Genomic DNA, 53,898 nt, shown 5'->3' with positions numbered 1-53,898 from the left:
CCGCGTACGGGTGTCCGCTTTCATCATCTTCAAACCGCCACCGGCCGTTCCGGCGGCGCGTCCGCCGCCGCGGCCATCTGGCGTTCGTGCTGCCACTCGGCCAGGCTCTTGATCGCCAGCGTCACCAGCGCCAGCAGGGCCAGCAGCGAAGCCACCGAAAAAGCGGCCACCGACTGGTACTCGTTGTAGAGGATCTCCACGTGCAGCGGCATGGTGTTGGTCTGCCCGCGGATGTGGCCGGACACCACCGACACCGCGCCGAACTCGCCCATCGCGCGCGCGTTGCACAGGATCACGCCATAGACCAGGCCCCACTTGATGTTGGGCAGCGTCACGTGCCAGAAGGTCTGCCAGCCATTCGCGCCCAGCACGATGGCGGCCTGCTCCTCGTCGTTGCCCTGCGCCTGCATCAGCGGGATGAGCTCGCGCGCGATGAACGGGAAGGTCACGAAGACGGTGGCCAGCACGATGCCCGGCACGGCGAAGATGATCTTCACGTCGTGCGCCGCCAGCCACGGCCCCAGCCAGCCCTGCGCGCCGAACACCAGCACGTAGATCAGGCCCGACACCACCGGCGACACCGAGAACGGCAAGTCCACCAGCGTCGTGAGGAAGGCCTTGCCGCGGAACTCGTATTTGGCGATGCACCAGGCCGCGGCCACGCCGAACACCAGGTTCAGCGGCACGGCGACGGCCGCCGTCAACAGCGTCAGGCGGATGGCGGCCCAGGCATCGGGCTCCTTCAGCGCTTCCAGGTAGGCACCCAGGCCCTTGCGCAGCGCCTCGGTGAACACCGCCGCCAGCGGCAGCACCAGGAACAGCAGGACGAACACCAGCGCAGCGCCCACCAGCGTGCGGCGCACCCAGGGCGCTTCAGTGGTGGTGATGCGCTTGGTCGAAAGGCCGGCCATGTCAGTTCGCTCCCGAGCGGCGGCGTTGCCACGCCTGCAGCGCGTTGATCACCAGCAGCAGCACGAACGAAATGCCCAGCATCACGGTGGCCACCGCGGTGGCACCGGCGTAGTCGTACTGCTCCAGCTTGCCGATGATGATCAGCGGCGTGATTTCCGACACCATGGGCATGTTGCCCGCGATGAAGATCACCGAGCCGTACTCGCCCACCGCGCGCGCGAAAGCCATGGCGAAGCCGGTCAGCAGCGCGGGCAGGATGGACGGCAGGATCACGCGGCTGAAGGTCTGCCAGCGCGTCGCGCCCAGGCACATGGCAGCCTCCTCCAGCTCGCGCTCGGTGTCTTCCAGCACCGGCTGCACGGTGCGCACCACGAACGGCAGCCCGATGAAGATCAGCGCGATGACCACGCCGTTGGGGTTGAACGCCAGCTTGATGCCCAGCGGCTCCAGGTACTGGCCGATCCAGCCGTTGCCCGCCAGCAGCGCGGTGAGCGAGATGCCCGCCACCGCGGTGGGCAGCGCGAACGGCAGGTCCACCAGCGCGTCGACGAACTTCCTGCCCGGGAACGGGTAGCGCACCAGCACCCAGGCCAGCAGCAGCCCGAACACCACGTTGACCAGCGCGGCGATGAACGACGCGCCGAAAGTCAGGCGGTACGAGGCCAGCACGCGCGGCGAGCTGACCGCGGCCACGAACTGGTCCCAGCTGAGCGTGAAGGTCTTGAGCAGCAGCGCCGACAGCGGGATCAGCACGATCAGGCTCAGGTACAGCAGCGAGTACCCGAGCGTGAGGTTGAAGCCGGGCAACACCTTGCGGGCTGCGCCCGCGCGCGATGACGAACGACGAATGACGCCGCTTCGCTCCATGACCGGGGCAAACCCCTTGTCATTTGTCATCACGGCCGCGCCGGCGGCCAGGTCATTCGTCATTTGACCGTGTAGATCTTGTCGAACTGGCCGCCGTCGTTGAAGTGCACCTTCTGCGCCTCGGACAGCGAGCCGAACAGCTCCTGCACGGTGAACAGCTTCACCGGCTTGAAGGTGTCCTTGTACTTGGCCAGCACCTTGGCGTTGCGCGGGCGGATGGAGTGCTTGGCCGCGATCTCCTGCGCCTCCTCGGTGTACAGGAAGTCCAGGTAGGCCCTGGCGGCTTCCGCGGTGCCTTTCTTGGCCACCGTGCGCTCCACCACCGCCACGGGGTTCTCGGCCACGATGCTGATGGACGGGTACACCACGTCCACCTTGTTCTTGCCGAACTCGCGGTTGACCGACTCGACCTCGGATTCGAAAGTGATCAGCACGTCGCCGGTATTGCGCTGCAGGAACGCCGTGGTCGCGTCACGGCCGCCGCGCGCCAGCACCGGCACGTTCTTGTACAGCCTGGACAGGAACTCGCGCGCCTGATCGTCCGTACCGCCCTTCTTCTTCACGTAGCCCCACGCGGCCAGGTAGGCGTAGCGGCCGTTGCCGCCGGTCTTGGGGTTCACCACCACGACCTGCACGCCGGGCTTGACCAAGTCGTCCCAGTCCTTGATGCCTTTCGGGTTGCCCTCGCGCACCAGGAACAGCATGGTCGACGTGGTGGGCGAGGCGTTGTCCGGGAAGCGCTTGGCCCAGTCCTTGGCCACCAAGCCCTTGTCGGCCAGGAATTCGACGTCGGTGGTGGTGTTCATCGTCACCACATCCGCGTCCAGGCCATCGGCCACCGCGCGCGCCTGCGCGCTGGAGCCGGCATGCGACTGCTCGACCTTGATGTCCTTGCCCGTCTGCTTCTTGTAGAACGGGATGAACGCGGCGTCGATGTCCTTGTAGAACTCGCGCGCGACGTCGTACGAGACGTTCAGGAGGGATTGCTGGGCGGAGGCAAGGCCGCTGGCCGCCAGGGCGAGCGCGGCGACGAAGAGCTTGGCTTTCATGATGATCGTTGGTTCCCCGGGATGCGAAGGGCCGCGAATGCGGCCCCATAAGAACGTCAGGAATTGTGGGGGTCTGGTTATAAAAGACCAACGATGGAGATGTTGTTTGCTTATTACCTGGTCTGGCGCCGACATCCCGCCCCATGCGTCGTCCCACGGAGGCGGGAATGACGGCTACAGAAGAGGACGTACCTCCCGCGCCGCCTCTTGCAACATCGGCAGCACCTCCCGCTCAAGCACGGGGCTTGCGACCCGCTCCCGGCGGGTGACGACGTTCAGCGCCGCGACGACCTTCCCCTCCAGGTTCCTCAGCGGAACCGACGCGGCGTGCACGCCCAGCTCATGCTCCTCACTGGCGACGCAGAAGTCCTGCTGCCGCACCTGCTCGACGATCCGCCGCAGCTGGCGAGGCTCGACCGTGGTGTGCGCGGTCAATCTCGGCAGTTCCCGGCCCTTGAGCCACGCCGTGAACCCGGCCTTGGCCTTGCCCGCCAGCAGCACGCGCCCCGTGGACGTCGCGTGCGCAGGCAGCCGCGCGCCCAGGTGCAAGCCATACGCCAGCAGCCGCGTGGGCCCGCTGCGGGCGATGATGACCACCTGGTCGCCGTCGAGCACCACCGCCGAATGGCCCTCCCCGGTGCGCGCGGCCAGCCGGTCCAGCGTGGGCTGCAGCGCGCGCGGCAGGCGTGACGAAGCCAGGTAGCTGCCGGAAAAGCGCAATACCTTGGGCGACAGCCAGAACCAGCTGCCGTCGGTTTCCAGGTAGCCCAGGTGCGCCAGCGTCAGCAGGTGCCGCCGCGCGGCGGCGCGGGTCAGACCGGCGCGCTGCGCGGCCAGCGTGGCGTTCAGCCGCTGGCGCTCGGTGTCGAAGCTCTCCAGCACGGCCATGCCCTTGGCCATGCCCTCGATGTAGTCGGCGCGCGCGATCATGGTTGCGATGTCTGCGCGATGATCGCGCAAAGGCGGCAATGATCGCACAACGGCTACCGCCGCGGCTTTCGCGTGAAGGCCCCGCCGCCTAAGCTGCGCTGCATCCAGAGTACGGATTCGGAGACGCTTCCATGCGCGCCACCCAGGTCGCCATCATCGGCGCCGGCCCCTCGGGCCTTCTGCTCGGCCAGCTGCTGCACAAGGCCGGCATAGACAACGTCATCCTCGAGCGCCAGACCGGCGACTACGTGCTGGGCCGCATCCGCGCCGGCATCCTGGAGCAGGTGACGGTGAACCTGATGGACGAGGCCGGGGTCGGCCGGCGGCTGCACGCAGAAGGCATCGTCCACCACGCCATCGAGCTGGTGTTCAAGGGCGAGCGGCATCCCATCGAAGTGGACCGCCTGACCGGCGGCAAGGTGGTCACCGCCTACGGCCAGACCGAGCTGACCCGCGACCTGATGGAAGCGCGCGCCGCCGCGGGGCTGGAGACGGTCTACGAAGCCGCCGACGTCAGCCTGCACGATTTCGACAGCGCGCGGCCGGTGGTGCGCTGGCGCAAGGACGGCCGGCAGCACGAGCTGCAATGCGACTTCATCGCCGGCTGCGACGGCTTCCATGGGGTGTCGCGCGCCACGGTGAAAGACAAGGTCACCGAGTACGAGAAGGTGTACCCCTTCGGCTGGCTGGGCGTTCTGGCCGACGTGCCGCCGGTGTCGCCGCACGCCATCGTGTACGGCAACAGCGAGCGCGGCTTCTCGCTGTGCTCCATGCGCAGCCTCACGCGCAGCCGCTACTACGTGCAGTGCCCGCTGGACGACAAGGTGGAAGACTGGAGCGACGAGCGCTTCTGGGACGAACTGCGCCGCCGGCTGGACCCGGAACTGGCGCAGAAGATCGTCACCGGCCCTTCCATCGAGAAAAGCATCGCGCCGCTGCGCAGCTTCGTCGCCGAGCCCATGCGCTTCGGCCGCCTGTTCCTGGCCGGCGACGCGGCGCACATCGTGCCGCCCACCGGCGCCAAGGGCCTGAACCTGGCGGCCAGCGACGTGAAGTACCTGTCGTCCGCATTCGTCGAGCACTACCGCGAACGCAGCGCAGCGGGCCTGGACCACTACTCCGACCGCGCCTTGCACCGCGTGTGGAAGGCCGAGCGCTTCTCGTGGTGGCTCACATCGCTGATGCACCGCTTTCCCGACATGGGCGCGTTCAACCAGAAGCTGCAGGAAGCGGAGCTGGAGTACCTGGTGCACTCGCAGGCCGCGTCCACCGCGCTGGCGGAAAACTACGTGGGGCTGCCGCTCTGACGCTTTGGTAGCCTTGCCGCATGAGCAACGCCCCGCGCCCCCTCGCCAACGTCCGCATCCTCAGCCTCGCGCTCAACCTGCCCGGCCCCGCCGCGCTGATGCGCTGCCGGCGCATGGGCGCCACCTGCCTCAAGCTGGAGCCGCCTTCGGGCGATCCGATGAAGCACTACAACCCGCGTGCGTACGAAGAGCTGCACGAGGGCGTGAAGGTGCTCACCGCCGATCTGAAGACGCCCGAAGGCCAGGCCGTCGCACACCGCGAGCTGGCGAAGACCGACGTGCTGCTCACCTCGTTCCGCCCCTCGGCGATGAAGAAGCTCAAGCTCGACTGGCCCGAGCTGCACAGCCGCTACCCGTCGCTGTGCCAGGTGGCCATCGTCGGCGGCCCGGGCGCGGGCGCCGAGATCCCGGGCCACGATCTCACCTATCTCGCCGAGCACGGCCTGGTCACCGGCCTGGATTTGCCCGCCACGTTGTTCGCGGACATGGGCGGCTCGCTGATGGCCGCGGAAGCCGTGCTGCAGTCGGCGCTGCTGCAAGCCGAGCGCTATGCGGGCTCGGGCGACGTGCATCCTGAAGGCCGCTACTTCGAGGTGGCGCTGGCCGGCGCCGCCGCGTACCTGGCGCTGCCGCGCCACTGGGGCCTGACCCAGCCGCAAGGCGCGGTCGGCGGCGCGCATGCGGGCTACCGCGTGTACCCCTGCCTGGACGGGCGGGTGGCCGTGGCCGCGCTCGAGCCGCACTTCGCGGCCGCGCTGTGCGAGGCGGCGGGTGTCGAATCGTCCGACATGAAGGCGATGTTCTCGCCCACGGCGCACCGGGCCATCGCGCACTTCCTCTCGGGCAAGACCCGGGCAGAGTTGGACCGGCTGGCGGCAGAGAAGGACCTGCCGCTGCACACGCTGGAACCCACCGATGCCCGTCATCCCCCTCAAGGCCATCCATGACTCGCAGGCGATCCGCGGGCTGGGCTTCGACGAGGAAAAACGGATGCTGGTGGTGCAGTTCGCCGGCAGCGATTCCCGCTACGGCTACCCGAACCTGAGCGACGAAGAACTCTCAGGCCTGGTCGACGTGCTGGAACACCACGAGTCGCTGGGGCACTACATCGCCACCGTGATCAAGCCGAACCACGACCACGAGCGGGTTCAGTTCTGAGTCCGCCGGCACTGGCGAACAGGCCGCCGGCCAGCAGCACGCCGAGTGCAACCAGTCCCGCCGACAGCATCACGGCCGGCTGCACCGGCGCGCCGAGGAACAGCACTTCGCCCACCGCCGTCAGCGGCGGCACCAGCGCCGCCGAGAGCGCGGCGCGTGCGGCGCCCAGGTGCCGCACGGCGGCCATGTAGGTGACGATGCCGAGAAGGCCGGCGATGACCGCCTGCCACACGGCTTGCAGGGCGACGTCCTGCCACGGCGCGGTCCAGAGCTTCAACGGGCCGGAGAACGACAGCACGAGCAGCAGCAGCAAGGCCGACCCGCCGTTGATCACCGCGGCGCCTTGCCAGGGCGTGAGTCCCGTGCGCCGGTACGCGTGCGTGTGCACGGCCCAGCACAGCGCCGCCACCAGGAACAGCAGGTCGCCGCGCCAGCTGCCCTCGCCCGCCGCCTGCCCGCGCAGCGCGAGCAGTGCCGCGCCCGCCAGCACCAGGACGAAGCCGCCGGCACGCCATGCATCGATGCGTTCGCGCCATCCGGCCCACGCGAGCAGCGCGGCCAGCACGGGGATCGTCCCGCTGACGAACACCGCGATGTGCGCGGCGGGCGCCCATTGCGCGCCCGCGAGAACCAGCAGGCCGAACGGCAGCCCGCCGGTGAGCACCGTCAGCGCGACGAGAGGGAAGCCGGCTTGCCGCGCCGCCGGCAGCGCGCGCCACCACAGCGGCAGCAGCACCAGCGCCGGCACGCCGTAGCGCAGCACCGCCATGTCCAGCGGGCCCAGCGTGGTGGTGACGCCGTGGCGTGAGACGAGCTGCCAGCCGGCGCCCATGAGAGCCGCGGCGAATGCGGCGGCGGCGCCGAAGGCGAGCGAAGAGGCCATGCGGCGGAGTATGGGCAGCGCGAGAAGAATCCGCTATCAAATTCCTGCGCGATGGCTTTCCTGCCGCGCCTTCGTCATTCCCGCGCCGCGCGCTACACCAACGCCTTTCGCGCCTGCGCCGGCGTCACGCCGATCGCCCGCCGGAACACCGCGCCGAAGTGGCTCTGGCTGGCGAAACCCAGGTCATGCGCCAGCCCGGCGAGATCATGCTCGCCGTCTTCCAAGCGCCCCAGCGCGGTCGCCAGGCGAAGTTGCAGCCGGTATTGATGCGGCGACACGCCGAGATGGCGCACGAACAGGCGCGAGAGGTGGAACGGCGAACACGCGGCGGCCTCGCCCAGCACCTCCAGCCGCTGCGCATGCCCGCCTTCCGCCATCAACAGGCGGCGGGCCCGTTGCAGCGGAACGGGCGCGGGGTCCGTGGCCAGCGCCCTGGACCTCGCCAGCGACACATCGACGTCGCGCGCGACACCCTCCAGCGCCGCGCCTTCGCGCAATGCGCGCGCGGCGAGCCGCAGGCGATACAGCTCGCGCGGCGCCACCAGCCAGGCCTTCGCGGGGGGCTCTTCATCCGCCAGCGACCGGCTCAGCACCAGGTGCGCCCGCGGCGCCTCGTGCTGCAGCTGGTAGTCCTGACCGCGCGCCAGATGGAACGCGGTGAGCTCGTCGACCAGCAGCTGCCCCGCCCCGCTGCGCATCTGCACGCCGCCGGTGCCCGGCAGGATCCACCGGCGATTCGGCGACCGATGCACCTCGCCCCACTGGTTGCCGTGCCCGGGCGCGCGCACGCGCTCGACACGCAGCGTGTCGTCACCGGCGAGGGAGAGGCGTTCGGCGGGCATGGCGTGGCGATGGTAGCCAGCGCGCCCGCCGCAGGTCAACGCGGCTTGCGGGGCGCGGGCTTGCCGCCCGTCACGCGCGGCGGCAGGCCGGTGTGCTGCGTCAGCATGCTGCCGCGCGACGGCTTGCCGCCCGTGGGCGTGCTGTTCTTGCGGCGCGCGCTGCTGTAGCTGCCGTCGGTGGCGGGCTGGAACGTCGGCACCAGGTGGTGCTTGCCGTTGCCGATGAGGTCGGCGCGGCCCATGGCCTTCAGCGCGTCGCGCAGCATGGGCCAGTTGTTCGGGTCGTGGTAGCGCAGGAAAGCCTTGTGCAGGCGGCGGCGCTTCTCGCCGCGCACGATGTCCACCGCGTCCTCCCCGGTGGCTTCACGCCGCACCTTGCGCAGCGTGTTGCGGCCCGAGTGGTACATGGCCGTGGCCGTGGCCATCGGGCTGGGATAGAAGGTCTGCACCTGGTCGGCGCGGAAGCCGTTGCGCTTCAGCCAGAGCGCCAGGTTCATCATGTCTTCGTCGCTGGTGCCGGGGTGCGCGGCGATGAAGTATGGGATCAGGTACTGCTTCTTGCCCGCCTCGGCCGAGAACTTCTCGAACATCTGCTTGAAGCGGTCGTAGCTGCCGATGCCCGGCTTCATCATCTTCGACAGCGGGCCGTTCTCGGTGTGCTCGGGCGCGATCTTCAGGTAGCCGCCCACGTGGTGCTGCACCAGTTCCTTCACGTACTCGGGCGACTGCACGGCCAGGTCGTAGCGAAGGCCGCTGCCGATCAGGATCTTCTTCACGCCCGGCAGTGCGCGGGCGCGCCGGTACATCGCCACCAGGTGGCGGTGGTCGGTGTTCAGGTTCTGGCAGATGCCCGGGTACACGCAGCTGGGCTTGCGGCAGGCGGCTTCGATCTCCGGCGACTTGCAGCCGATGCGGTACATGTTGGCGGTGGGGCCGCCCAGGTCGGAGATGACACCGGTGAACGCGGGGATCTTGTCGCGGATCTCCTCGATCTCGCGGATCACCGAGTCTTCGCTGCGGCTCTGGATGATGCGGCCTTCGTGCTCGGTGATGGAGCAGAAGGTGCAGCCGCCGAAGCAGCCCCGCATGATGTTCACGCTGAAGCGGATCATCTCCCAGGCGGGGATCTTCGTTTCGCCCTCGTGTGAGCCGTTCGCATCCGCGTACGCCGGATGCGGGCTGCGCGCGTACGGCAAGCCGAACACGTGGTCCATCTCCGCCGTGGTCAGCGGGATGGGCGGCGGGTTGATCCACACGTCGCGGTCGCCGTGCGCCTGCACCAGCGCGCGGGCGTTGCCCGGGTTGGTTTCCAGGTGCAGCACGCGGTTGGCGTGGGCGTACAGCACCGGGTCGGACTTGACCTGGTCGTAGGAAGGCAGGCGGATGACGGTGCGGTCGCGATTGAGCTTGATGCGCGGGTTGGGGACGAACTGCAAGACATCCGTTCGGGCCGAGCTTGCCTGTCCCGAGCTTGTCGAAGCGGTCGAATCCCCTGCCCCGGCTTCGACAGGCTCAGCCCGAACGGTCTGTTCTTCCTTCGCGCAGCTCTCGCCCTGCGACTTCGCCTGCTCCGAAGTCGTCATGTACGGGTTGACGTGGTCTTCCACGCGGCCCGGCATGTCCACTTCCGTGGAATCGACCTGCAGCCAGCCTTCCGGCGTCTCGCGCTGGATGAAAGCGGTGCCGCGCACGTCGGTGATGCGCGCCACCGGCTCCTTGCCCGCCAGCCGGTGCGCGATCTCCACGATGGCGCGTTCGGCGTTGCCGTACAGCAGCAGGTCGGCCTTGCTGTCCACCAGCACCGAACGGCGCACCTTGTCCGACCAGTAGTCGTAGTGCGCGATGCGGCGCAAGCTGCCTTCGATGCCGCCCAGCACGATGGGCACGTCGGGGAAAGCCTCGCGGCAACGCTGCGAGTAGACGAGCGACGCGCGGTCGGGCCGCTTGCCGCCCACGTCACCGGGCGTGTAGGCGTCGTCGCTGCGGATCTTCCGGTCGGCGGTGTACCGGTTGATCATGGAATCCATGTTGCCCGCGGTCACCCCGTAGAAGAGATTGGGCTTGCCCAGCGCCTTGAACGGGTCGGCGCTCTGCCAGTCGGGCTGGGCGATGATGCCCACGCGGAAGCCCTGCGCTTCCAGCACGCGACCGATCACCGCCATGCCGAAGCTGGGGTGGTCGACGTACGCGTCGCCGGTGACGACGATGATGTCGCAGCTGTCCCAGCCCAGCTTGTCCATCTCTTCCCGGCTCATGGGGAGGAGAGGGGCCGTGCCGAAGCGCGCGGCCCAGTACCGCCGATAGCTGGTGATCGGCTTGGCGGCGCGCGCGAACAGGGAAACGTCGACGGGGGCGTTCAAGGCAGGGTCCGGAAGGGTAACCCGCGATTTTAAGGTTCACCCCCGCCTGGCCCCTGCCGAGGCAGGCGATGTCCTGGCCGCGACAAGGATTCCGCGTCAGTTCACTTGTCTTTCGGCAGGTGGCCGCGCGCGGCTTCCAGCTCCCACGGGCTGTCTTCCACGTTGGGGCCGTCGGGGTAGCTCTGCGGTCCCTTGGCGATACCGGGCTTCGCCTTGCCGCCCTTCACGCCTGCGGGCACATCGGGGGCGGCCTGGTCCAGGATGTCCTCGCTGCCGCTGGGCGCGTCGTCCTGCGAGGCCGCCTCGCCCAGCGTCTTGTGCGTGGGGTCGCCGTCGTGGTTCTCGTTGCTGCCGTGCGCCGGGCCACGGCCGATGCTGGTGCTGCTCATGGTGGAAATCTCCTTCAACCCATTCTGGAAGCCCCCCGCCGCGCCAGCTGTAGGCACGCGCCGATACCATCCCGGCATGCCCGAAACGCAAGACATCGCCACGCCCGAGGACGTCTGCCGCTTCTGGTCCGAAGCGGGGCCGCAGCGCTGGTACCAGAAGGACGAGGCTTTCGACACCGATTTTCGCCACCGCTTCCTGCCCAGCCACGAGGCCGCGGCGCGCGGTGGGTTGATGCGCTGGGCGGCGTCACCCGGCGGTGCGCTCGCGCTGCTGATCCTGCTGGACCAGTTCCCGCGCAACGCCTTTCGCGACACGGGCCGCGTGTATGCCACCGATGCCCTGGCGCGCGTGGTGGCCCAGCAGGCGATGCAGGGTGGCCATGCCGCGCGCTGCAGGCACCAGGACCTGAAGCAGTTCTTCCGCATGCCCTTCACGCATTCGGAATGGCTGCCGGACCAGGAGCGCGCGCTGTCACTGGCGCGTGAAGAAGGCGGCGACGGCGAGCGCTGGGCGCGGCATCACCGCGACATCGTGGCGCGGTTCGGGCGCTTCCCGCATCGCAATGCGCTGCTGGGGCGGCGCAGCACGCCCGAGGAACTGGCGTTCCTCGAAGCCGACGGCTTCAAGGGTTAGCCATCCAGCTCGGGGTAGCGCCGGAAGATACCCTCCTCGTTGAACGCGATGCGGCGCTCGCTGGCAAGGTACGCTGCCAGCCGGCGATTGCGCGGCACCGCTTCATGCAGTGCCGCGACGCGAGGCGTCTTCTTCAGCATCCGCTTCGTCGCCTTCGGCAGCGCGTACAGCAGGCCGTCCACCAGCTGGAACAGCGACAGGTCGGCGTAACTCGGGCGCGCGCCCACCAGGTTCGGCACATCGCGTGACTTGTTCTTCGGGTTGCGCTCCAGCACCGTCTCGAACCAGTTCAGGAACTTGGGGATGCGCTCGCGACGGAACTCCCGGGCGCGGTGCAGCGATTCCTTCTTCTGGTCTTCGTAGTACAGGCTGGCGCCGACCGGGTGGTGGATGTCGTGCGCTTCCACCACCATGTCGGCGATGGTCAGCTGGATCTGGTGGGTCCACAGCCGGTCGGCTTCGGACGCGCCCACCAGCTTCAGGCGCGGCCCCAGGTACTGCAGGATGGCCGCGGTCTGGCCGATCACGCGCCTGCCGTCGATGAGGAAGGGACACGCGAACGGCGGCCTCTCCACGCCCGGCCCTTCCAGGATGCGCATCATCGCGGGCAGGCCTTCGCCCTCATCTTCCTCGCCGCGCGCGACGTCGGCGTAGGGCGCGCCGGCGGCGAGGCGCACGAACTCGCCGCGGCCCTGGATCGAGGGCCAGTAATGCAGCTGGTACATCGCCTCAGTGCGGCTGCGCGGCGCCCTGCGCGCCGACGTTGAAGGCGCCGGCTTCGCGCAGCAGCTGTGCCGCGCGGTCGGCCTGCCCTTCGCCCGCCCGCGCCACCAGGACGGTGGCGCCGCGCTCGATGGCCTCGGTGACCAGGTCGAGCTGGTGGTGGTTGATGTTGGTGCGCACCAGGTCCGCGAACATGCGCCCGATGGAGCTCAGCAACGACTCGCGCGTCGCGTTCTTCGCCGTGGCCTGCAGCCTCTCGAGGTTGTGCTCGATGCGGATGTCGTCGCGGGCGATCCCGGCCGAGGTGAGCTGGTGCACCGCCAGTTGCGCGGCGTGCCGGTCGTCGAAAGCGGCGAGCAGGATGGTCATGAGAAGCTCCTTTCGTTTTCTGTCATGCGGTCTTGCGGGCCGCCCGCTTGCGCGGCGCCGCCGCGTTTTTCGTTTCCAGGCGCACCCAGGCGGGCGCATGGTCGCTGGCGTGCGGCTGCCCGCGCACCCACGTGTCCACTCCCGCCGCCGCCAGCGACGGCGCCAGCGCGGGATTGAGCAACAAATGATCGATCCTCAGCCCGGCGTTACGTTCCCAATGCTGGCGGAAATAGTCCCAGAACGTGTAGATGGGCTCCTGCGGAAACAGCTGCCGCAGCGCGTCGGTCCAGCCCTGCGCCAGCAGCCGCTCGTAGCACTCGCGGGTTTCGGGCTGCAGCAACGCATCCTTGCGCCACGAGCGCGGGTTGTAGATGTCGAAGTCGGTCGGCACCACGTTGTAGTCGCCCGCGATCACCACTGGGTGCTCGTTGTGCACCAGCGTGGCCGCGTGCTCGATCAGTCGCTCGAACCAGCGCAGCTTGTAGTCGAACTTCGGCCCCGGCTGCGGGTTGCCGTTGGGCAGGTACAGGCAAGCGACCAGCACGCCGTCGATCGCGGCTTCCAGGTAACGGCTGTGTTCGTCGTCCGGGTCGCCCGGCAGTTCGCGGCGCACTTCTTCCGCCTTCGAACGGCTGAGGATGGCGACGCCGTTCCACGACCTCTGGCCTCTCCACAGCGCGTGGTAGCCCGCGTCGCGCAACTCCGCCTGGGGGAAAGCCGTGTCCAGCGCCTTCAGCTCCTGCAGGCAAGCGACGTCCGGCTGCTCGCGTTCCAGCCACTCCAGCAGGTTGGCCAGGCGGCTCTTGATGCCGTTGACGTTGTACGTCGCGATCTTCATCGGCCGGCCATCATGGCGCGGCGGATGAGGCCCGGCCGTAGGACCGCATCACTTCACGCGGCTGCGGCGGAAGGCTTCGGCGCCGCCGCTGCCGCCGCCGTCGGGGAAGTCGTGCGCCTCCAGCCGCGAACGGCGGGGCTTCATCGGCGCCTCGATGAGGGTGCTGGCGGTGTTCTCCCCATGGTCGGGCTCGGCCGGCGCGGAAGGCGCCGGATCGGTGCCGGTCTTGGCGCGCGTGGGGCTGGTGTCCGGGTTGGGCATGGCCCCATGCTGCATCGCCGCACGCTCGACCGAAGTCGGCGCGGCGCGGCGGCTCGCGTAGGAACGCGCGGCAGAACTTCAGGCGCGAACCGGCTTCCAACCAGGGTCATGCGTCTCCTGCTTGCCGTCGCGTTGTCCGCACTCGCCTGCACGGCGCATGCGGAGGATCCGCTGAAGTCGGCGGAGTGCGGCGCGGCACTGGAAGCGCTGCAGGCGGCGCGCGCCGATGGGGATGCCACTCGTGTGGAGGCCGTGCGCTCGCAGGCTGCGCGTGCCTGCCTGGGCGGCAACGGCGATGCGCAGCGGCCTTCGCCGGCGGCCCAGCCGCCGATCGCCGTTGCGCCACCGGTGATCGTGCCGCGCGAGCCGCGGCGAGCACCCGTCGCGCCGCCGCCACCCGCCACGGTGACGATCGAACGCCCAACCGTGCTCACCCATTGCGACCCGGGCGGCTGCTGGGACAGCGATGGAAGGCGGCTCAACCGTGCGGGCGCCGTGCTCATGGGCCCGCGCGGCGCGTGCGCGACCGCGGGCGCGACGGTGCACTGCCCCTGAAGCGGCGGCTGACAGCGATTGCAAGAGCACACCTACGCGCCCGTCGCGTTTCCCGTGGCGCAATCGGCTTCACCACAACAGCGACACGCACGACATACTCCATGGGCAACAAGATCAAGACCGAAGCGGATCGCCAGCGCTCGCCGGCGCCCCAGGCCACCGCGAACTTCACCCCGCCGAAGGCCGGCATCGGCCAGAGGCGCAGCCTCGAGCGCGGCACCGCCACGCGCAACAAGAAGAGCCCGGGCAAGCGCGCCCGGCAAGGCGGCTGAATCGAAAGGAAGGAACATGAAGCTGGACATCTATCGCCGGTCCGAAGCCGAGCACAAGCTGTCTTACCTGGCCGTTCCCAGCGGCCAGCCCATTCCGCAGGAAGCCGACAACGTCGACTGGCACGTCGAGAACATGGGGGCCGAGCTGGACGTGTCCAACGGCCACATCGACGACTACGCAATCGACGATCCGATGGGGCAGATCCGGGAGAAGGGTTACGCGATCACCAGCGTGACGCATCAGGTGCCGGAGCACTGAAAAGCTGCAGGCGTTCGAACGCCGAAGGCTGCGCGGCGCGCCAGTGCGCGGGTTCCAATGGCGTCATTCCCGCGAAGGCGGGAATCCATGGTGTCCGCATTCAACGGCCGTAGTGGAAGCCATGGATTCCCGCCTTCGCGGGAATGACGCGGTCAAGGTCTATCGCAGCGTGACTTACAGCACCCTCTCCGATCCCGCACACGCGTGCCAGCGCGGCGGGTGGCGCCTGGCGCGGCCGATTTCGGAAGCGCCGCCGAATCGGCCGGGCCCGGGACAGCATTACGCGCGACAGCGTGTGATGCGACTGTCCTCTAGCTCCGGTGAGTGTTTGAGTGGCGAGCGTAGCTCGCAACGAGTTGCGCCGGCCGTCCCGGGCCCGGCCGATTCGGCGGGAAGCCTGTGCGAGCCGAAGGCGAAGCACGGCCGCTGGAGCATGAGGCCGCGCCAGGCGCCACCCGCCGCGCATTCCCGGAAAACCGATCCGCAGCACCTAAACCTCACCCCAACCGCTGAGCGAAAATCGCAAGATGCAGTACACCGTCCCGGTCCGCGCGCTTTGCGAGTTCACCGCCAAGGCCGGTGACCTGGACCTGCGGTTCACGCCCGCGCCCACCGCGATGGAAGGCATCGCGGGCCACAACGCGGTGACCTCGGGCCGCGGCGGCGGCTACGAGCGGGAAGTCGCGCTGGAAGGTGAATTCGGCCGCCTGAAAGTGCGCGGCCGGGCCGACGGCTACGACCCCGGCCGCAACCGCCTCGAAGAAATCAAGACCCACCGCGGCGACCTATCGCGCCAACCGGCCAATCACCGCCACCTGCACTGGGCGCAGGCCCGCGTCTACGGCTCGCTGCTGTGCGAAGCGCGCGGCATCGAATCGCTCACCGTCGCCCTCGTCTACTTCGACATAGCCACCCAGAAGGAAAAGGTCCTCGAGCAGACCCACAGCCGCGCCGAACTGCGCGCCTTCTTCGAAGACCTGTGCGGCAGGTTCGTCGCCTGGGCCGACCAGGAACTGGCGCACCGCGAACAGCGCGACGCCGCCCTCACCACCCTCAACTTCCCGCACGCCGAATTCCGCGCCGGCCAACGCGAACTCGCCGAAGCCGCATGGCGCGCCGTCACCCGCGGCCGTTGCCTGCTGGCGCAGGCGCCCACCGGCATCGGCAAGACGGTGGGCACGCTGTTCCCGGTGCTCAAGGCCGCGCCGGCGCAGAAGGTGGACAAGGTCTTCTTCCTCGCAGCGAAGACGCCGGGCCGGCGCCTGGCGCTGGACGCCGTCGAGCGCATCGCGGCCGGAGAACCGCGCCTGCCGCTGCGCGTGCTGGAACTCACCGCACGCGACAAGGCCTGCGAGCATCCCGACAAGGCCTGCCACGGCGACTCGTGCCCGCTGGCCAAGGGCTTCTACGACCGCCTGCCCGCGGCGCGCGCCAACGCGCTGCAAGGCGCCGCGATGGACCGCGATGCGCTGCGCGACGCGGCGCTGAAGCATTCGGTCTGCCCCTACTACCTGTCGCAGGAACTCGCGCGCTGGGCCGACGTGGTGGTGGGCGACTACCACTACGTGTTCGACGGCAGCGCGCTGCTGCATGCGCTGGCGCAGGAACACGGCTGGCGCGTGGCGCTGCTGGTGGACGAGGCGCACAACCTGCTGGAGCGCGGGCGCGAGATGTACTCGGCTTCGCTCGACCCGGTGGCGCTGCGCGCGGTCCGCCGCACCGCGCCGGCGAAGGTCAAGCGCGCGATGGGCAAGCTGGCACGCGTGTGGGACGAGCTGGGCGAAGGCCAGTCCGAAACGTATGCCGTGCGCGAGAAGCTGCCCGACGACTGGTTCGACGAACTGCAGCGCACCTCCGCCGCCATCGCCGACCACTTCGCCGAAGCGCCGCACGAACCGCTGCCGCAGCTGCAGCAGTTCTGGTTCGACGCGCTCGCCATGCTGCGGCTGGCCGACAGCTTCGGCGAGCACTCGGTGTTCGACGTCACGTTGCGCCAGGGTCCGCGCGGCACCGACGCCCTGCCCTGCATCCGCAACCTGCTGCCGGCGCCTTTCCTCGGACCGCGCCTGCGCGACTCGCATGCAGCCGTTCTGTTCTCCGCCACGCTCAGCCCGTTCGGCTTCTACGCCGACGTGCTGGGCCTGCCCGAAGACGCGGCCAGCGTGGACGTGCCTTCGCCCTTCACCGCCGAACAGTTGTCGGTCAGCCTGGTGCGCAGCATCTCGACGCGGTGGCAGGACCGCGAGAGTTCGGTCGCCCCCATCGCCGCGCTGATCGCGCGCGAGTACGAAGCCCGGCCCGGCAACTACCTGGCGTTCTTCAGCAGCTTCGACTACCTGCGCCGCGTGGCCACGCTGCTGCGCGAAAGGCATCCGGACTGGCCGGTGTTCGAGCAGTCCCCCTCGATGCCCGAGGCGGACCGGCACGCCTACCTGGCCCGCTTCGCCGAAGGCGGCCGCGCCATCGGCTTCGCGGTGCTGGGCGGCAGCTTCGGCGAAGGCATCGACCTGCCGGGCGACAGGCTGGTGGGCGCTTTCATCGCCACGCTGGGCCTGCCGCAGGTGAACCCCGTGAACGAAGAGCTGCGCCGCCGCATGGGCCGGGTGTTCGGCGCGGGCTACGACTACGCCTACCTGTACCCGGGCCTGCGCAAGGTCGTGCAGGCCGCCGGCCGCGTCATCCGCACCCGCGAGGACCGCGGCCGCGTGGTGCTCATCGACGACCGCTTCGCCCGGCCCGAGGTGCGGGCGTTGCTGCCTTCGTGGTGGCGGGTCGAGGTGCATTGAAGCGGGAGCGGACGCCCTTACGCAGAGCTCGCGGAAGTTTCGCGGAGTTCGCGGAGAAAACACCAAAAGAATGAATCTTCTCTGCGTTCTCTGCGAAGCCTCTGCGAGCTCTGCGTAAGGGTGTCCGCCTCCACGGCGGCCGTTTCCTACACGCGGCGTTTCTTTGGCGCGCCATCATCCGGCATGCCTCAGCCATCGGACGATCCCGTGAGTGCCCCGCGCCGCAGCCTCACCCTGGCCCTGCTATCGCTGTTCGCGCGCCCCGGTGCGGCGACGCCGCGCCCGCCGGCGGCCAACGCGGGTGAGATCGGCATCGTGCTGCTGCACGGCATCGGCGCGACGGGCGAAAGCATGGCGCCGCTGGCGGCGAAGCTGCGCGCGCAGGGCTGGCAGGTGGTGACGCCCGACATGCCCTACGGCGGCCCGCGCGCGTTCAGCCAGCCGGTGGCCGAAGCCGAGCGCATCGCGCTCGATGCGGTCGAGCAGCTGCGCAAGAACGGCGCCAAACGCATCGTCCTGGCCGGCTTCAGCCTGGGCGGCTTCTTCGCCGCCCACCTGGCCAGCCGCACGCGCGCCGACGCGCTGGTGGCCATCGCGCCCAACGGCGGCGCCGACATGAAGAAGCTGGACGACCAGCTGCGGCAGGCCCACGCGCTGATCGCGCAAGGCGCGGGCAACCAGCCGGCGAAGCTGCAGGACGGCGCGGTGGTCGGCAACGACCGCTACGACCTCGCCGCGGCGACGCCGTCCGCGTACGTCACCTGGTTCGACCCGCAAGGCGCGATGAACTGGAAGGCCGTGTGGTCGCAGGTGCCCGCCGGGCTGCCGGTGCTGCTGGTGGTGCCGCGCCGCGACCTGGAGAACCTGCGCCGCGTGAAGGACGAGCTGTGGGCGGGCCTGCCGCCCGATCCCCAGCACCGCCTGTACGAACCGCGCACCGATCACCTGGGCGCGCCGATGGCGTCCGCGGATGAGATGGTGCGCTGGCTGCGCGAAACGGTCGAGGCACCGCCCAACCGCTGAGGCAACGCGACTGTAGGCGGACACGGACGGGCAACGGCGGCCCGCTCTTGCTTGCCGCGCGCGCCGGCGGCCTTAACCTGAAGGCATCGAACCAAGGAAAGGAGTTCCCCGTGAACGAGCAGCAGATCAAGGGCAAGCTGAAGGAAGGCGCCGGTGAGGTGCAGGAGCACGTGGGCCGCGCGCTGGGCAACGAAGAGCAGGAAATGAAGGGCCATGCCCGTGAACAGGAAGGCAAGGTCGAGAAGAAGGTCGGCGACGTGAAGGACGCCGCGGACAAGGTCCAGGACGCCGCGGACAAGGCGGTCCGCAAGCCCTAACCGGCAGCCGAAGGCGGGCGCGCTCCCTCCAGCGCCCGCGTCATCGCATCTCGAAGCCACGCGGCCAGGGCGGCCTCCGCCCCGGCCGCGTTTTCGTTGTCGCGCAGCGAAAACCACGCCGCATCGAGGCGCGGCGTGTCTTCGCGGACGATGGTTTCCGCCTGCGCGCGCCATTCGGCTTCGTCCGGCTCGCCCCGGCCCGCGTGCGCGACGCGCAGGTAGCGCACCAGCGCGCCCTGCGCCAGTCCGCGCAGCATGTCTTCGCCGAGGGCGACGGTCGTCCGGTCCGCCGGCGTGGCGCGGTTCTTCCACGCGGCGGCCACCAGTGCCGCACCGCCCCCGACCAGGGCGCCCAGCGCGCTCGCAGCGCCCAGCGTGAGGCCACCGGTCATCAGGTCGACGGCCGCGCCCATCGCGGCACCGCTGGCGGCACCCGCCAGGCCCGCCTGCGATTCGTGGATGGCCTGGTCGATGCGGAAGGCGCCGGCCACCTCATCGCCGGCCGCCGCATCGCGTGCGTCCAGCGCGTGGAGTTCGAACAGCCGCCGGTCGCCCGTCGCGCGGCGTTGCCGCACGCGATCCAGCAGCGCGGCCATCGCTTCCTTGCGGGCCGATTGCGCCGCATCGCGTCCTTCGCGCATCACGTACTGGCGCACGCCGGCCGGCTCGGACGCCAGCGTCTGCGCATCGCGCGCCGCCTGCGCGAGTTCATCCGCCAGCAGCCGCGCACTCGCCCCCAGCCTTTCTTCGGCGTTCGAGCTCCACTGGAACCACAGCCGCTCGACGCCGGGCGCCTGCCACGCCGGCAGGCGCTGCAGCACGGCTTCGCGCCACAGCGCGTCCTGCCGCCACGTGCGCAACGCATCCCAGCCGACCACCGGGCCTTCGAGGTGGGCAGCGTGCAGCGCCTTCGCGGCAGCGGCTCCGTCCGCCGCGAACACCACCAGCGGCCAGCCTGCCTCCACGCGCGGCATCGCTTCACCGGCGGTCGACCACACGAGCAGGTCCGCGCGCGAATCCGGATCGAGGGACGGGCCGATCGCCACCGACAACGCATCGCCGCGATCCGTGCGCAGCGCGGTCCACGCTTCCGTCTCGCGCAGCGGCCCCGCTTCACCACCGGCCTGGCGCAGCACCGCCGTGAGCCGCCGCATGCCCTCGCCGTCGCCCGCCAGCAGCAGGTTCAGGCGCACCGGCCGCACGCGGCCCAGCAGCGGCCGGAAGTAGCCGTCGTCCACCGGCACGGCGATAGCCCGCGCGGCGAATCGCTGGCGCGCGGCGGCCCAAGTCGCCAGCGCCAGCCGCGGCAGCACCACCACCAGCGCGATCAGCGCCAGGTACAGGTACACCCAGTGGCGCGCTTCCTCGCGCCCCGGTTCCACCGGCGCGCGGAAATGCAGGCGCGCCAGGTCGTCGATGGAGAACGGCTGCAGCGGCGTCAGCGCGATCACCGGCGAGAACAGCACGCGCAGGAAGGCGTGCACCTGCGGCAGGTCCAGCAGCGTGCTTTCCCAGCCGACCCGGTACTCGCGCACCAGCCCGCCCAGCACGATGGACAACGCCACGCCCACGCCCCATGCGGCGGCGGAGAAGTGAAGGATGCGGCGCCAGCGCTGTCCTTCCAGCGCGCCGGCCACCTGCCACCACGCAGCCTGGAATCGCGCCACCACCTGCGCCCGCACGCCGCCCACGCGCGGCCAGGGCCAGGACGGCCAGCGGGAAGCATGCGCGTGACGGCCGGGCCGAAGCGCCATCACCGCCAGCGCCACGTACACGGCGAAGTTCCACAGCAGGAACATCAGCAGCGGCGGCGACAGCAGGTTGACCTGGTGCGGGTTGTCGATGCGATCGAGCACCGCGCCGGCCACCAGCGCCACCGCGGGCAGCAGCCAGGCCACGAAGGCGATCCAGGGGGCAGGTTCCGCCAGCGCCGCGATGCGCGGCTGGCGATGCGACACCAGTTCGATCAGGCGCCGCGCGCGCTCCAGCAAGTAGGCCTTGGCGTCGAGCTCCTTTCCAAGCGCCGGGTCGCCTGCACGCGCCAGCGCTTCGCGCTCGACCTGCTCGCGCTCCACGGCCCCCACCAGCCGCTGCTGCGCGTCGGCCTCGTCCACCGCCCGCGCCAGCAGCAGCCGGCGCGCTTCGGGTTCGGTGAGGTGGATCAGCTCGGCGTTCAATGTGTCCCGATTCTAGGAACGGGACGCACGAAGGGGATCAGTGTTTGCTTTTCTCTTCCGCGAGGCGCTTCGCCTCGCGCATGACCACCACGCTCGGCTGCTTCTCGAACGGCGTGGGCGGCAGGCCGATCAGGGCCTGCAGGTAGGCGTGGGCGCGGTTCATGTCCGCGCCGATCATGGCCAGCGCGACCTCGTGGTCGGGCTGGGTCTGGGCGATCTCCAGGTAGGCGGCGCGGAATCGCGCGTAGTCGGCCTCGGCCCGTGCGACGCGGCGCTGCACGGCCTGCATGTTGGCGTAGTCTTCACGGCTGTAACGCATGCCCCCATGCTAGGCAGCCTGCCGCTGCCGAGTTGCAACACGCGTGCAACATCACGCCGGCGGGTGCAACCGTGAACGGCATCACGCTGCCAGCGTGCGGGACAACGCTTGGCCCAGCATCTCCGGCGTGCAGGGCTTGGGCAGCACTTCGAAGTCCAGCTGCTCGAGCGTGTCCATGCGTTCGGCGTTATCCGACAAGGCGCGCGTCAGCCGCCTTGCTTGCCACCCGGCGGCGGCTCTTCGCGCCGCGGTTTCTCGCGCGCCGCCGCGTCGATCGCGCCCGGCCTGGGGTTCTGCTGCTGGCGCCGCAGCATCTCCTTCAGCGCGCTGGCCGCGCCCTCTCCATTCGAGGCGCGGCTGCGCTCGGGGCGGGCGGAGGATCGCTTGGCACGGACCATGAAACTGCCTTTGCCATGCAGCGTAGGCGCGGGTGCGGGGCGCCGCTGTCGGCGCGCCTGCGACGCACGGCGTAGGACACGCCGTTCAGCATGTTTGCGAAATCGCAGGTCGCACGGCAGCGCTTCCTACGGCAGCGCCTGCCGCCCGCGCACCTTGAATGCCTGCCGCCGCCGATGGGCGCGGCTTTCCGCGTCACCTACGCTACAGGCCTGCATCGAAGGAGTCGCACGATGTCGCAAGACAGCTTCCAGGTTCCGGTCGAAGACATCGTGGTCCGCCTGGACCGCGAGTGGGAAAAACGAAACTGGATGAAATGGCTGGGCTGCAGCGAAGAGGAACTGCGGAACGCGGTGGCAGCGATCGGGCCGGACCCGGACAACATCCGGCGGTTCCTGCGCCAGGCGCGCTGAGCTTCAGCGGCCGGCGCGAAAGTTCAGCGGGAAGCGGTCTCGCCGCTGCGGGCCAGCACCGCTTCCAGCGCGCCCAGTTCCACCGGCTTGGTCAGGTGGGCATCGAAGCCGGCTTCGGCCGTGCGGCGGCGGTCGCCCTCGGCGCCCCAGCCCGTCAGCGCGGCGATGAACACGCCTTCATGGCGCGGATCGGCGCGCAGCGTGCGGGCCACCTCGTAGCCGTCCATCACGGGCAGGCCCAGGTCGAGGAGCACGACGGCGGGCCGGAATTCGGCGGCCTTGTCGACGGCCTCGCGGCCGTCCTTGGCGCCGGCCGCTTCGTAGCCCAGCATCTCGAGCAGGGCGACCAGCGTCTCCAGCCCATCGGGGTTGTCTTCGACCACCAGCACGCGGCGGCCGTCATCGGAACCGGCGCTGGCCGGCGAAAGGGATTCGGTGGACATGTACATCGGGAACGGGCGGCATGATGCCACGCCCGCCAACTCATCCGGGGCCGCGGGGAGCGTAAAGCCTTGGGAAGCGGGGCCCACGGTCGCACGGCAGCCCGCGCGCCGCTCAGCCATGAAAAAGGGCCGCACGTGGCGGCCCTTCGGATGAACGCAGCGGCGAACTTACGCCGTCGGCTGCAGGCCCACCTTGTTGTTGAAGCTGTAGCAGGCCGCTTCGAAGCTGCGGATCTCGTGCAGGGCTTCGCGCAGGCTCATCTCGCCGCGCTCCATCAGCTTGCCGGCCAGGTGCTCGGTCAGCGGCTTCAGGCGCGACAGCATGGCCTTGGTCTCGCCGTACAGGCGCTCGCTCTGCGCTTCCATGATGGAACGCGTTTCTTCGTCCAGTGTCTTGGAGCCGTGGCCGTCGTTGGCCAGCGCGCCGAAGTTCAGGCGAGTCTTGCGGTACATGCCCATCTCGCCCACGGCGTGGTGCAGCAGCTTGGTGACGCGCGTGATGTCGTTGTGGGCGCCGTTGGTCGTGCCTTCCTCGCCGAAGAACAGCTCCTCGTTGGCCATGCCGCCCAGCAGCACGCGCACGTCGTGCTCGATGTCGGACTTGGTCTTCAGCAGGTTGCTGCCCTGCTTGTGGAACACGAAGCCCAGCGCGTTGTTGCGCGGGTTGGCCTTGAGCGAGATCTTGATGGTCTTCATCTCGGCCAGGACGTGGTCCCAATCGCCGCCGGCCTTCTTGCGCTCGGCTTCGAAGTCCACCAGGAAGTGGCCCCACTCGTGGATGGCGATGATGCGCCGGTCGCGCTCGCGCTCCTTGGTGGTGTTGGCGTTGACGTTGCCCACCAGCACGCGCTCCGCGGCCTGCATCAGCGTGTCGGCGCCGATCATCATGCCGGCCTGCACCGCGGTGATGCCCGCCTGGTTGACGATGGTCTCCAGGTCGGCCGGGCTGCGGCCTTCGGTGATCTCCACCATCGAGCGCAGGTCCAGGTCGGGCAGCACCTTGTCGGCGCGCTGCGACAGGTAGTGCTGGATGATGGCCTGGCGCTCTTCGCGGTTGGGCAGGCGGAAGTCCACCTTCATCTGGAAGCGGCGCAGCATGGCTTCGTCCATCTGCATCTGCTCGCTGTTGAAGTTGGAAGCCACGATCCAGATGATCTCGGCGTCGCTCTTGGTGCGCACGCCGTCCAGCACCGCCAGCAGCATGTTCTGCGTGTCGTCGTCGAACTTGCGGTGGCCGCCGCGCTTCATGAACAGGTCCTGCGCCTCGTCCAGGAACACGATGCAGCGCTTGCGGCGCTTGGCCATCGCGACGATGCGCGAGAGCGTGCCGGCGCCGCCGCCCACGTAGCCCGTCTCCAGGTTCACGGCGGAATGGAACAGGATGGGCAGGTTCAGCTCCTTGGCCAGGTAGCTGGCGAGCTTGGTCTTGCCGGTGCCCGCGGGGCCGCTGAACATCACATTGAACGGCTTGTTGATGCCGTATTCGGCGTACTCGGCGCGGCGCTGGTACTGGTCCTTGATCTGCGCGACCTCGGCCTTGATGTCATCCATGCCCACCAGGTCATGCAGCGAGCCGTTCACCTGCGCGGGCTCGATGAACTTCAGCGACTTGAACTGGCCCTTCAGCTGGAAGGCCAGGAAGCCCAGCAGGCCCAGCGTCAGCGCGGCCGACAGCACGCCGGACACGCCGGCCTTCCAGGCGTCCTTCTCGGACTGCGGGCGCGCGCCGGCGAAGCCCTGGTCCAGGCGTTCCAGCAGCTGCAGGCTGGCGGCGTTCAGGTCCGAGCGCGGCACGAACGACAGCTTCGCCGCCCAAGGGGCCGAGACGGCCTTGTCCGCGAAGATCTTGGTCTCCATGTCGGAAGGGTAGTACGCGTATTGCTTGCCGGCCGATTCGACCAGCACGAAACGCTCGGAGACGTTCCACATCAGCGGCTTGTAGATGACCGTGATGCGCTCGACCGGGTTGTTCTGCAGGAAGGCCAGCACCGAGCCGGTGCCGAACACCACGGGCTTGCTTTCGTCGAAGGCGGCCACGCCTTCGTTGGCGGCCATGGCGCGCACCTGCTCGGCGACGGCGGCCTGCTTCTGCATCAGCACGGCGGAATAGATGCCGGTGGCCGGGATCATCAGCGCGACGGCGATCACCAGCAGCTTCACGGCGGTGCTCTGGATGACGAACCAGTCGGAAACGCGCGAGGCGGCCTTCTTGATGGACAGCCACAGGCTGCCGGAAGGCTGCTCTTCGTTCTTGCCGAATTCGGGGGTAGGAGTGGAACTGACGGATAAATCAGACATGCGAGTCCTCTCGTGTGGGAGCAATCCTACAGAGGGCCCGTTTTCCACCCAAGCGAAAAGGCGAAGAAGGGGCCCTATGGGCCCCCTCTCGTGACTTATTCACGCGGGTGATGGAGGCGTGCCTCGGCCGTAGCGGCCGCGAGGCTCAGCCGTGTCAGTGCAAGGTGGCTTCGGGGTCGCGCGCCAGGGCGGGCAATTGCTCGCGCGCCTGCGCTTCGGCTTCGGCCAGCGCCTGCTCTTCGTCGCCGTGCAGGCGGGTGCCGCAAAGCTTCACCAGGCAGTTGGCGTCCCAGTAGCTTTCCGGGCGGCGGCGGCAGATCTTCGAGTAGCCCAGGAAGCGCTCGCCCGACTCACCGGTCTCGCAGGCATAGCTGGCGATGTAGAAGCCGTGGTGCGGGCCGGTGATGCGTTCCATGGTGGCGTCCTGCCGATGGGCCGAAGGTGGCCGATTGTGGAAGTCGCGGCAAGTTGTAGCTGTAGGACGGCACCGCGCCTCAGCAGGAGGAACAACGCGCCGCGCGCGCGCTCCAACGGGACGGCCGGGTTTTTTTCAAGTTTCTTCCCCCGGCTCTTTGGTCCCCGGGCCCCTGCGGCACGGGGACTTTTTCTTTCCGCTTCCTGCGGTTACGAGGTGTAGGCGGCGTCCTACCATGTAACAGCGCCGCTTCCCAACCACGGCGGTGGGCCGCGTCCCTAGCATCGCATCCTCGCGCTGTCGGCAGTCGTGCAAAGGGGGGAATGCGATGTCACAAGGCGGTCTGCTGTCCGGTTTCTCGCCCGGGCCCGCTCTGGATCACCTGCGCCAGCCGCTGCGCCAGCTGTTCGACGCCCCCCGCGCGCGGCGCGCATCCCAAGGCCGTGTCTATGAAGGCAAGGGCCAGCCCGTCATCGTCTTCCCCCGCCAGGGCACCGGTCCGGAAAGCACCGCGCCCCTGCGCCACGCGCTGGAGCAGGCCGGCTTCAAGGCGCACGACTGGGGCCATGGCGTGGACCAGGGGCCGCGCGCGATGGGCCTGTCGCGCTGGCTGCGCAGGCTGGAGGAATGCGTCATCGACGCGTTCGAGGTTTCGCAGCAGCCCGTGACGCTGCTGGGCTGGGGCCTGTCGGGCATCTACGCGCGCGAGCTGGCCAAGCGCGCCAACCCGCTGGTGCGCCAGGTGATCACGCTGGGCACGCCCTTCAACACCGCGGCCGATCCGCAGCGCCGCTGCGCCGTGTTCGCCCTCCTGGACAGCGGGCCCGAGCGCATGCCGCTGGCCGTGCGCCACCGCCTGCGCCAGCGCCCGCCGGTGCCCTGCACCTCCGTCTACAGCAAGGACGACGGCGTGGTGAACTGGGAGCAGTGCGTCCAGAAGGAAACGCCCGAGACCCAGAACATCGAACTGGCCGGCGTGCGCCACGAGGACCTGGCCGCGCACCCGCGCACGCTGGAGCTGGTGAGCCACCGGCTGGCCCAGTCCGAAGGCCAGTGGAAGCCCTTCCCCCGCGCCGCCCGGCGGCTGGCCTGATACTTGACGCCGTCAACTGATTGATTGACGATAGGCGGATGCCTCATCCGCCCGTCCCACCCGCGCAAGTCAAGGCCGTGCGCGGCTTCAACCGCTTCTACACCCAGCGCATCGGCGTGCTGGACCCCTACCTGGGCAGCGAGTTTTCGCTGACCGAAGTGCGGGTCCTCTACGAGCTGGCGCACCGCGACCAGCCCACGGCCAGCGAGCTGGGCCGCGACCTGTCGCTGGACGCCGGGTACCTGAGCCGCATCCTGCGCCGCTTCGAAGGCAAAGGCTGGCTGGAACGCGTGCCCTCGCCCGCCGACGCGCGGCGGAGCCTGCTGCGCCTGACGCCGGCCGGGCACGAAGCCTTCGCGCCGCTGCAGCAGCGGTCGCGCGACGAGGCCACGGCGCTGCTGGCGCCCCTGCCCGATGACCGGCGCGGCCGGCTGATCGCCGCCATGCAGGCCATGCAGCAGCTGCTGGAGCCGCCGGTTTCGCGCACCGTGGTGCTGCGCGACCCGCGGCCCGGCGACCTGGGCTGGGTGGTGATGCAGCACGGCGAGATTTACTCGCGCGAGTACGGCTACACCTCGGAATTCGAGATCCTGGTCGCGGGCATCGTGGCGGAACTGGGCCGCAAGTTCGACCCGCAGTGGGAGAAAGGCTGGATCGCCGAACTGGACGGCGAACGCGTCGGCTCGGTCTTCGTGGTGCGGCAGTCGCCGACGGTGGCCAAGCTGCGGTTGCTGATCCTGACCGAGCACGCGCGCGGCCTGAAGCTGGGTGCGCGGCTGGTGGACGAGTGCATCGCCTTCGCGCGCGGCAAGGGCTACCGCAAGCTGGTGCTGTGGACCAACGGCCAGCTGGCGGCGGCGCGCGCCATCTACGCGTCGCGCGGTTTCGAGCTCGTCGAAAGCGAACCGCTCGAGGCCTACGGCCGGAAGCTGACCAGCGAAACCTGGTCGCTGAAGCTGCGATGAGGCGCGCTTGAACCTGGCGTTGTGGGCCGCCGCGGCCACGGGTGTGCAGGTGGGCGCGGCCATCGTGGCTTCGCGCTTCGCGGTCGGCGAAGTGCCGCCGCTGACGCTGGCCATGCTGCGCTACGCCATCGGGTTCGCTTGCCTGCTGCCGTTCGCGCTGCGCGCCCGGCGAGCGTTGATCACGGCGCCCGCGCGCGACCTGGCCGCGATGGCGGCATTGGGCATCGGCCAGTTCGGCGTGCTGATCGCGCTGCTCAATTTCGGCCTGCAGCACATGCCGGCGGCGCCCGCCGCCCTGCTCTTCTCCATCTTCCCGCTGCTCACGCTGGCGTTCGCCGCGGCCGCGGGACGCGAGCGCGCCACCTGGCAGCTGGCCGGCGGCGTGCTCCTGTCCATCGCGGGCGTCGCGTGCACGTTGCTGCCGCGGCTGCACGGGTGGCAAGCGGGCGGCTGGTGGGGCGAGCTGGCGGTGCTGGCGGCCGCCGCCACCGGCGCGCTTTGCAGCGTGCTGTACCGGCCCTACCTGCAACGGTATCCGGTGGTGCCGGTGTCGGCTTTCGCGATGGCAGCATCGGTCGCCGCGCTCGCGTTGCTCGCCTTGCCGGAGGCGTGGCCCACGCGCGTGACGACGTTCAGCGGCACTTCGTGGGCGGCCATCGTCTTCATCGGGCTTTCCAGCGGTATCGGCTACTTCTGGTGGCTGTACGCGCTGAAGCACGAATCGCCGACGCGGGTGACCGTGTTCCTGGCACTGAACCCGGTGACGGCGGCGTTGCTCGGTTGGGCGCTGCTCGGCGAACGTCCCGCGCCGGCTTCGTGGGCCGCGCTGGCCCTCATCGCCGCCGGCCTGTGGCTCGCGACGCGCACGCCCGATAATCCACGCCCATGACCCCACCGCCCGCGGCGGAAACCGGCGAGCAGCACCGCCGGCCGCAGCCCGAATCGCTCCGCGACCTCTTCCTCTCCTTCACTTTCCTCGCGCTCCAGGGCTTCGGCGGCGTATTGGCCATCGTGCAGCGCGAGCTGGTCGAAAAGAAGCGCTGGATGACCCGTGAGGAGTTCGTCGAGGAATGGGCGGTGGCGCAGATCATGCCGGGGCCCAACGTGGTGAACCTGGCGCTGATGATCGGCGGACGCTACTTCGGCCTGAAGGGCGCCGTGGTGGCGCTGGCGGGCATGCTCACGGCGCCTCTCATCGTGGTGCTGCTGCTCGCGCTGCTGTACTCGCACTACGCGGGCGTGCCGCAACTCGCGAATGCGTTGCGCGGCATGGGCGCCGTGGCCGCGGGACTGATCACGGCCACCGGCCTGAAGCTGCTGTCGGCGCTGGGCAAGCATCCCCTGGGCATCCCGGCCTGCCTGGCGCTGGGCGTGGCCAGCTTCATCGGCATCGCCATCCTGCGGTGGCCGCTCGCGTGGATCCTGCTGGGGCTGGGCAGCCTCTCGTGCTGGCTGACGTGGCGCAAGCTGGGAGGCACGGCATGAACATCGTCATGACCGCGGCCGACTGGTTCCAGTTGCTGGCGCACTACCTGATGCTGTCGCTGCTGTCCGTGGGCGGCGCCATCACCACCGCTCCCGACATGCACCGCTACCTGGTGGACGAGCGCCACTGGCTGAGCGATCCGCAGTTCAGCGCATCGGTCGCCATCGCGCAGGCGGCGCCCGGGCCCAACGTGCTGTTCGTCGCGCTGATGGGCTGGAACGTCGGGCTCAATGCCGGCGGCTACGCGCTCGCGGCGCTGGGCGTGGCGCTGGCGATGGTCGGTATCCTGCTGCCCAGCGCCACCCTCACCTACCTGGCCGCGCAATGGGGCCACCGCAACCGCGGCCTTCGCGGCGTGCGCGCGTTCAAGCAGGGCATGGCGCCCATCGTCATCGCGCTGCTGGTGGCCACGGGCTGGGTGCTGGCGACCGGCGCGCATCCGAAGGCATCGGACGCGCCGATGTGGGCGTTGGCACTGGCCACGGCGGTGATCGTCTGGCGCACGCGCATTCACTTGCTGTGGCTGCTGGGCGCGGGCGCGGTGCTGGGGTGGTTCGGGCTGATTTAAGCGCTCACGCCAGCAGTTCCGGCAGCAGCTTCGCCGCCGTGCCGCGCAGCACCACGTGTGCCGCGTCGTCCAGGTCGCTGGGTTCGGGATTGACCACGACCATCCTTCCGTGGCGTGCCGCGGTGCGGGCCAAGCCCGCCGCGGGATAGACCACGCCGCTGGTGCCCACCACCAGCATCAGGCCGCAGGTTTCCGCCGCCTGTTCCGCGGCGGCCAGCGCGTCCATCGGAAGCATCTCGCCGAACCACACGACCGCTGGCCGGCGCAGGTTGCCGCACACCGGACAGCTCGGCGGGCGGCCTTCTTTCGGCGGGTTCGAAGTGCAGCACGCCTTCGGGCGGTCCAGCCACTTGTCGTCGGCGATGTTCCCGTGCAAAGCCAAGACACCGGGACTGCCGGCGAGTTGATGCAAGCCGTCGACGTTCTGCGTGATGAGCGCCAGCCGGCCCGGATGGCGCCGCGCGTACCCGGCCAGCGCGACGTGCCCGGCATTCGGCTGCACGCCTTTCATCATCTCGCGCCGCATCACGTACCAATCCCAGACGAACTGCGGCCGCGCGCGGAATGCTTCTTCGGTCGCGAGTTCTTCGGGCCGGAACTTCGACCACAGCCCCGTCTGCGCGTCGCGGAATGTCGGCACGCCCGATTCGGCGCTCATGCCCGCCCCGGTCAGCACGGCGATCGATTTCGCCTGCGCTATCCAGCCGCGGACCTGCTCCACGCTCATGACCGTTGCCGGAGCGCCTCGTACAGGCAGATGCCGCTGGCCACCGACACGTTGAGGCTTTCGACGGCGCCGCGCATGGGGATGGACACCAGCTCGTCGCAGGTCTTGCGCGTGAGCTGGCGCATGCCGGGGCCTTCGGCGCCCAGCACCAGGGCAACGGGCGCCTTGAAGTCGGCCTGGTACAGCGTGCGCGGCGCATCGTCGCTGGTGCCGATGCACCAGATGCTGCGTTCCTTCAGCTCGCCCAGCGTGCGCGCCAGGTTGGTGACCATGAAGTAAGGCACCGTCTCGGCGGCGCCGCTGGCGACCTTGGCCACGGTGGCGTTCAGGCCCACCGCGTGGTCCTTGGGCGCGATCACCGCGTGCGCGCCGGCGCCGTCGGCCACTCGCAGGCAGGCGCCCAGGTTGTGCGGATCGGTCACGCCGTCCAGCACCAGCAGCAGCGGCGGCCCTTCGATGGCGTCCAGCAGGTCGTCCAGCGAAGCCGTCTGCGGCATGGGCTCCACCCGCGCCGCCACGCCCTGGTGGCCATGGCTGCCCGCGAGCTTGGCGATGCGCAGCGCGTCGGCTTCGATCAGCCGCACGCCGGCCTCCTTGGCCTTGCCCAGGAACTGCCGCATGCGCGCGTCGCGGCGCGTGGCTTCGTAATACACCTCGATGATGGACGCGGGCGCGGTCTTCAGGCGCACGCCAACGGCGTGGAAACCGAAGAGGACTTTGGGGGAGGACATGCGGCGATTATCCAAGGCCGCTGAATGCGGGGTCCGCAACGCAGAGGACGCAGAGCGAGCGCAGAGGACGCCGAGAAGTCAAAAGAATCCTCGACGGTTTTCTCTGCGTTCTCTGCGAACCTCTGCGCTCTCTGCGTTGCGGACCCCGCATTCACCCCGGCACGATCCGCCCCGCCTCGATCGTGATCCGACGTTCGCAGCGCGCCGCGATGGCGCGGTCGTGGGTGACCAGCACAAGGGTCGTTCCGCGTTCGCGATTGAGCTCGAACATCAGGTCCATCACCCGCTCGCCGGTGGCGAAGTCCAGGCTGCCCGTGGGTTCGTCGGCCAGCAGCACGGCGGGCTCGACGACGAAGGCGCGCGCCAAGGCCACGCGTTGCTGCTCGCCGCCGGACAGCACCTTGGGGTAGTGGCCCAGCCGCTCGGCCAGGCCCACGCGCTCCAGCATGGCGGCGGCCAGCTTGCGGGCGTCGCGGCGGCCGGCCAGTTCCAGCGGCAGCATCACGTTCTCCAGCGCGGTGAGGTTGCCCATCAGCTGGAAGCTCTGGAACACGAAGCCCACCTGCCGGGCCCGCAGCGCGGCGCGATCGTCCTCGTCCAGCGAGAACAGGTCCTCGCCCGCCAGCCGCACCGTGCCGCGCGTGGGCGTGTCCAGCCCCGCGATGATGGACAGCAGCGTGCTCTTGCCCGAACCGGAAGCGCCGACGATGGCCGCCGTTTCCCTCGGTGCAAGGGCGAAATCGATATCGCGCAGAATGTCGAGGGTGCCGGTCGAGTCGGTCACGGACTTGTGGACGTGCTCGACGGCGATGATGGGATCGGGCATTGAAGAAGGATTGTTCTTGAGGCGCAGGCACTTTATCGCGGCCGGGCTGGCCGGCGCGTTCGCCGGCATGGCATCGGCCGCCTCCCCGGCCACCGTGCTGGTGGTCGGCGATTCGCTCAGCGCCGAGTATGGCCTGCAGCGCGGCACCGGCTGGGTGCCGCTGCTGGAGAAAAAGCTCGTGGCCGAGAAGGTCCCGGCACGCGTGGTCAACGCCAGCATCAGTGGCGACACCACTTCGGGCGGGCGTTCGCGCCTCGCCTCGCTGCTGACGCAGCACCAGCCCAGCGTGGTGGTGCTGGAGCTGGGCGGCAACGACGCGCTGCGCGGTCTCCCGCTGGACATGACCCGCGCCAACCTGGCGGCCATGACGGAAGCCGCGAAAAGGGCCGGCGCGCGCGTGCTGCTGCTGGGCATGCAACTGCCGCCCAACTACGGCGCCGACTATGGCCGCAAGTTCGCCGGGCTGTACGAGCAGGTGGCCAGGGAGCAGCAGGCCGCGCTGGTGCCGTTCTTCCTCAAGGGCGTGGCGGACATCGCCGACCCGACCAAGCTGTTCCAGGCCGACCGCATCCACCCCAACGAGCAGGCCCAGGCCACGATGCTGGCCAACGTCTGGCCCGAACTGCGGAAGCTGCTGAAGTGAGCCTGCAGACCCTGCCGGCCGCCGAAGCCGCGGCGCGGCTGGATTCGTTCAGCGCCGTCATCGACGCGCGCAGCGAAGCCGAGTACGCCGAAGACCGCCTGCCCGGCGCGGTGAACTGGCCGTCCCTCAACAACGAGGAGCGCGCCCTCGTCGGCACCATCTACAAGCAGGTCAACCCGTTCGAGGCGCGCAAGCGCGGCGCTGCGCTGGTGGCGGCCAACGTGTCGCGCCACATCGAGCGCGAGGTGCTGGACAAGCCCAAGGACTGGCAGCCGCTGGTGTATTGCTGGCGCGGCGGCAAGCGCAGCGGCTCGCTGTCGCTGGTGCTGGACCAGATCGGCTTCCGCGTCTCGCTGGTGGAAGGCGGCTACAAGGCTTTCCGCGGCGTGGTGCTGGCGCAGCTGCCGGAGCTTTCGCAGCGGCTGCACTACCGAGTGGTGTGCGGCCCCACCGGCTCGGGCAAGACGCGGCTGCTGCATGCGTTGCGCGACGCGGGCGCGCAGGTGCTGGACCTGGAAGGCCTGGCGCACCACCGCAGCTCGGTGCTGGGCCTGATCCCCGGCGAGCCCCAGCCCAGCCAGAAGGCGTTCGACACCCGAGTCTGGCAGGCCCTGCGCGCCTTCGACCCCGCGCGGCCGGTGTACGTGGAAAGCGAAAGCCGCAAGGTGGGCAACGTGGCCGTGCCCGAGGCGCTGATCGCCGTCATGCGCGCCAGCCCCTGTCTGCGGCTGGAGTTGCCCGACGACGAGCGCGTGGCGCTGCTGATGGAGGACTACCAGTTCTTCGTGCGGGACGCCGAGCTGTTCTGCGGGCGCCTGGCGGCCCTGACCCAGCTGCGCGGCAAGGCGGTGGTGGATCGCTGGCAATCGCTGGCGCGGGCCGGCGACATGGACACGGTGGTGAGGGAGCTGCTGTTGAGCCACTACGACCCGGGGTACTCGGCTTCGATCCAGCGCAATTTCAGCCGGTACGGGGAGGCGCCAGCCTGCTTGCTGCCCGACCGGGGCGAGGAAAGCCTGGCGCGGCTGGCGCGCGAGATCGCGGCGGCGGGGTAAGCCTCAGGCCGGCGGGTTCTGCTCGGGCGAAGCGGGCGCGTCGCCCTCACCGCCCTGCTCGTCTTGGCCCGCCTCGTCGGCGGGCGCGACGCCCGACTTGCGGTCGGCCTTCGCCTTGAGTTTTTCTTCCTTCTTGCGCTTCTTGGCCAGTTCGCGCTGGCGCTTCTCGTATCCGTAGTTGGGTGTGGCCACAGCGCTTCCGGTTCTCTAAAGGGTTGATGGGACACTGTACGGCAAAACGCCGCGCCGTCCAGCTCAGCCGAGCGCGGCCAGGGCCTGCTCCAGGTCGGCGCGCAGGTCTTCGGCCTCTTCCAGGCCCACCGAGAAGCGCACCAGGATGCCCTTGTGGGCCCAGGTGCCCAGCGAGGCCGTGCGCATCGAAGGCAGGTTGTACGGCACCACCAGGCTGACCGGGCCGCCCCAGGAATAGCCCAGCTTGAAGAGCTTGAGCGCGTCGCAGAACCTGTCCACCCGCGCCGCCGGGTAGCGCTCGTGGAAGACCACCGAGAACAGGCCGGCGGCCAGCCCCTGGCCGCCGCACACCGCGCGCCAGTGCTCGTGGCCAGGCGAACCTTCCAGCGCCGGGTGCAGCACGGCGGCGATCTCGGGCCGCCCACCCAGCCAGGCGGCCAGCTGCCGCGCCGACACGTCGTGCGCGCGGTAACGCACCGCGATGCTGGGCAGCGAACGCAGCACCAGTTCCACGTCGTTGGCGCCGACGCCCAGGCCCAGCCGCATGTGCGTCATCTTCAGTTGGGTGTGCAGGTCGTCGTCACGCGTGCAGACGCTGCCCATCAGCACGTCGCCGCCGCCGCTGGGGTACTTGGTCAGCGCCTGCACCACGATGTCGGCGCCGCTGCCCTGCCCCAGGTCGAAGCCATTGAAAGCCAGGCCCGCGCCCCAGGTGTTGTCCAGCGCGGTGGTGATGCCGCGGCGGCGGCACGCTTCAATGAATTGCGCGAGTGGCGGGAACTCCATCGTCACCGAGCCGGGCGCTTCCAGCCACACGAGCCTGGTCTTCGGCCCGAGCAGCTTCTCGAACGCCGCCGGGTCCATCGGGTCGTAGTAGCGGTGCGTGATGCCCCACTGCGCGAGCTCGCCTTCGGCGAGGGTCTTGGAAGGCCCGTAGACGTTGTCCGGGATCAGGACCTCGTCGCCGACAGACAGCAGCGACAAATCGACGTTGGCGATGGCCGCCAGGCCGCTGGGCACCAGCAGGCAGTGCTTCGCGCCTTCGAGCGTGGCGATGCGCTCTTCCAGCTGGAACGTGGTGGGCGTGCCGTGCAGCCCGTAGGTGTAGCCGGTCTTGTGCTTCCAGTCGCGCGCCCGCAGCGCGGCGACGTTGGGGAAGATGACGGTGGAGGCTTTGTAGACCCCCGGCTGCGGCGCGGAAAAACCGGCGGGCGGGGTGTAGGGATGCTGGATGAGGTCGGTCGAACGGACAGGCATGGCGGGCATGGTAGCCCCTGTCCCGTCATCCCCGCCTTCTTCCGTCATCCCCGCGGAGGCGGGGATGACGGTTCAGACCTTCCACTTCTCGATCAGCTTCTCCGGCCCCATGGCGTCATAGAGCTCGAAGGGCTGGTGGATCCACGGGTTCGTGGGCAGGAATTCCACCGAGTAGTCGGCCTCGAACTTCGACAGGCCCTTGGTCCAGAGCACCGCCGTGCGCAGTTCGGTGATGGGCTTGTAGCTGTTGCGCAGCAGGTCCACCACCTTGTGCAGCGTGTGGCCGGAGTCGGCCAGGTCGTCCACCAGCAGCACCTTGCCGGCGATCTCGCCCTTGGGCGTGGTGATGTAGCGCGCGATGTCCAGGTGGCCCTGCACCGTGCCCGCTTCGGCGCGGTAGGAGCTGGTGGACATGATGGCCAGCGGCTTGTCGAAGATGCGCGAGAGGATGTCGCCGGGCCGCATGCCGCCGCGCGCCAGGCACAGGATGGTGTCGAACTGCCAACCCGACTGGTGGATGCGGATCGCGAGCTTCTCGACGAGGTTGTGGTACTCGTCGTAGCTGACGTAAAGGTGTTTGCCGTCTTCCGTGAGCATGTCCTCGAACTCCTCTTGAACCCTCTTACGCCAGGTACGGATGCCGCATCATGATCGTGTGATCGCGGTCCGGGCTGGTCGAAATGATATCGATGGGCACCCCGGTCACCTGCTCGATGCGCTGCAGGTACAGGCGCGCGTTGACGGGCAGCTTGTCGTACTGCGTGACGCCCACGGTGCTGTCGGTCCAGCCCTCCAGCGTCTCGTAGATCGGCTTGCAACGCGAGATCTCGTCCGCGCCCAGCGGCAGGATGTCGATGTGCTCGCCGTCCAGTTCGTAGCCGGTGCAAAGCTGCAGTTCCTGGATGCCGTCCAGCACGTCCAGCTTGGTGATGCACAGGCCCGACAGGCCGTTGACCTGCGCGCTGCGCTTGAGCAGCGCGGCGTCGAACCAGCCGCAGCGGCGGAAGCGCCCGGTGGTCACGCCCTTCTCCATGCCCACCGTCGACAGGTGGTGGCCCACGGTGCCCGGCGTCGCCCAATCCAGTTCGGTGGGGAACGGCCCGCCGCCCACGCGCGTGCAGTAGGCCTTGGTGATGCCCAGGATGTAGTGCAGCATGCCCGGCCCCACGCCCGCGCCCGCGGCGGCGTTGCCGGCCACGCAGTTGCTGGAGGTGACGTACGGGTAGGTGCCGTGGTCCACGTCCAGCAGCGTGCCCTGCGCGCCTTCGAACAGCAGGTTGTCGCCGTGGCGGTGCGCCTCGTTCAGCTCGCGCGAGACGTCGGCCATCATGGGACGCAGGCGCTCGCCCAGCTTCAGCGCTTCGTCCAGCGTCTGCTGGTAATCCACGGCCGGCGCGTGCAGGTAGGTGGTGAGCACGTGGTTGTGCAGGTCCAGCAGCACCTTCAGCTTCTCGGCGAAACGCTCCGGGTGCTTCAGGTCCTGCACGCGCAGCGCGCGGCGCGCGATCTTGTCTTCGTACGCGGGGCCGATGCCGCGGCCGGTGGTGCCGATCTTCTCGGTGCCGCCCTTCTCGCGCAGCGCCTCGCGCGCCACGTCCAGCGCCGAGTGGAAAGGCAGGATCAGCGGGCAGGCCTCGCTGATGCGAAGGCGCGAGCGCACCTCCACCCCGGCCTTTTCCAGCCCTTCGATCTCCTCGAACAGCTTGGCCACCGACAGCACCACGCCGTTGCCGATGTAGCACTTCACGCCGGGCCGCATGATGCCGCTGGGGATGAGGTGCAGCGCGGTCTTCACGCCGTTGATCACCAGCGTGTGGCCCGCGTTGTGGCCGCCCTGGAAGCGAACCACGCCCTGCGCCATCTCGGTGAGCCAGTCCACCAGCTTGCCCTTGCCTTCGTCACCCCACTGGGTGCCGACCACGACCACGTTGCGACCTGTCGTCTTGTTCATCGCGAAATCCCGGAAAAGAAACTGTTGAAGCGGAGGGTCAGAGCGCGCGCACGACCCAGCGGTCCTGCTGCAGCGCCAGCTCGCGGTCGCAGTGGAACTCGTCCACCTGGCTCTCGTGGCCCGGCAGCACGCAGACCACGGTCTCGCCCGCGGCGCGCAGGCGCGCGATGGCTTCGCGCAGTTCGGGCTGTTCGCCCCAGGGTGCGCGAATGGCGGCCTTCAGCGGCGGGCGGGCGACCACGCCGACCAGCTCGCGCACGTCCAGCGAGAAGCCCGCCGCGGGGCGGTTTCGGCCGAACACGGCGCCCACTTCGTCGTAACGGCCGCCGCGCACCAGCGCGTCGCTGGCGCCAGGCATGTAGATGCCGAAGCGGATGCCGCTGTAGTACGCGTAGCCGCGCAGGTCGGCCAGGTCGTAGCTGACCGTCGCGCCGCCCAGGTGGCGGCCGATCCAGGCCAGCTGCTCCAGCGCCTGCGCGATGGCCGGCGTGTGGGGCAGCACGCGTCGCGCTTCGTCCAGCACCTTGGCGTCGCCGTACAGGCCGACCAGCGCGGCCAGGCCTTCGCGCGAAGCCGCGGGGAAGTCCTTCGTCAGGCTCTGGAGTGAGGACGCATCCTTGGCCGCCAAGGCCGCATGCACGTCGCGCAGCACCTTCGCATCCACCGGCACGCCGGCGAACAGCGCGCGCACGATGCGCGCATCGGCCAGGTCCACCGTCACCGCGGGCGCCTTCACCGCCTTCAGGCAGTCCAGCGCCAGCAACAGCACTTCGAGGTCCGCTTCCAGGCCCGCGTGGCCGTAAATCTCCGCGCCGAACTGCAGCGGTTCGCGCGTGGCGTGCGGGCGGTCGGGGCGGGTGTGCAGCACGGGGCCGCAATAGCAGAGGCGCGTGACCCCGGCGCGATTGAGCAGGTGGGCGTCGATGCGGGCCACCTGCGGCGTGGTGTCCGCGCGCAGGCCCATCATGCGGCCGGAAAGCTGGTCCACCAGCTTGAACGTCTGCAGGTCGAGGGCTTCGCCGGTCCCGGTGAGCAGCGATTCCAGGTGCTCCAGCAGCGGCGGCATCACCAGCTCGCAGCCGTAGCCGCGGGCGGTATCCAGCAGCAGGCGCCGCAATTCCTCGATGTGCCGGGCCTCGGAAGGCAGGACGTCGGCGATGTGATCCGGCAGGACCCAGGCGGACATGGGGTCGGGGGAGGCTGTTAAAAGCGGGATTCTACCGGGGTGGAATTCGGGGTCCGCAGCGCAGAGAACGCAGAGGTTTCGCAGAGGGCGCGGAGGAAACCCTTAACGGATTCCTTGCCCCTCTGCGTTCTCTGCGCTGCGGACCCCGCATTCTTCCCGCGGCATTGGCGCAAAATCCCATCCCATGCAACTCCACTTCATCGGCAACGAAAGCGTCCGCTCCGCCGGCGGCCGCACGATCCCCGTCATCGATCCGTCGGACGGCCAGCCCTACGATGAGCTGCAGCGCGGAACGCCCGAGGACATCGACGCGGCGGTCAGGGCGGCGCGCCAGTGCCACGACAGCGTCTGGAGCCGCCTCTCCGCCGCCGAGCGCGGCCGGCTGCTGATGAAGCTGTCGAACAAGGTCGCCGAACACGCCGAAGAACTGGCCGCGATCGAGCAGCGCGATTGCGGCAAGCCCACCAAGCAGGCGCGCGCCGACGCGCTGGCGCTGGTGCGCTACTTCGAGTTCTACGCCGGCGCCTGCGACAAGCTGCACGGCGACACCATCCCCTACCTCGACGGCTACAGCGTGCTCACCTGGCGCGAGCCGCACGGCGTGACGGGCCACGTCATCCCGTGGAACTACCCGATGCAGATCTTCGGCCGCAGCGTCGGCGGCGCGCTGGCCGCGGGCAACGTGTGCGTGGTGAAGCCCTCGGAAGACGCCTGCATGTCGCTGATCCGCGTGGCGCAACTGGCGGCGGAAGTGGGCTTCCCCGCCGGCGCCATCAACATCGTCACCGGCTTCGGCCATGAGGTGGGCGACGCCCTCGCCCGCCATCCCGGCATCGACCACATCAGCTTCACCGGCAGCCCGCGCGTGGGCACGCTGATCCAGCAGGCCGCGGCCGAACGCCACTGCCCCGTGACGCTGGAGCTGGGCGGCAAAAGCCCGCAGATCATCTTCGACGACGCCGACCTCGATGCCGCGCTGCCCATGGTCATCAACGCCATCGTGCAGAACGCCGGGCAGACCTGCTCGGCCGGCTCGCGCCTGCTGGTGCACCAGCCGATCTACGAATCGCTGCTGGACCGCCTGGGCGGCCTGTTCGCCAACCTGCGCGTGGGCCCCGCGAAGATGGACCTGGACGTGGGCCCGCTGATCCGCGCCAGCCAGCAGCAGCGCGTGTGGGACTTCCTGTCCGACGCGCAGCACGCCGGCATCCCGATGGTGGCGCAGGGCACGGTGGTGGACGAAGCGCCCGAGACGGGCTACTACCAGGCCCCCACCCTGCTGCGCGACGTGCCGGTGATGCACCGCCTGGCTCAGGAGGAAGTGTTCGGCCCCGTGCTGGCGGCCATGCCGTTCGGGGACGAGGACGAAGCCGTGCAGCTGGCCAACGCCACCCACTTCGGCCTGGTGGCGGGCATCTGGACGCGCGACGGCGGCCGGCAGTTCCGCATGGCCAAGCGCGTGAAGAGCGGCCAGGTGTTCGTCAACAACTACGGCGCCGGCGGCGGCGTGGAGCTGCCTTTCGGCGGCGTGAAGTCCTCGGGCTACGGCCGCGAGAAGGGCTTCGAGGCATTGCTGGGCTTCACCACGCTGAAGACCGTGGCCATCCGTCACGGCTGAACAAAAAATCCAACTGGAGGAGAAGATGAGAACAGGGATTCACACATCCCGGCGCTGGTTCGCAGTGCTGGCATTCGCGCTGCTCGCGGGCTGCGCCACCGCCCCCCCGGCGCCACAGGTGGCCATCGCCCGGGGCGAGCGCATCGGCGTGTTCGTGTCCGGCGGCGATACGTTGCGACACAGCCATGTCGGAACGACCGTCTTCAACAACTTCAGCGCCAGCTACCCTGCGCCGGGCCTGCAAGCCGACGTCCAGCAGACTTTGATTCAGGCCGTAACGCGTGCCGGGTTCGTGCCCGTGGACCTGCGTGCCCAAGGGGTGAGCCGCGAGGAACTGGATGGCCTGGTTCAGGCGGCAAACGGCCAGTGGCAGGTCGCACCCGGCCGCGAAGGCACGCTGGCGCGGCTGCGCAATGACCTCAAGCTGAAGGCCGTGCTGGCCGCGACGGAGGGACGCACCATGGCGGACCTCGAATGCGCCGGAGGTCCCTGCAGCGAGCGGTACATCGACGGCCCGGGCTTGTACTCGCGCAGCATCCTCGGCCTGTCGAAATACCTTGCCGTGGCCGGGTACCGCTGGAACGTTTACACGCTCGATACCCCTGCGGACCTCGCGCAGACGAATCCCCTCCGCGGCGAGCTGCGCTATCAGACGGTGCTCATGCGTGACTTCAAGGAACCCGCTGACTTCAAGCAGCTGGGCGCACCGGAACTGGCGGTCATCCGCCGCGGCGTGGTGCAGGCCGTCGAGGGCGCGGGTGCCCAGAGCCTGCGGGCCATCGGCGCCCCCTGAACCGCCCTCAAACACGCAGGAGACATCATGAGAGTCAAAGGCAAATCCATCATCGTCACCGGCGCCGGCCAGGGCATCGGCGAAGGCATCGCCAAGCGGCTGGCGCAGGAAGGCGCCCAGGTGCTGGTGAACGACATCAACGCCGAGCTCGGCGAGAAGGTCACGGCGGCGATCAAGGCCGCCGGCGGCCAGGCGTCGTTCTTCAAGGCCGACGTCACCAAGTCGGCCGAAGTGAAAGCGCTGGTCGATGCCGCCGTGCAGCGCCACGGCAAGCTGGACGCGATGGTCAACAACGCCGGCTGGACCCACCGCAACCGTCCGGCGCTGGAAGTGAGCGAGGAAGAGTTCGATCGCGTGTACGCGATCAACATGAAGAGCATCTACCTGTCCACCATCCACGCGGTACCCGCCTTCCGCGCCAACAAGGGCGGCGTGTTCATCAACATCGCGTCCACCGCCGGCGTGCGGCCGCGCCCGGGCCTCACCTGGTACAACGGCTCGAAAGGCGCGGTCATCACGACCAGCAAGTCGCTGGCGGCCGAGTTCGGGCCCGACAACATCCGCGTGAACTGCATCAACCCGGTGTTCAACCCCGACACGGGCCTGTCCGCCGAATTTGCCGGCGGCCCCGTGGACGAAGCGCGCCGCGCCAAGTTCCTGGCCACCATCCCGCTGGGCCGCTTCTCCACCGCGCTGGACGTGGCCAACGCGGCGCTCTACCTGGCCAGCGACGAAGCAGCTTTCATCTCGGGGGTTTGCATCGAGGTGGACGGCGCCCGCTGCGTCTGAGCGGCACAATCGAAAGCGTGGCCGAGCGCGTCATTCCCCTTGTCGACCAGCGCACCGCCGCCCTCGCGGCGCCGGTGCTGCCCGCGCCCGTGCCCGCGACGGGCCAGCTGCTCGACACGCTGCGCCGCCCCATGCGCGACCTGCGCATCAGCGTCACCGACCGCTGCAACTTCCGCTGCAGCTACTGCATGCCCAAGGAAGTGTTCGGCAAGGACTACCCGTACCTGCCGCACTCGGACCTGCTGACCTTCGAGGAGATCACCCGGCTGGCGCGCGTGTTCGTCGCGCACGGCGTGCACAAGATCCGGCTGACCGGCGGCGAGCCGCTGCTGCGCAAGAACATCGAAATCCTCGTGGAGCAGCTGGCGCAGTTGCGCACGCCGGAGGGGCAACCCGTCGAACTGGCGCTGACCACCAACGGCTCGCTGCTCGCGCGCAAGGCTCGCGCACTCAAGGACGCAGGGCTGGACCGCGTCACCGTCAGCCTTGACGGGCTGGACGACACCGTGTTCCGCCGCATGAACGACGTCGACTTCCCGGTGGCCGAAGTGCTGGCCGGCCTGGAAGCCGCGCAGGCCGCGGGCCTGGGGCCGCTGAAGGTGAACATGGTGGTCAAGCGCGGCACCAACGAACACGAGATCCTGCCGATGGCGCGCCACTTCCGCGGCACCGGCATCGTGCTGCGCTTCATCGAGTACATGGACGTGGGCGCCACCAACGGCTGGCGCATGGACGAAGTGCTGCCTTCGGCGCAAGTCGTGCGCCGCGTCCAGGAAGAATTCCCCCTGCGCGCACTCGACGCCACGGTGGCCGGCGAAACCGCCGAACGCTGGGCGTACGAGGACGGCGCCGGCGAGATCGGCGTCATCAGCAGCGTGACGCAGGCTTTCTGCGGCACCTGCAACCGCGCGCGCCTGTCCACCGAAGGCCGCCTCTACCTGTGCCTGTTCGCCGAGCAGGGTTGGGACCTGCGCACGCTGCTGCGCGGCGGCGCTTCCGACGAGGAGCTCGCCTCCGCCGTCGGTCACATCTGGCAGGGCCGTGGCGACCGCTACTCGCAACTGCGCGGCCGCCAGCCCGCCGAGGCCGGGCCGGCGCGCAGGCGCGTCGAGATGAGCTACATCGGAGGCTGAACGCATGGATCGCCAGGACGTCACGGGCATCGTGCTGGCCGGCGGGCGCGGCTCGCGCATGGGCGGCGCCGACAAGGGCCTGCAGAACTTCAACGGCGTGCCGCTCGCGCTGCACACGCTGCTGCGTCTGCAACCCCAGGTGGGCGAAGCGATGGTCAATGCCAACCGCAACCTGGGCGCGTACGAATCGTTCGGCGTGCCGGTCTGGCCCGACGCCCTGCCCGGCTACGCAGGGCCGCTGGCCGGCTTCCTCACGGGGCTGGAACACTGCGAGACCCCGTGGCTGGCCACGGTGCCTTGCGACACGCCGATGTTCCCCACCGACTTCGTGCAGCGGCTGGTGCAGGCCGCGGTCACGCAGGACGCCGAGATCGCGATGGCCAGCGCACCCGAGGAAGACGGCCAGCTGCGCACGCAGCCCGTGTTCTGCCTGCTGCGCCGCGAGCTGCTGGAAAGCCTGGTGAACTTCACCCACGGCGGCGGCCGCAAGATCGACGCCTGGACCGCGCAACACCGCATGGCCATCGTGCCGTTCGATCGCGAAGGCGACGACCGCCGCGCGTTCTTCAACGCCAACACGCTGGCCGAGCTGCGCCAGCTGGAGCAGCGGTGAAGTCCCTCGACCAGATCGCGGCGGAGCTGCAGGGCTACGACCCGCAGGCGCTGCCCGCGCGCAGCGTCAATGAATTCCTGGACCGCCTGGTGGTTCCGGTGCAGGACCGGGAAGAGATCGGCACGCTCGACGCGCTGGGCCGCGTGCTCGCGCAAGACGTGGTCTCGCCGCTCAGCGTGCCGCCGCACGACAACTCGGCGATGGATGGCTACGCGTTCGACGGCGCGCAGCTGGGCGATGCGTCACTGCGCCTGAAGGTCGCCGGCACCGCGCTCGCGGGCAAGGCGTGGCAGGGCCAGGTGCGCGCGGGCGAGTGCGTGAAGATCATGACGGGCGCGATCATGCCCGCGGGCCTGGACACGGTGGTGCCGCAGGAATTCACCAAGGCGGCAGGCGACGATGCGGTGGAGATCCCGCCCGGCCTGCTGCGTGCCGGCGACAACCGCCGCCTGAAAGGCGAGGACCTGATGCAGGGCCGCCCCGCCCTGCTGAAGGGCGAACGCATCGGCCCCGCCGCCGCCGGCCTGCTGGCCAGCCTGGGCCTGCCGCGCGTGCCCGTGGTGCGGCGCGTGCGCGTGGCTTGCTTCTCCACAGGCGACGAGATCCTCAGCCTGGGCGAGCCGCCGCGCGAAGGCGCGGTGTACGACAGCAACCGCTACACGGTGCGAGGCCTGCTCGCCCGCCTGGGCTGCGAAGTCGTGGACCTGGGCGTGGTGCGCGACGAGCCGGCGCTGCTCGAGAAAGCGTTCCGCGAAGCGACCGCGCAGGCCGACGCCATCATCACCAGCGGCGGCGTCAGCGTCGGCGAAGCCGACTTCACCAAGGCCATGATGAAGAAGCTGGGCGACGTGGCGTTCTGGCGCATCGCCATGCGGCCTGGCCGGCCGATGGCCGTGGGCCGCATCCCGTCCGCAAGCGGCGGCCCTGGCGCCGTGCTGTTCGGCCTTCCAGGCAATCCGGTGGCGGTGATGGTCACTTTCCTCGCCTTCGTGCGCCCCGCGCTGTTGCGCCTCATGGGCTGCCGCGACACCGCGCCGCCGCCGCTGCTGCGCGCGCACAGCCTGGAAGCCCTGCGCAAGAAGCCGGGCCGCACCGAGTACCAGCGCGGCATCGTCAGCTCCACGCCCGATGGCAGGCTGCAGGTACGCACCACCGGCAACCAGGGCTCGGGCGTGCTCAGCTCGATGGTGCAGGCCAACGGGCTCATCGTGCTGCACCACGCCCAGGGCAACGTCGCCGCCGGCGACGAGGTGGACGTGATGATGTTCGAGGGCATGGTCTAGCCTTTTCGATTCCGTCGCGCGCCTGGCCGGTGCATGCCGAGCACGGGTACGCATCATGCGCATGCAGTACCGGCGGCCTCGCGCCGGCACCGGCTGGCAAACTTCGCGGCCCAGTGACACCCCCGGAGCAGGAATCCGTCGATGGCTCAAAACCCACCGGTGCTCATGCTCCTTTCCGTCGACAAGGTCCGTGAGGACGCCTTCGTGGCCCACGTGCGATACGGGTCGCTGCCGGTGCACACGTCCGGGTCGTTCCACGGCAGCCTCGCGGAGGCGATCTGCAGCACCGCGTCCGGCATTCCCTCCCCCTACGCGGGGTTCGTGGAAGTGAGGTACGCGGGCGTCTGCGGCGGCACTTACTCGGTGCAGCAGCTCGGTGAACCGACGGCCGCATCGCAGGTGGCGGACCATCTCATCGAAGTCGTTTCGGCATTGCGCACCAGGCAGTAGCCACGCGCACGCTGCATGCGCGCCACGTCGCGGCGCACGCGAAAACGGGCAACGATCCGTTTTTTCCGTATCGAAGAATGTGAAGAACGGGCCTACTGTCTCAACTGCTTACAGCAGACAGGTGGCTCAAGGCCGGTTCCCTACGATCCGCGCCCTCACCGTCATCACTTTCAAACATGACCTTCCGACTTCGCGCGGCCGCCGCCGCAGCAGCAACCCTTGTTTGCCTCACGGCCGCGGCCCAATCGCCGTCGCCCCAGAAGTGGGTCACGGGCTACTGGGCGGGCTACCTGCTGAACAAGCCGGAGTACCAGGACCCGCGCTACGTCGACATGACGGCCATGACGCACTTCGTGTTCGGCCGCATCGGCGCCGGCGGCGGGGCCGAGGGCGGAGCGGCAGGGGACATCGTGCTGGGCGGCGACATCTCGCAGACGGCCACCTGGACCGGCCCCGGGGCGCCTTCCCAGACGACCGAGGACTGGCTGGTCGCGCGCGCCCACGCCGCCGGCACCAAGGCGCTGATCATGCTGGGCGGCGAAGGCGGGGAGTCGGCCTTCCGCGCGTCCACGGCGGCTGCCGTGCGGCCGAAATTCATCGCGAACCTGGTCGCGTACATGGCCAAGCACGACTACGACGGCATCGACGTTGACTGGGAAGGTTCGCTGACGGCCGCCGACGAGCAGCAGCTGGAGCAGTTCCTCTCGGAACTGCGGACCGCGGCCAATGCCAACGACCGCTACCGCTCGCGGCCGGTGGTCATCACCTACCCCGCCAGCGTGCTGAACCCGAACTACCAGACGGTTTCGGCGCACGACGTGCGCGTGGCGTCGCTGGTGGACCAGTACAACCTCATGAGCTACGGCATGGGCTGGATCGGCGGCGGCTGGCAGACCACCGGCTTCTCGCCGATCGCCGGCGCGACGCCCTCCCGGCCGCTCGCCATTTCCAGCGCGGTGCAGGCGCTCGTGAACGCCGGCATCCCGCGCGCGAAGATCGGCATGGGCATCGGCTTCTACGGCATGAGCTACCGGCCGCCCCTGTCGGCGCTGGGCCAGCCCACCGATGGCTACTCTTCCAGCTCGTTCTCGGCCAACGACGCGCTGTGGAACTACGCGTTGCTCAGGAAGTTCGGCTACCTGGACAACGGCCAGTACCAGCACGACACGGCCACCGGCATCACCTATCGCAGCTACGGCACCGCGGGCTACACGCCCGCCAGCCGGCCCGACCAGCCTTCGGGCCTGCTGACCTACGAGGACGAAGCCAGCATCCGCGACAAGGGCCAGTGGGCGAACAGCCCCGCGGCCGGCGCCGGCGTGGGCGGCACCATCGTCTGGGCTGTCAACTACGGCACCACCGACGGCAAGAACAATCCGCTGCTCGCCGCGGTGAAGAGCGCTTTCCTGGCCGGCGCCCCGGCACCCGCGCCGACGCCGGCACCATCGCCTGCGCCCACGCCCGCACCGACGCCCGCTCCCTCCCCCGCGCCGACGCCGGCTCCCGCGCCGGCTCCCGCGCCGACACCTGCGCCTTCGCCCGCGCCGACACCCGCGCCTTCGCCCGCACCGGCCCCGGCGCCCACTCCGGCGCCTTCACCGGCACCAGCACCCACGCCGGCGCCCTCGCCCGCACCCGCGCCGACGCCGGCTCCCTCGCCGGCGCCCGCGCCCGGCGGCATCGTTTCGTCCGTGCAGATCGACTACGACTGGAAGTCGGGGTACTGCGCGAACGTCAACGTGACCAACAACGGCGCGAACACCGTGGCCTGGAAGGTGACCATCCCGCTCAAGGACACGATCACCGCGTCGTGGAACGGCACGTTCGTGAAATCGGGCACGACCGCCACCGTCACCGGCGCCGACTGGAACCGCCTGGTGGCCCCCGGCCAGACCCGGCAGGCAGGCTTCTGCGCGACGCGTCCCTGAGCCGCCGGTGGCGGCGAGGTGAACACGGCATGGCTTTCGCGCCCTGCTGCGCGATCGCGCGCAGACGGCGGCTTCGATGATGGCCGCTTCGGCGGCGGTGAAGAACAGGTAGGGCGGCCTCTGCGCCGCCGGCCTGCGCCGGCTGCATGCCCGGTTGCTGTTGCGGCTGCGGCGGCTGTTGCGCGACGCTGATGGCCGGCACGACGGCGGCGGCACCGCTCGTCTTCAGGAAGAGGCGACGCGAGGCTGGTTCCATGCAGCCCCCGGATGGCGGAGCGCACCTCGCGGCAATCGGCGTGCCGGGAGCGGAGAGAACGACTCAGGCGGCGAACATGCGCCGCGCCTCGTCCTGCAGTTCCTGGTGCTTCATCACCAGCTTGGGCAGGTCGGGGTGCATCGGGTCGATCTCGCGCAGCGCCCAACCATAGAACGCCTGGGCGAACGTCAGGTGGATGAAACGGATGATCTTCATGGAGGGTGACTGTGCCGTTCAATGGCAGAGCCATCCCGTCGGTTTCCCCCGTGATGCCGCGTCGGCGGCGCGCCGCACGCCGTGTCGGACGGCGGCGACTTAGCCGTCGGCGCACGCACCGCGCCGTGCGCCGCTACGGATCGGTTTGTGCGTTGTCGCGTTGAATACGGGGTCCGCAACGCAGAGAACGCAGAGCAAGCGCAGAGGACGCAGAGGGTTCAGCAAATGGATTCAGAGAACGACTTCTCTGCGAAACCTTTGCAGACCCCGCATTCCGCATTCACTTGGCCACCAGGTCGCCGTGATGGGCGCCGGCCTCTTCCACCGCTTCGGCCTTGTTCGCCCCCGGCACCTTGCGCCGCGCGAACAGCGTGTACATGGTCGGCACCACGAACACGGTGAGCATGGTGCCCAGCGACATGCCGCCCACGATCACCCAGCCGATCTGGATGCGGCTTTCCGCGCCCGCGCCCTTGGCCAGCGCCAGCGGGATGGCGCCCAGCACCATCGCGCCGGTGGTCATCAGGATGGGGCGCAGGCGCAGCGATGCGGCCTCCACCACCGCGTCGAGCAGCTCCTTGCCTTCCTCGCGCAGCTGGTTGGAGAACTCCACGATCAGGATGCCGTGCTTGGTGATCAGGCCCACCAGCGTGATCAGGCCGATCTTGGAATAGACGTTGAGCGAACCGCCCGACCACTTCAGCGCCAGCAGCGCGCCGATCATCGACAGCGGCACCGACAGCATGATGACCAACGGGTCGATGAAGCTCTCGAACTGCGCGGCCAGCACCAGGAAGATGAAAAGCAGCGCCAGCACCAGCACCACCGCCAGCGCACCCTCGGAGTTGCGGAACTCGCGCGAGCTGCCGTTCAGGTCGGTGGTGTAGCCGGGCTTGAGCACCTTGTTCGCGGTCTGCTCCATGAACTGCAGCGCCTGGCCCTGCGAGTACTCGGGCGACAGGTTGGCCGTGATGGTGGCCGAGCGGCGCTGGCCGAAGTGGTTGAGCTCGCGCGGGCTGACGCTTTCATTGACCTTCACCAGCGCCGACAGCGGGATCATGGTGTCGTTGCGCCCGCGCACGTAGATGCTGTCGATGTCCTCGGGCGTGGTGCGCCCGCTGGCGCGGTTCTGGATGATGACGTCGTACTGCTCGGCGTCGCGCTTGTAGCGCGTGACCTGGCGGCCGCCCAGGGTCGTTTCCAGCGCGCGCGCCACCACTTCCACGCTGACGCCCATGTCGGCCGCCTTGTCGCGGTCGACCTGGATGCGCAGCTCGGGCTTGTTCAGCCGCAGGTCCACGTCCACGCCCTGGATGCCGGGGTTCTTTGCCATCTCGTCGAGCATCTGCCGCACCACCCGATTCAGGTTCTCGTAGCTCTCCGAGGTCTGGATGACGAAGTTCAGCGGCCGGTCGCGGAACCCCTGCCCCAGCGAAGGCGGCGTGATGATGAACGCGTTGATGCCCGGCAGGCCGCCCACCTTGGGCGCCATCTCCTTGGCCATCTCCAGCGTGGTCTTGGTGCGGTCTTCCCAATCCACGGCGCGGTACACCACGCTGCCCTGCGACACCGTCGGGTTGCCCAGGTTGGCGAAGATGCGGTCGAACTCCTTGTACTGCTGGCCCATGCGCTCCAGCGCGCGGGCATAGCGGTCGGTGTAGTCGATGGTGGCGCCGTCGGGCGCGTTGATCTGGGCCAGCACCGTGCCGCGGTCTTCCAGCGGCGACAGCTCCGATTTCATCGACGGCCAGACCATGGCGATGGCCAGCCCGCTGGCGAGCATGACGCCGATCACCAGCCAGCGCGCCTGCACCAGCTTGCCCGTGGCGCCCGGCAGGCGCGCCGTCAGCACCCAGCGCAGCACGCGGCCATAGCGGTCGGACAGCGCCACCAGGGCGCGCTCCATCTGGCGGTCGAACCAGTTGGGCTTCGGGTTGTGGCGCAGCAGCAGCGAGCACATCATCGGCGTGAGCGTCAGCGCGACGAAGCCCGACACCAGCACCGAGCCGGCCAGCGCCAGCGCGAATTCGACGAACAGCCGGCCCGTGCGGCCCGGCGTGAATGCCAGCGGCGCGTACACGGCCACGAGCGTGAAGGTCATGGTGATGACCGCGAAGCCGATCTCGCGCGCGCCCTTGATGGCGGCCGAGAACGGGTCCAGCCCTTCCTCGATGTGCCGGAAGATGTTTTCCAGCATCACGATGGCGTCGTCCACCACCAGGCCCACCGCCAGCACCAGCGCCAGCAGCGTGAGCGTGTTGATGGAGAAGCCCGCCAGCGCCATCATCGCGAAGGTGCCGATCAGCGACACCGGGATGGTGACGATGGGAATGATGGAGGCGCGCAGCGTGCGCAGGAACACGAAGATCACCAGCGCCACCAGCAGCACGGCTTCGCCGATGGTGTGGTAGACGTTCTTCACCGAGCGGTCGATGAACAGCGAGTTGTCGTTGGCGATGTCGATGGACACGTCGCCGGGCAGGTCCTGCTTCAGCCGCGGGATCATGTCGCGCACGCCCTGCGACAGCGTCAGCGGGTTGGCCGTGGCCTGGCGGATGACGCCGGCCGAGATGGCGAAGCGGCCGTTCAGGCGCGCGGTGCTGCGCTCGTCGGCGGCGGCTTCCTCCACCCGCGCCACGTCGCGGATCTTCACCGGGAAGCCGTTGACGTTCTTCACCACGATCTCGGCGAACTGCGCGGGCCGCACCAGGTCGGTCTGCGAGGTGACGCTGAACTCGCGCTGCTGCGACTCGATGCGCCCCGCGGGCACTTCCAGGTTGCTGCGGCGGACGGCGTCCTCGATGTCCTGCGTGGTGAGGCGGTAGCCGGCCAGCTTGTCGGGGTCCAGCCACACGCGCATGGCGTACTTGCGCTCGCCGTAGATCCGCACGTCGGCCACGCCGGTGACGGTCTGCAGGCGCGGCTTGACGATGCGGTTGACCAGGTCGTTCACCTGAAGCGGTGTGAGCGTGTCGCTGCTGAACGCCAGCCAGATGACCGGGAAGGCGTCGGCTTCGACCTTGGCGATGACCGGCTCGTCGATGGCCTGCGGCAGGCGGTTGCGCACGCGCGACGTGCGGTCGCGCACCTCGGCCGCCGCGGCGTCGGCGTCCTTCTCCAGCCGGAAGCGCACCTGGATCTGGCTCTGCTCGGCGCGGCTGATGGAGGTGATGACGTCCACCGCGTCGATGCCGGCGACCGAGTCCTCGATCGGCTTGGTGACCTGCGACTCGATCACCTCGGCCGACGCGCCGGCGTACTTGGTGCTGACGGTGACGATGGGCTCGTCGATCTTGGGGTACTCGCGCACCGCCAGGCGGTTGAAGCTGACGGCGCCGACCAGCACCACCAGCAGGGACAGCACGGTGGCGAAGACGGGGCGGCGGATGGCGATCTCGGGCAGCTGCATGGCCGGCTCCTGGCGCGTGGCGTCAGTTGGCGGCGGCCGGGCGGCCGCGGCCACCGGCGGCGCGCGCCGGCGCGGTGGCATCGGCCACCGCCATCAAGCAGGGATTGGGGCCTACGGCCTTCGCGGGCGCGGCCTTGGCACCCATCGCCTCCTTGCCACCCGTGGGGGCCACGGCCGCCGAGGCGGGCACCAGCGGGCCGCTGGTGGCGGGCCTGGGCGCCTGCGCGGCAGCGGCGCCGGCCGGGCCGCTGCCGCCCGCGCCACCCTTGTTGAGATCGAGCACGCGCACCGGCGTGCCGTCCTTCTGCACGCGCTGCTGGCCCGCGGTGACGACCACGTCGCCGGGCTGCAGGCCTTCGGTGATCTCCACGCGGCCGGGGCGGCGGATGCCCACCTTCACCTCGACGCGCTGCGCGATCTTGCTGTCCTGGTCGGGCCCGTCGACGAGGCGGATGACGAACTGGCGGTTGCCCTGCGGGACGATGGCCTCCTCGGGCACGACGGCGGCGTTGTCGCGCTCGCCGAAGACGGCGGTGACGCGCGCGAACATGCCGGGGCGCAGCTGCAGCTGGCGGTTGTCGATGCAGCCGCGGATGCCGATGGAGCGGCCGTTGGCTTCCACCAGCGGGTCGATGGCCTGGACGACTGCGGTCCAGCGGCGGCCGGGCAGCGCGTCGGCCTGCACCGTGGCGACCTGCCCCACCTTCAGCTTGGTCTGGTAGCGCTCGGGCAGGCGGAAGTCGACGAACACCGCGTCGATGTCTTCCAGGTTCACCACGTCGGCGCCGTCCTTGAGGTAGTCGCCGACGTTCACCGTGCGGATGCCCGCCGTGCCGTCGAACGGCGCCACGATCTTCAGCCGCGCGGCAGTGGCCTCGGCCAGCGCCAGCCTGGCTTCGGCCACCTGCAAGTTGGCCGCGCTTTCGTCCACGCGCTGCGCGGCGATGAAGTTCTGGGCCAGCAGGTCCTGGTTGCGCTTGTGGTTGGCGCGCGCGATGGACAGCTCCGCCCTCGCCTGCAGCACCTGCGCCATCGGCAGCTGGTCGTCCAGTTGCACCAGCACCTGGCCTTTCTTCACCCGCTGGCCGTCGCGGAAGTTCAGCTGCGTGACACGGCCGCTGACCTCGGGCCGCACCACGACGCTCTGGCGCGAGCGCAGGCTGCCCACGGCCTGCGCGTCGTCGGTGAGGCGCATGACCTCGACCTTGGCCACTTCAACGGCGGGCGCGCGCGTGGAACCGCTGGCGGCCCCCGCGGGCGCGGTGGCGGCGGGACCGCCCTCGGCGGCAGCGGCGGAATGGGAAGGCTTGTTCTGGTACCACCACGCGGCGCCGGAGGCGGCCGCGATGCCGGCCACGGCGATCACGGTGTAAAGGGGCTTGGATGCCATGGACTTCCGGGAGATTGCATGCAAACGCGTCAATGTAGCAGCCGCGCCGCGACTGGCCCAGCCGCGATTGCCCGGGGTGAGCCCCGCCCGCGTGCCGCAAGGCCGGGCTTTACCGCACTTTTACAACGGCGGCTTGCGGTGGCCCAGCGCCACTTCCACGCCCATGTTGGCCAGAGCGTCGGCGCGCTCGTTGCCGGGGTCGCCGGCGTGGCCGCGCACCCATTGCCAGTCGATGACGTGGCCGCCCTGGTGGGCCAGGGCGTCCAGCCGCTGCCACAGCTCGGCGTTCTTGACCGGGGTCTTGCCCGCGGTCTTCCAGCCCTTGGCCTTCCAGCCGGCCAGCCATTCGGTGATGCCCTTCAGCACGTACTGGCTGTCGAGGTACAGCGTGACCTGGCACGGCCGCTTGAGGGCCGCCAGGCCCTGGATCACCGCCGTCAGTTCCATGCGGTTGTTGGTGGTGCCCAGCTCGCCGCCGTACAGCTCCTTTTCGGTGGCGCCGGAACGCAGCAGCACGCCCCAGCCGCCGGGGCCGGGGTTGCCCTTGCAGGCGCCGTCGGTGTAGATCACCACGGGGTTCAAACGAGAGTCTCCTGTTGCATTTCGGGCTGCGGCCGGCGGTTGGCCAACGGCACCGGCGCGGTGGCGATGGACTTGGCCGGCTTCCACAGCTTGCCAATGAGCTTGAGGCCGCGCACCCGCTTGGTGGCGACGATGAAGTACGCGGCGCCGAAGATGGGCCACCAGCGCTCGCCGGCCTGGTCCATCCATTCGAAGCGGTCCAGCCAGCGGTCGGTGGCCAGCGCCGGCCGCCAGCAGCCGAAGCTGCCCGTTTCCACTTCGAAATTCAGCAGCCGCAGCCAGTCGCGCAGCCGGCGGTAGCCGATGAACTCGCCGGCATCGGGCAGGAACAGCTGGCCGAAGCCCAGCCGCCGGTACAGGTGGGCGCGGCGCTGGCGCAGGCCCCAGAGGCTGGCGGGGTTGAGGCAGCAGACCACGACCTTGCCCTCGGGCATCAGCACGCGTTCCACCTCGCGCAGCGTGGCGTGCGGGTCGGCGTTCAGTTCCAGCGAATGCGGCAGCACCACCAGGTCCATGCTGTTCGCCTCGAAAGGCAGCGCCGCGAAGTCCGTGACCAGGTGCGGCCTGCGCGCGCCCGGCGCCAGGCGCGGCCCGGGCAGGCCCAGGAACTTGTGCGGCATGCGGTTGGCGGCCAGCGCATCGAGCTCGGGCAGCCCCAGCTGCAGCGCGTGGTAGCCGAAGATGTCGGCGACGGCGCGGTCGAACTGGGCCCTTTCCCACTCGAGCAGGTAACGCCCGGGCGGGGTCTCGAACCACTCGTGCATTCCTATAATCGCGTCGCTCATGAAGTTGATTCCCCTGCCTGCCTTCCAGGACAACTACCTCTGGGTGTTGCACGACGGGCAACGGGCGCTGGTGGTGGACCCGGGCGACGCGCAGCCGGTGCTTTCCTTCCTGCGGCAAGCCGGCCTCGGACTGGACGCGATTCTAGTCACGCACCACCACCCGGACCACGTCGGCGGCGTCCAGGCCGTGCGCGAAGCCACGGGCGCGCGCGTGTACGGCCCTGCCCGCGAAACCATCCCCTGCGCCGACGAAAAGCTGGCCGGCGGCGACGCCATCCAGGTGCTGGGCCTGTCTTTCGAAGTCATCGACGTGCCCGGCCACACGGCCGGCCACATCGCGTACTTCGCGCGGCCCGCGGGCGAAGCGCCCATCCTGTTCTGCGGCGACACGATGTTCTCCGGCGGCTGCGGCCGCCTGTTCGAGGGCACGCCCGCGCAGATGCTGCATTCGCTCGATGCACTGGCGGCCCTGCCCGCCGACACACGCGTGTGCTGCGCGCACGAGTACACGCTGTCCAACCTGCGCTTCGCGCGCGCGGTCGAACCCGCCAACGAAGCGCTCGCGGATTACCAGCGCCGTTGCGAGGCGCTGCGCGCCGGCGGCGAACCCACCCTGCCCTCCACCGTGGGCGAGGAAAGGCGCATCAACCCTTTCCTGCGCACGCGCCAACCCGATGTCGTGCGCGCCGCCCACTCCTTCAACGGCGCCGACGCCGGGGATGATGTGGCCGTGTTCGCCGCCATCCGCCAATGGAAGAACGAATTCAGATGAAGTCAC

59 protein-coding genes (1 of these 59 only partly in view) are annotated in these 53,898 nt (G+C 69.5%); 28 read left to right on the top strand and 31 right to left on the bottom strand.

Annotated elements, in window-relative coordinates:
* Nucleotides 1-29: 29 nt before the first annotated feature.
* The 4 genes from cysW to EZ216_RS02895 all read right to left on the bottom strand — a co-directional run bounded on the left by cysW (nucleotide 30) and on the right by EZ216_RS02895 (nucleotide 3,758).
* Entirely contained in the window at nucleotides 30-911 is an 882-nt protein-coding gene (gene cysW, locus EZ216_RS02910; RefSeq protein WP_135248069.1) for a sulfate ABC transporter permease subunit CysW, read from the bottom strand.
* A gap of 1 nt (nucleotide 912) precedes the next feature.
* On the bottom strand, nucleotides 913-1,779 hold the full coding sequence (gene cysT, locus EZ216_RS02905) for a sulfate ABC transporter permease subunit CysT (protein WP_135249098.1): 867 nt from the start codon (nucleotides 1,777-1,779) through the stop codon (nucleotides 913-915).
* Between the two features lie 59 nt (nucleotides 1,780-1,838).
* Nucleotides 1,839-2,828 carry a sulfate ABC transporter substrate-binding protein gene (locus EZ216_RS02900; RefSeq protein ID WP_205959612.1) on the bottom strand — a complete coding sequence of 330 codons (990 nt, stop codon included), beginning with the start codon at nucleotides 2,826-2,828 and terminating at the stop codon, nucleotides 1,839-1,841.
* Between the two features lie 174 nt (nucleotides 2,829-3,002).
* Nucleotides 3,003-3,758 (bottom strand): IclR family transcriptional regulator domain-containing protein, encoded by a 756-nt coding sequence (locus EZ216_RS02895; protein WP_135248068.1) that lies wholly within the window; start codon nucleotides 3,756-3,758, stop codon nucleotides 3,003-3,005.
* A gap of 131 nt (nucleotides 3,759-3,889) precedes the next feature.
* On the opposite strand from EZ216_RS02895, the gene pobA reads away from it, so the two are divergent.
* The 3 genes from pobA to EZ216_RS02880 are packed head-to-tail and all read left to right on the top strand — an operon-like array spanning nucleotide 3,890 to nucleotide 6,223.
* Nucleotides 3,890-5,065: a 4-hydroxybenzoate 3-monooxygenase gene (pobA, locus tag EZ216_RS02890; RefSeq protein WP_135248067.1), complete on the top strand. Its 1,176-nt coding sequence runs from the start codon at nucleotides 3,890-3,892 to the stop codon at nucleotides 5,063-5,065.
* Nucleotides 5,066-5,085: 20 nt separating this feature from the next.
* The gene (locus EZ216_RS02885) at nucleotides 5,086-6,012 is read left to right on the top strand and encodes a CoA transferase (RefSeq protein ID WP_135248066.1); all 927 of its coding nucleotides are present in this window, start codon (nucleotides 5,086-5,088) and stop codon (nucleotides 6,010-6,012) included.
* Complete coding sequence (locus EZ216_RS02880) at nucleotides 5,981-6,223, top strand: KTSC domain-containing protein (protein WP_135248065.1); 243 nt, start codon at nucleotides 5,981-5,983, stop codon at nucleotides 6,221-6,223. Before EZ216_RS02885 ends, EZ216_RS02880 begins: the two co-directional genes overlap by 32 nt.
* Here the strand turns inward: EZ216_RS02880 and EZ216_RS02875 are convergent.
* The 4 genes from EZ216_RS02875 to EZ216_RS02860 all read right to left on the bottom strand — a co-directional run bounded on the left by EZ216_RS02875 (nucleotide 6,186) and on the right by EZ216_RS02860 (nucleotide 10,697).
* A complete protein-coding gene (locus EZ216_RS02875) occupies nucleotides 6,186-7,106 on the bottom strand; it encodes a DMT family transporter (RefSeq protein WP_135248064.1) in 921 nt (306 codons plus the stop codon). The two genes, EZ216_RS02880 and EZ216_RS02875, sit on opposite strands and share 38 nt — an antisense overlap.
* A 92-nt stretch (nucleotides 7,107-7,198) precedes the next feature.
* Nucleotides 7,199-7,948, bottom strand: coding sequence for a helix-turn-helix transcriptional regulator (locus EZ216_RS02870; protein ID WP_135248063.1), 750 nt, complete (start codon nucleotides 7,946-7,948; stop codon nucleotides 7,199-7,201).
* A 35-nt stretch (nucleotides 7,949-7,983) separates the two neighbouring features.
* A complete protein-coding gene (locus tag EZ216_RS02865) occupies nucleotides 7,984-10,308 on the bottom strand; it encodes a YgiQ family radical SAM protein (protein ID WP_135248062.1) in 2,325 nt (774 codons plus the stop codon).
* A 101-nt stretch (nucleotides 10,309-10,409) separates the two neighbouring features.
* The gene (locus EZ216_RS02860; RefSeq protein ID WP_135248061.1) at nucleotides 10,410-10,697 is read right to left on the bottom strand and encodes a hypothetical protein; all 288 of its coding nucleotides are present in this window, start codon (nucleotides 10,695-10,697) and stop codon (nucleotides 10,410-10,412) included.
* Nucleotides 10,698-10,773: 76 nt separating this feature from the next.
* On the opposite strand from EZ216_RS02860, the gene EZ216_RS02855 reads away from it, so the two are divergent.
* Nucleotides 10,774-11,331 (top strand): DUF924 family protein, encoded by a 558-nt coding sequence (locus tag EZ216_RS02855; protein ID WP_135248060.1) that lies wholly within the window; start codon nucleotides 10,774-10,776, stop codon nucleotides 11,329-11,331.
* Here EZ216_RS02855 and EZ216_RS02850 read toward each other — a convergent pair.
* From EZ216_RS02850 to EZ216_RS02835, 4 genes are read right to left on the bottom strand one after another with little or no spacing between them, the layout of a single operon-like run.
* Nucleotides 11,328-12,056 (bottom strand): glutathione S-transferase, encoded by a 729-nt coding sequence (locus tag EZ216_RS02850; protein WP_135248059.1) that lies wholly within the window; start codon nucleotides 12,054-12,056, stop codon nucleotides 11,328-11,330. The two genes, EZ216_RS02855 and EZ216_RS02850, sit on opposite strands and share 4 nt — an antisense overlap.
* 4 nt (nucleotides 12,057-12,060) lie before the next feature.
* Nucleotides 12,061-12,423 carry a hypothetical protein gene (locus tag EZ216_RS02845; protein WP_135248058.1) on the bottom strand — a complete coding sequence of 121 codons (363 nt, stop codon included), beginning with the start codon at nucleotides 12,421-12,423 and terminating at the stop codon, nucleotides 12,061-12,063.
* 22 nt (nucleotides 12,424-12,445) lie between these two features.
* Entirely contained in the window at nucleotides 12,446-13,261 is an 816-nt protein-coding gene (locus EZ216_RS02840) for an exodeoxyribonuclease III (protein WP_135248057.1), read from the bottom strand.
* Nucleotides 13,262-13,309: 48 nt separating this feature from the next.
* Nucleotides 13,310-13,522 carry a hypothetical protein gene (locus EZ216_RS02835; RefSeq protein WP_135248056.1) on the bottom strand — a complete coding sequence of 71 codons (213 nt, stop codon included), beginning with the start codon at nucleotides 13,520-13,522 and terminating at the stop codon, nucleotides 13,310-13,312.
* A 108-nt stretch (nucleotides 13,523-13,630) separates the two neighbouring features.
* Between EZ216_RS02835 and EZ216_RS02830 the strand changes: the two genes are divergently transcribed.
* The 6 genes from EZ216_RS02830 to EZ216_RS02810 all read left to right on the top strand — a co-directional run bounded on the left by EZ216_RS02830 (nucleotide 13,631) and on the right by EZ216_RS02810 (nucleotide 18,734).
* A complete protein-coding gene (locus EZ216_RS02830) occupies nucleotides 13,631-14,077 on the top strand; it encodes a hypothetical protein (protein ID WP_135248055.1) in 447 nt (148 codons plus the stop codon).
* A gap of 101 nt (nucleotides 14,078-14,178) precedes the next feature.
* Nucleotides 14,179-14,349, top strand: coding sequence for a hypothetical protein (locus tag EZ216_RS21250; protein ID WP_167772811.1), 171 nt, complete (start codon nucleotides 14,179-14,181; stop codon nucleotides 14,347-14,349).
* Nucleotides 14,350-14,365: 16 nt separating this feature from the next.
* Nucleotides 14,366-14,608 carry a DUF6139 family protein gene (locus EZ216_RS02825; protein ID WP_135248054.1) on the top strand — a complete coding sequence of 81 codons (243 nt, stop codon included), beginning with the start codon at nucleotides 14,366-14,368 and terminating at the stop codon, nucleotides 14,606-14,608.
* Nucleotides 14,609-15,135: 527 nt separating this feature from the next.
* Nucleotides 15,136-17,394 (top strand): ATP-dependent DNA helicase, encoded by a 2,259-nt coding sequence (locus tag EZ216_RS02820; RefSeq protein WP_135248053.1) that lies wholly within the window; start codon nucleotides 15,136-15,138, stop codon nucleotides 17,392-17,394.
* Between the two features lie 183 nt (nucleotides 17,395-17,577).
* On the top strand, nucleotides 17,578-18,417 hold the full coding sequence (locus tag EZ216_RS02815) for an alpha/beta fold hydrolase (RefSeq protein WP_135248052.1): 840 nt from the start codon (nucleotides 17,578-17,580) through the stop codon (nucleotides 18,415-18,417).
* A gap of 110 nt (nucleotides 18,418-18,527) precedes the next feature.
* Nucleotides 18,528-18,734, top strand: coding sequence for a CsbD family protein (locus EZ216_RS02810; protein WP_135248051.1), 207 nt, complete (start codon nucleotides 18,528-18,530; stop codon nucleotides 18,732-18,734).
* Here the strand turns inward: EZ216_RS02810 and EZ216_RS02805 are convergent.
* The 3 genes from EZ216_RS02805 to EZ216_RS02795 all read right to left on the bottom strand — a co-directional run bounded on the left by EZ216_RS02805 (nucleotide 18,731) and on the right by EZ216_RS02795 (nucleotide 21,628).
* On the bottom strand, nucleotides 18,731-20,911 hold the full coding sequence (locus EZ216_RS02805; protein WP_135248050.1) for a DUF3482 domain-containing protein: 2,181 nt from the start codon (nucleotides 20,909-20,911) through the stop codon (nucleotides 18,731-18,733). The genes EZ216_RS02810 and EZ216_RS02805 overlap by 4 nt on opposite strands.
* Nucleotides 20,912-20,948: 37 nt before the next feature.
* Complete coding sequence (locus EZ216_RS02800) at nucleotides 20,949-21,230, bottom strand: hypothetical protein (RefSeq protein WP_135248049.1); 282 nt, start codon at nucleotides 21,228-21,230, stop codon at nucleotides 20,949-20,951.
* 206 nt (nucleotides 21,231-21,436) lie between these two features.
* Nucleotides 21,437-21,628, bottom strand: a complete 192-nt coding sequence (locus EZ216_RS02795) for a hypothetical protein (protein WP_135248048.1) — start codon at nucleotides 21,626-21,628, stop codon at nucleotides 21,437-21,439.
* Nucleotides 21,629-21,859: 231 nt separating this feature from the next.
* On the opposite strand from EZ216_RS02795, the gene EZ216_RS21595 reads away from it, so the two are divergent.
* Nucleotides 21,860-22,039, top strand: a complete 180-nt coding sequence (locus EZ216_RS21595; protein ID WP_205959611.1) for a DUF3606 domain-containing protein — start codon at nucleotides 21,860-21,862, stop codon at nucleotides 22,037-22,039.
* A gap of 23 nt (nucleotides 22,040-22,062) precedes the next feature.
* On the opposite strand, the gene EZ216_RS02785 is transcribed toward EZ216_RS21595, so the two are convergent.
* The 3 genes from EZ216_RS02785 to EZ216_RS02775 all read right to left on the bottom strand — a co-directional run bounded on the left by EZ216_RS02785 (nucleotide 22,063) and on the right by EZ216_RS02775 (nucleotide 25,195).
* A complete protein-coding gene (locus EZ216_RS02785) occupies nucleotides 22,063-22,482 on the bottom strand; it encodes a response regulator (protein WP_167772810.1) in 420 nt (139 codons plus the stop codon).
* Nucleotides 22,483-22,650: 168 nt separating this feature from the next.
* Entirely contained in the window at nucleotides 22,651-24,780 is a 2,130-nt protein-coding gene (locus EZ216_RS02780; RefSeq protein WP_135248045.1) for an AAA family ATPase, read from the bottom strand.
* A 154-nt stretch (nucleotides 24,781-24,934) separates the two neighbouring features.
* Nucleotides 24,935-25,195 carry a hypothetical protein gene (locus EZ216_RS02775; RefSeq protein WP_135248044.1) on the bottom strand — a complete coding sequence of 87 codons (261 nt, stop codon included), beginning with the start codon at nucleotides 25,193-25,195 and terminating at the stop codon, nucleotides 24,935-24,937.
* 328 nt (nucleotides 25,196-25,523) lie between these two features.
* Between EZ216_RS02775 and EZ216_RS02770 the strand changes: the two genes are divergently transcribed.
* The 5 genes from EZ216_RS02770 to EZ216_RS02750 are packed head-to-tail and all read left to right on the top strand — an operon-like array spanning nucleotide 25,524 to nucleotide 29,307.
* Nucleotides 25,524-26,288: an alpha/beta hydrolase gene (locus EZ216_RS02770; protein WP_135248043.1), complete on the top strand. Its 765-nt coding sequence runs from the start codon at nucleotides 25,524-25,526 to the stop codon at nucleotides 26,286-26,288.
* Nucleotides 26,289-26,326: 38 nt separating this feature from the next.
* Nucleotides 26,327-27,253, top strand: a complete 927-nt coding sequence (locus tag EZ216_RS02765) for a bifunctional helix-turn-helix transcriptional regulator/GNAT family N-acetyltransferase (RefSeq protein ID WP_135248042.1) — start codon at nucleotides 26,327-26,329, stop codon at nucleotides 27,251-27,253.
* 7 nt (nucleotides 27,254-27,260) lie between these two features.
* Nucleotides 27,261-28,142 (top strand): DMT family transporter, encoded by an 882-nt coding sequence (locus EZ216_RS02760; RefSeq protein ID WP_135248041.1) that lies wholly within the window; start codon nucleotides 27,261-27,263, stop codon nucleotides 28,140-28,142.
* Complete coding sequence (locus EZ216_RS02755) at nucleotides 28,139-28,738, top strand: chromate transporter (protein WP_135248040.1); 600 nt, start codon at nucleotides 28,139-28,141, stop codon at nucleotides 28,736-28,738. Before EZ216_RS02760 ends, EZ216_RS02755 begins: the two co-directional genes overlap by 4 nt.
* Nucleotides 28,735-29,307 (top strand): chromate transporter, encoded by a 573-nt coding sequence (locus EZ216_RS02750; protein ID WP_135248039.1) that lies wholly within the window; start codon nucleotides 28,735-28,737, stop codon nucleotides 29,305-29,307. The genes EZ216_RS02755 and EZ216_RS02750 overlap by 4 nt, the downstream gene beginning before the upstream one ends.
* A gap of 4 nt (nucleotides 29,308-29,311) precedes the next feature.
* On the opposite strand, the gene EZ216_RS02745 is transcribed toward EZ216_RS02750, so the two are convergent.
* The 3 genes from EZ216_RS02745 to EZ216_RS02735 form a co-directional block, all read right to left on the bottom strand.
* Nucleotides 29,312-30,034: an SIR2 family NAD-dependent protein deacylase gene (locus tag EZ216_RS02745; protein ID WP_135248038.1), complete on the bottom strand. Its 723-nt coding sequence runs from the start codon at nucleotides 30,032-30,034 to the stop codon at nucleotides 29,312-29,314.
* Nucleotides 30,031-30,765, bottom strand: coding sequence for a 23S rRNA (guanosine(2251)-2'-O)-methyltransferase RlmB (gene rlmB / locus EZ216_RS02740; protein WP_135248037.1), 735 nt, complete (start codon nucleotides 30,763-30,765; stop codon nucleotides 30,031-30,033). The genes EZ216_RS02745 and rlmB overlap by 4 nt, the downstream gene beginning before the upstream one ends.
* 151 nt (nucleotides 30,766-30,916) lie before the next feature.
* The gene (locus tag EZ216_RS02735; protein WP_205959610.1) at nucleotides 30,917-31,591 is read right to left on the bottom strand and encodes an ABC transporter ATP-binding protein; all 675 of its coding nucleotides are present in this window, start codon (nucleotides 31,589-31,591) and stop codon (nucleotides 30,917-30,919) included.
* On the opposite strand from EZ216_RS02735, the gene EZ216_RS02730 reads away from it, so the two are divergent.
* Both EZ216_RS02730 and mnmH read left to right on the top strand, forming a co-directional pair.
* Nucleotides 31,578-32,234 (top strand): arylesterase, encoded by a 657-nt coding sequence (locus tag EZ216_RS02730; protein ID WP_439126706.1) that lies wholly within the window; start codon nucleotides 31,578-31,580, stop codon nucleotides 32,232-32,234. The genes EZ216_RS02735 and EZ216_RS02730 overlap by 14 nt on opposite strands.
* The gene (gene mnmH / locus EZ216_RS02725) at nucleotides 32,231-33,289 is read left to right on the top strand and encodes a tRNA 2-selenouridine(34) synthase MnmH (RefSeq protein WP_135248034.1); all 1,059 of its coding nucleotides are present in this window, start codon (nucleotides 32,231-32,233) and stop codon (nucleotides 33,287-33,289) included. Before EZ216_RS02730 ends, mnmH begins: the two co-directional genes overlap by 4 nt.
* A gap of 3 nt (nucleotides 33,290-33,292) precedes the next feature.
* Here mnmH and EZ216_RS02720 read toward each other — a convergent pair whose 3' ends face one another.
* The 5 genes from EZ216_RS02720 to EZ216_RS02700 form a co-directional block, all read right to left on the bottom strand.
* Nucleotides 33,293-33,481: a hypothetical protein gene (locus EZ216_RS02720; protein ID WP_135248033.1), complete on the bottom strand. Its 189-nt coding sequence runs from the start codon at nucleotides 33,479-33,481 to the stop codon at nucleotides 33,293-33,295.
* A 63-nt stretch (nucleotides 33,482-33,544) separates the two neighbouring features.
* Entirely contained in the window at nucleotides 33,545-34,738 is a 1,194-nt protein-coding gene (locus tag EZ216_RS02715; RefSeq protein WP_135248032.1) for a PLP-dependent transferase, read from the bottom strand.
* Nucleotides 34,739-34,810: 72 nt separating this feature from the next.
* Complete coding sequence (locus EZ216_RS02710; protein ID WP_135248031.1) at nucleotides 34,811-35,335, bottom strand: phosphoribosyltransferase; 525 nt, start codon at nucleotides 35,333-35,335, stop codon at nucleotides 34,811-34,813.
* A gap of 25 nt (nucleotides 35,336-35,360) precedes the next feature.
* On the bottom strand, nucleotides 35,361-36,689 hold the full coding sequence (locus EZ216_RS02705; RefSeq protein WP_135248030.1) for an adenylosuccinate synthase: 1,329 nt from the start codon (nucleotides 36,687-36,689) through the stop codon (nucleotides 35,361-35,363).
* Nucleotides 36,690-36,726: 37 nt separating this feature from the next.
* Nucleotides 36,727-37,875, bottom strand: a complete 1,149-nt coding sequence (locus EZ216_RS02700; RefSeq protein ID WP_135248029.1) for an ATP phosphoribosyltransferase regulatory subunit — start codon at nucleotides 37,873-37,875, stop codon at nucleotides 36,727-36,729.
* 184 nt (nucleotides 37,876-38,059) lie between these two features.
* Here EZ216_RS02700 and EZ216_RS02695 point away from each other — a divergent pair, with 184 nt between their 5' ends.
* The 8 genes from EZ216_RS02695 to EZ216_RS02660 all read left to right on the top strand — a co-directional run bounded on the left by EZ216_RS02695 (nucleotide 38,060) and on the right by EZ216_RS02660 (nucleotide 46,482).
* Nucleotides 38,060-39,493, top strand: coding sequence for an aldehyde dehydrogenase family protein (locus tag EZ216_RS02695; RefSeq protein ID WP_135248028.1), 1,434 nt, complete (start codon nucleotides 38,060-38,062; stop codon nucleotides 39,491-39,493).
* Between the two features lie 25 nt (nucleotides 39,494-39,518).
* Entirely contained in the window at nucleotides 39,519-40,286 is a 768-nt protein-coding gene (locus EZ216_RS02690) for a YajG family lipoprotein (RefSeq protein WP_135248027.1), read from the top strand.
* A 27-nt stretch (nucleotides 40,287-40,313) separates the two neighbouring features.
* Complete coding sequence (locus tag EZ216_RS02685) at nucleotides 40,314-41,075, top strand: SDR family oxidoreductase (RefSeq protein ID WP_135248026.1); 762 nt, start codon at nucleotides 40,314-40,316, stop codon at nucleotides 41,073-41,075.
* 17 nt (nucleotides 41,076-41,092) lie between these two features.
* Nucleotides 41,093-42,208 (top strand): GTP 3',8-cyclase MoaA, encoded by a 1,116-nt coding sequence (moaA, locus tag EZ216_RS02680; protein ID WP_135248025.1) that lies wholly within the window; start codon nucleotides 41,093-41,095, stop codon nucleotides 42,206-42,208.
* 4 nt (nucleotides 42,209-42,212) lie between these two features.
* On the top strand, nucleotides 42,213-42,821 hold the full coding sequence (gene mobA, locus EZ216_RS02675; RefSeq protein ID WP_135248024.1) for a molybdenum cofactor guanylyltransferase MobA: 609 nt from the start codon (nucleotides 42,213-42,215) through the stop codon (nucleotides 42,819-42,821).
* Entirely contained in the window at nucleotides 42,818-44,104 is a 1,287-nt protein-coding gene (gene moeA / locus EZ216_RS02670; protein WP_135248023.1) for a molybdopterin molybdotransferase MoeA, read from the top strand. The genes mobA and moeA overlap by 4 nt, the downstream gene beginning before the upstream one ends.
* A 141-nt stretch (nucleotides 44,105-44,245) precedes the next feature.
* Nucleotides 44,246-44,554, top strand: coding sequence for a hypothetical protein (locus EZ216_RS02665; RefSeq protein WP_135248022.1), 309 nt, complete (start codon nucleotides 44,246-44,248; stop codon nucleotides 44,552-44,554).
* A gap of 176 nt (nucleotides 44,555-44,730) precedes the next feature.
* Nucleotides 44,731-46,482, top strand: coding sequence for a glycoside hydrolase family 18 protein (locus EZ216_RS02660; RefSeq protein ID WP_135248021.1), 1,752 nt, complete (start codon nucleotides 44,731-44,733; stop codon nucleotides 46,480-46,482).
* Nucleotides 46,483-46,801: 319 nt separating this feature from the next.
* Here the strand turns inward: EZ216_RS02660 and EZ216_RS21245 are convergent, their stop codons facing one another.
* The 5 genes from EZ216_RS21245 to EZ216_RS02640 form a co-directional block, all read right to left on the bottom strand.
* Complete coding sequence (locus EZ216_RS21245) at nucleotides 46,802-46,954, bottom strand: hypothetical protein (protein WP_167772809.1); 153 nt, start codon at nucleotides 46,952-46,954, stop codon at nucleotides 46,802-46,804.
* Nucleotides 46,955-47,234: 280 nt separating this feature from the next.
* Nucleotides 47,235-50,363: an efflux RND transporter permease subunit gene (locus EZ216_RS02655; protein ID WP_135248020.1), complete on the bottom strand. Its 3,129-nt coding sequence runs from the start codon at nucleotides 50,361-50,363 to the stop codon at nucleotides 47,235-47,237.
* Between the two features lie 22 nt (nucleotides 50,364-50,385).
* Nucleotides 50,386-51,753, bottom strand: coding sequence for an efflux RND transporter periplasmic adaptor subunit (locus tag EZ216_RS02650; RefSeq protein WP_135248019.1), 1,368 nt, complete (start codon nucleotides 51,751-51,753; stop codon nucleotides 50,386-50,388).
* Between the two features lie 120 nt (nucleotides 51,754-51,873).
* Nucleotides 51,874-52,335, bottom strand: coding sequence for a ribonuclease HI (rnhA, locus tag EZ216_RS02645; RefSeq protein ID WP_135248018.1), 462 nt, complete (start codon nucleotides 52,333-52,335; stop codon nucleotides 51,874-51,876).
* Nucleotides 52,332-53,120: a class I SAM-dependent methyltransferase gene (locus tag EZ216_RS02640; protein ID WP_239024257.1), complete on the bottom strand. Its 789-nt coding sequence runs from the start codon at nucleotides 53,118-53,120 to the stop codon at nucleotides 52,332-52,334. Before EZ216_RS02640 ends, rnhA begins: the two co-directional genes overlap by 4 nt.
* Here EZ216_RS02640 and gloB point away from each other — a divergent pair.
* Complete coding sequence (gloB, locus tag EZ216_RS02635; RefSeq protein ID WP_135248017.1) at nucleotides 53,119-53,892, top strand: hydroxyacylglutathione hydrolase; 774 nt, start codon at nucleotides 53,119-53,121, stop codon at nucleotides 53,890-53,892. The genes EZ216_RS02640 and gloB overlap by 2 nt on opposite strands.
* Nucleotides 53,889-53,898 carry the 5' portion of a transglycosylase SLT domain-containing protein gene (locus EZ216_RS02630; RefSeq protein WP_135248016.1) on the top strand. It continues 1,514 nt past the right edge of the window, so 10 of the gene's 1,524 nt are visible here — the first part of the coding sequence; its start codon is at nucleotides 53,889-53,891; the stop codon falls past the right edge of the window. The genes gloB and EZ216_RS02630 overlap by 4 nt, the downstream gene beginning before the upstream one ends.

Source organism: Ramlibacter humi, assembly GCF_004681975.1.
In the GTDB taxonomy this organism is placed as follows: domain Bacteria; phylum Pseudomonadota; class Gammaproteobacteria; order Burkholderiales; family Burkholderiaceae_C; genus Ramlibacter; species Ramlibacter humi.
This window is presented reverse-complemented; position numbering and strand designations above follow the sequence as displayed.

Coding starts and splice junctions, on each gene's coding strand:
- cysW (WP_135248069.1), bottom strand. CDS start 911: ATGGCCGGCCTTTCGACCAAGCGCATCACCACCACTGAAGCGCCCTGG.
- cysT (WP_135249098.1), bottom strand. CDS start 1,779: ATGGAGCGAAGCGGCGTCATTCGTCGTTCGTCATCGCGCGCGGGCGCA.
- EZ216_RS02900 (WP_205959612.1), bottom strand. CDS start 2,828: ATGAAAGCCAAGCTCTTCGTCGCCGCGCTCGCCCTGGCGGCCAGCGGC.
- EZ216_RS02895 (WP_135248068.1), bottom strand. CDS start 3,758: ATGATCGCGCGCGCCGACTACATCGAGGGCATGGCCAAGGGCATGGCC.
- pobA (WP_135248067.1), top strand. CDS start 3,890: ATGCGCGCCACCCAGGTCGCCATCATCGGCGCCGGCCCCTCGGGCCTT.
- EZ216_RS02885 (WP_135248066.1), top strand. CDS start 5,086: ATGAGCAACGCCCCGCGCCCCCTCGCCAACGTCCGCATCCTCAGCCTC.
- EZ216_RS02880 (WP_135248065.1), top strand. CDS start 5,981: ATGCCCGTCATCCCCCTCAAGGCCATCCATGACTCGCAGGCGATCCGC.
- EZ216_RS02875 (WP_135248064.1), bottom strand. CDS start 7,106: ATGGCCTCTTCGCTCGCCTTCGGCGCCGCCGCCGCATTCGCCGCGGCT.
- EZ216_RS02870 (WP_135248063.1), bottom strand. CDS start 7,948: ATGCCCGCCGAACGCCTCTCCCTCGCCGGTGACGACACGCTGCGTGTC.
- EZ216_RS02860 (WP_135248061.1), bottom strand. CDS start 10,697: ATGAGCAGCACCAGCATCGGCCGTGGCCCGGCGCACGGCAGCAACGAG.
- EZ216_RS02855 (WP_135248060.1), top strand. CDS start 10,774: ATGCCCGAAACGCAAGACATCGCCACGCCCGAGGACGTCTGCCGCTTC.
- EZ216_RS02850 (WP_135248059.1), bottom strand. CDS start 12,056: ATGTACCAGCTGCATTACTGGCCCTCGATCCAGGGCCGCGGCGAGTTC.
- EZ216_RS02845 (WP_135248058.1), bottom strand. CDS start 12,423: ATGACCATCCTGCTCGCCGCTTTCGACGACCGGCACGCCGCGCAACTG.
- EZ216_RS02840 (WP_135248057.1), bottom strand. CDS start 13,261: ATGAAGATCGCGACGTACAACGTCAACGGCATCAAGAGCCGCCTGGCC.
- EZ216_RS02835 (WP_135248056.1), bottom strand. CDS start 13,522: ATGCCCAACCCGGACACCAGCCCCACGCGCGCCAAGACCGGCACCGAT.
- EZ216_RS02830 (WP_135248055.1), top strand. CDS start 13,631: ATGCGTCTCCTGCTTGCCGTCGCGTTGTCCGCACTCGCCTGCACGGCG.
- EZ216_RS21250 (WP_167772811.1), top strand. CDS start 14,179: ATGGGCAACAAGATCAAGACCGAAGCGGATCGCCAGCGCTCGCCGGCG.
- EZ216_RS02825 (WP_135248054.1), top strand. CDS start 14,366: ATGAAGCTGGACATCTATCGCCGGTCCGAAGCCGAGCACAAGCTGTCT.
- EZ216_RS02820 (WP_135248053.1), top strand. CDS start 15,136: ATGCAGTACACCGTCCCGGTCCGCGCGCTTTGCGAGTTCACCGCCAAG.
- EZ216_RS02815 (WP_135248052.1), top strand. CDS start 17,578: ATGCCTCAGCCATCGGACGATCCCGTGAGTGCCCCGCGCCGCAGCCTC.
- EZ216_RS02800 (WP_135248049.1), bottom strand. CDS start 21,230: ATGCGTTACAGCCGTGAAGACTACGCCAACATGCAGGCCGTGCAGCGC.
- EZ216_RS02795 (WP_135248048.1), bottom strand. CDS start 21,628: ATGGTCCGTGCCAAGCGATCCTCCGCCCGCCCCGAGCGCAGCCGCGCC.
- EZ216_RS21595 (WP_205959611.1), top strand. CDS start 21,860: ATGTCGCAAGACAGCTTCCAGGTTCCGGTCGAAGACATCGTGGTCCGC.
- EZ216_RS02785 (WP_167772810.1), bottom strand. CDS start 22,482: ATGTCCACCGAATCCCTTTCGCCGGCCAGCGCCGGTTCCGATGACGGC.
- EZ216_RS02780 (WP_135248045.1), bottom strand. CDS start 24,780: ATGTCTGATTTATCCGTCAGTTCCACTCCTACCCCCGAATTCGGCAAG.
- EZ216_RS02775 (WP_135248044.1), bottom strand. CDS start 25,195: ATGGAACGCATCACCGGCCCGCACCACGGCTTCTACATCGCCAGCTAT.
- EZ216_RS02770 (WP_135248043.1), top strand. CDS start 25,524: ATGTCACAAGGCGGTCTGCTGTCCGGTTTCTCGCCCGGGCCCGCTCTG.
- EZ216_RS02765 (WP_135248042.1), top strand. CDS start 26,327: ATGCCTCATCCGCCCGTCCCACCCGCGCAAGTCAAGGCCGTGCGCGGC.
- EZ216_RS02755 (WP_135248040.1), top strand. CDS start 28,139: ATGACCCCACCGCCCGCGGCGGAAACCGGCGAGCAGCACCGCCGGCCG.
- EZ216_RS02750 (WP_135248039.1), top strand. CDS start 28,735: ATGAACATCGTCATGACCGCGGCCGACTGGTTCCAGTTGCTGGCGCAC.
- EZ216_RS02745 (WP_135248038.1), bottom strand. CDS start 30,034: ATGAGCGTGGAGCAGGTCCGCGGCTGGATAGCGCAGGCGAAATCGATC.
- rlmB (WP_135248037.1), bottom strand. CDS start 30,765: ATGTCCTCCCCCAAAGTCCTCTTCGGTTTCCACGCCGTTGGCGTGCGC.
- EZ216_RS02730 (WP_439126706.1), top strand. CDS start 31,578: ATGGGATCGGGCATTGAAGAAGGATTGTTCTTGAGGCGCAGGCACTTT.
- EZ216_RS02735 (WP_205959610.1), bottom strand. CDS start 31,591: ATGCCCGATCCCATCATCGCCGTCGAGCACGTCCACAAGTCCGTGACC.
- EZ216_RS02715 (WP_135248032.1), bottom strand. CDS start 34,738: ATGCCTGTCCGTTCGACCGACCTCATCCAGCATCCCTACACCCCGCCC.
- EZ216_RS02710 (WP_135248031.1), bottom strand. CDS start 35,335: ATGCTCACGGAAGACGGCAAACACCTTTACGTCAGCTACGACGAGTAC.
- EZ216_RS02705 (WP_135248030.1), bottom strand. CDS start 36,689: ATGAACAAGACGACAGGTCGCAACGTGGTCGTGGTCGGCACCCAGTGG.
- EZ216_RS02700 (WP_135248029.1), bottom strand. CDS start 37,875: ATGTCCGCCTGGGTCCTGCCGGATCACATCGCCGACGTCCTGCCTTCC.
- EZ216_RS02695 (WP_135248028.1), top strand. CDS start 38,060: ATGCAACTCCACTTCATCGGCAACGAAAGCGTCCGCTCCGCCGGCGGC.
- EZ216_RS02690 (WP_135248027.1), top strand. CDS start 39,519: ATGAGAACAGGGATTCACACATCCCGGCGCTGGTTCGCAGTGCTGGCA.
- EZ216_RS02685 (WP_135248026.1), top strand. CDS start 40,314: ATGAGAGTCAAAGGCAAATCCATCATCGTCACCGGCGCCGGCCAGGGC.
- mobA (WP_135248024.1), top strand. CDS start 42,213: ATGGATCGCCAGGACGTCACGGGCATCGTGCTGGCCGGCGGGCGCGGC.
- EZ216_RS02665 (WP_135248022.1), top strand. CDS start 44,246: ATGGCTCAAAACCCACCGGTGCTCATGCTCCTTTCCGTCGACAAGGTC.
- EZ216_RS02660 (WP_135248021.1), top strand. CDS start 44,731: ATGACCTTCCGACTTCGCGCGGCCGCCGCCGCAGCAGCAACCCTTGTT.
- EZ216_RS21245 (WP_167772809.1), bottom strand. CDS start 46,954: ATGAAGATCATCCGTTTCATCCACCTGACGTTCGCCCAGGCGTTCTAT.
- EZ216_RS02655 (WP_135248020.1), bottom strand. CDS start 50,363: ATGCAGCTGCCCGAGATCGCCATCCGCCGCCCCGTCTTCGCCACCGTG.
- EZ216_RS02650 (WP_135248019.1), bottom strand. CDS start 51,753: ATGGCATCCAAGCCCCTTTACACCGTGATCGCCGTGGCCGGCATCGCG.
- gloB (WP_135248017.1), top strand. CDS start 53,119: ATGAAGTTGATTCCCCTGCCTGCCTTCCAGGACAACTACCTCTGGGTG.
- EZ216_RS02640 (WP_239024257.1), bottom strand. CDS start 53,120: ATGAGCGACGCGATTATAGGAATGCACGAGTGGTTCGAGACCCCGCCC.